This is a genomic window from Agreia sp. PsM10, from assembly GCF_030433855.1.
GTDB lineage: Bacteria > Actinomycetota > Actinomycetes > Actinomycetales > Microbacteriaceae > Agreia.
This window is the reverse complement of the sequence record NZ_JARUXC010000013.1, coordinates 56,906-111,812: the sequence shown is the minus strand read 5'-3', so window position 1 is coordinate 111,812 and position 54,907 is coordinate 56,906. Positions and strand designations below refer to the sequence as shown.

Here is a 54,907-nt window from a genome sequence, read left to right as displayed (position 1 = left end):
CGTTTCCAATGGGCGTGGAGTTCGCCGGAACGTTCGGCCGAAGCACCCCGGCAGATTTATCGGTTGCGTTATATGCGTTGCTTGTCGCGGCCGTGACGGTAACGACGGCGGAGGTCTGGGGTCCGGTGCTGCTGGTTGCTGCGATGGAGACGTTGCCGGCGGCGCCCTTGGCCTTGATCCCCGAAAGGGTGATGTTGCCATTGGCATCAGTGGTGAGGACTTTGGGGTTTGTTGTTCCGTCTGACCATGTGAGCCCGGATGGCAGGGTGACCGTCACGATCTTGCCGGGGTCGGGTGTCGTGCCGTTCGCGGTGAGAAGAAGGGTGACGTCCTTCAATGTTCCACACGCGGCTACGTCGTAGGGCCCGTTCGTGAAGGCGAGGGTCGGCGAGGGCGACGCGGCGGCGAGGGGTGCGCCGACGGCGACCGCGACAACGGGGATGGTCCAGGCCGCCCCGGCGATGATCGTGCGGCGCTGGATGCCGTCCGCTCCAGTGTGAATCGCGCCCGTCTCGGGCGTGTCGTTGTTGATCATTCGAGGATTCCTAACGTCGTTGAAGTTCTGATGACGAACATGAGTCTCGAGATTTCGCGGCGACAATTCTGGTTTTGCGTCCGATGTAAGCGTTTGACGTACGGGTTATGCGCGTCTGACGTTTTTTGTTCTTTATGCGCGGTACGCAACGTTGGATTCTGCTTGTATTGATGCAATATCTCACATACGACATAAGGTGACTTAAATGCGACACCACTAATCCATCAAGGCGGTTCGGTGAATCCCTTAGGGACTGAACGACATGTCGCCCTCACAGGAGCTGACGCCACCACCTGGCTGCAGAGAAGGGGCTGGGCATTTCCGGGCGGAACCGGTCCCCTCCAGCTCTATGCCGACGAAGTGCGTCGAGGCGGATTCGTAGTACGAAGGCAATGGATGTCCGCAGCCTTCGGAAGTTGGTCTCCCGTGGCACACAGCACCACTCAACTCACCCTCGTAATAGAGGGAGACGCGATGATCAGATTCGGCAATCAGGAAAGCCGGCTGCACGGCGGATATGCGGTGCGACGCGACCACGGCGAAGCGATCGAGTTCGAGTCGCACACACCTATTGCCCTGATGCAGATCGAGACCAGGAGCGTCCCGCGCCAGTTCGCGTGGACTCTTGACCAAAACCAGGCGGTGTTCCAATCGCGGCCCTCGCTGCGAGAGATGCTCGCAAGCCAGATCACATCGACGCTGAACTCTGACATCGAACCGTCTACAGACGAGTTCGCGTACGTAAAACTGTCAATCGAGTACACCACGATCGCACTCCTCATCGGCAGCAACGAGCAGAGATCCTCACTCGGATCATCAGGCGAAAGACAGCTCTATCAACGCGCGATCCATCTGATTTCGACGCAGGCAACCGACCCCCAGCTAACACTGGATGCGATCGCGAACGAGCTCAGTATCTCCAAATCCCATCTGCAACGCGTTTTCCGGCGAGCAGGCACAACCCCACTCACCTTCCTCAGACAACGACGAGCGACCATCGCCCGCGACCTCCTAGCCGGACGCCAGGTCTCCATGCTCGACGAACTCAACTCAATCGCCCACCGCGCAGGATTCCCATCCGTCCGCGTCATGAAAGACGCACTCCGGCGAGACCGCATTTGAACAGCTGCGTGTCCAGCCCGACGAATCGGACCGGCCACCGCATCTGATGAAACCGCGCTGAAGGTGCTTGAAAACACCCAGCAACGGCCACCGCAGCAACTCCGTTCGCCATATACGCGACAGAATCACCTTGACCTGAGCGTTGCGCCACTGCGGACGTAACGCCGTTGGCGACATTTGCGTTGTTTCCGTACCAGAGCTGTCCATCCTGCGTAAGGTAAGGGGCTCAGCCCACTGCTTCGGTCCCTTGAGGTACGTCCGGGAATGTGTTGTTCGGGGAACCGGTGATCGCCGTTTTCGCATCACCGCTTGCCGTGACGGTGATCACTTTGCCGGGGTCGGGCGTTGTGCCGTTGGTCGACAGAAGAAGGGTGACATCCGTCAGGGTTCCGCACGCGGCTACGTCCTAAGGCCCCTTCGCGAAGGCGAGGGTCGGCGCGGGCGATGCCGCAGCAAAGGATGCACCGACAGCGACCGCGACAAAGGGGATGGCCCAGGCGGCACCTTGGACGAGGCTGCGGCGTTCGGCGGGGGTGCGCCCAGGAGGGTTTGTTCAGCGTGTTGTCGTCGTCACCGTTTACGGCATGGCTTGTTTTCCTCTTCTATTTGATAGATATGCCACATTGTGTTCAAATGTGCGGCCGAGAGGAACATTTTCTCTAGCGATGGACCGAAAACAAATCAGATAGGCGAATCAGTCGCATTCGCGCTCAACCCTGCCGGCTTCGCGCTTAACGCTCGACTCACCGTCTCGAATATGCAGGGCCTGGCATCTGTCGTTCTCAGAGGCCCTGGACGTATTTCTTGAGCCAGGGGCGGAGATCTGCACCCAGGTCTTCGCGATCACTCGCGAGCTGCACGATGGCCTTGATGTAGTCGAGTTTGTCACCCGTATCGTAGCGGCGACCTCGGAAGACGACACCGTAGACGCCGCCGGCAATCGAGGTGTCGGCCGCGAGGGTCTCGAGTGCGTCGGTGAGCTGGATCTCGTTATTCTTGCCTGGCTCGGTCTTTTCCAGCACATCGAAGATCTCGGGCTGCAGCACGTAACGGCCGATGACGGCGTAGTTCGACGGCGCATCCTCAACGGATGGCTTCTCGACAAGGCCGGTGACCCGCACGACATCGTCTTCGTCTATAGTCTCGATCGACGCGACACCGTAGAGGTGAACGACAGACGGGTCGACCTCGAGGAGCGCGACTACGGTCGCGGCGCGTTCTTCTGCGACCTCGATCATGCGCGAAAGGAGTTCGTCGCGAGCATCGATCAGATCGTCGCCGAGGAGAACAGCGAACGGCTGGTGCCCGACGTGCATGCGTGCGCGCGCCACGGCATGGCCCAGCCCCCGAGGATCGCCCTGCCGCACGTAGTGCATCTCAGCGAGCGCGGTGGCCTCGTTGACCATGCGCAGCTTGTTGCCGTCACCCTTCGACTCGAGAGTCGCCTCGAGCTCGGTGACACGATCGAAGTGGTTGGCCAGCGCATGCTTGTTACGGCCTGTGACAACCAAGATGTCGTCGAGCCCTGCCTTCACGGCTTCTTCAACGACGTACTGGATCGCCGGTTTGTCGACGACGGGGAGCATCTCCTTCGGCAGCGCCTTGGTCGCGGGCAGGAATCGTGTTCCCAATCCGGCAGCGGGAAGAACAGCCTTCATCACGCGAGTGATGCGAGGGGTCGACTGCGGTTCTCCGCCGAGGGCGGTGGTCTTGTCTGTGGTTGACACAATCACGCTTTCTAACACGAAGTTCTGGGGCTTGTCGACCACGTCAGAGCTGGCTGGCAACTTGTGGAAAGTACGCGTCAAGCCTCAGAGGTCTGACCGACTTTGTCTCCACGATAATCAGTCCGGCGTCGTGCAGTTCTATGAGCGCGTTGTCGACCAGAACATCGGCATTGCCGTCTGGCTGCCCGAAAGTGTCAACGATCGCGCTCACCACCTCGTCGAACGACCGCCATTCACTGAGAAAATTCAGCAGCTCCACAGCAATACCCGATACGAGGGTGAGCCGATCACCCACCATAACGATGGCGTCGGCACCATCTACCAGCACATCTGTCGCCACAACCGCCCTGACACGCATCAACTGAACCCGACCAATTCTCTGACCAGCGGCGCAGCGGATGAGGCTTCACGATAGCTCAGCTGCTTGATTCCATCGACGCGCGAGGCCAATGCGTTGAGTATCTGAAGGGGAAGGTCGAACTGCGGCAGATGCGAGATCTCCGGAGTCAACTCCATGACCCCTTGCAAGAGAGGAACGGTGTCGATTCTCGGGGGCGTCGAGAGCGATGAGTCTCGGCGCAGGAGCACAACGGAGCCGAGCCAGAGAGGCACGGCGGCGGCCTGAAGCTTGAGCGAGAGCGGGGACTTCTGGTCTTTGGTCATATCGGGCGCCGGGCGCTTGAGCGACAACGGCTTCGGGAACGGCGCGACAGTGAAGTCAGAGCGGATGCCAACGGTCTCGTCGCTGACGTAGGCCATGGTCTTTCCCAACACACCCGCGAGGGTCGTCTTTCCCATACCCGATCGACCCACAAGCGCCACGACCGCCCCGGTCTCAGGATGCGCGAGGCCGCAGGCGTGGAGCATCAACAGGTGCCCCGCCTGAGCATTGATCGCCTCAATCGTCACGCGAGGAGTGAGCGCCGCCATCAAATCGGGCACAGTTTGTCGCACGACCACACCTGGCTCGTCGGGAAAATCGGACTCGACCCCGATTCCGACCGTCAGGACAACGTCAGGAGCCTCACCGACGGCATCCACGAGACACCAGCGCCAGGCCTCCTCGATGATCCCCACGACGTCGGAAGAACGCGCACCGACAACGACCAGACCGACCCTCGTCTCCATCGCCTGCAGAACGATCACGAATTCTCCTAGTCTCCTAATAGAGCAGAGTATCTCTGATACGTTCTGTATTGTACAGTTGCTCTTGTTTATTTTGAGCAGGCGGGGTTCCTAGAAGGTTTGATGTGAGCTACGAGCGCGACAACACAGAGCCCATTGAGGCACTCACTCGCCATTCTCCGCCCCGCGTACCCACGGTGCGACCCGGTCGACTCGAGAAAGATCAGTGGAATCCACTGGCCGTGATCACCATAATCGCATGGTTCGTTTCGGGGCCCCTTGGCGGCATCGTTTTCGGCTGGATCGCCCTGGGGCGCATTGATCGACGTGGCGGGCGAGGGCGCGCCCAGATTATCGCCATTCTCAGCATCTCCTACGCCATCGTTATTATCGCCACCGCCCTATTCACGTTGAAGCTCATCTCCAGCTACGGTGGCACCTTGTCGGCACCCGACTGACCGACGAAAGAGTTCACACATGACCGAGATCGCCAGAATCTCATTGCGCCATGCCGTCGCCCTTCTACCAAAGCATCTCGAAAACGCATACAGTCTCATATAACTCGTGTTGTTTTATTCAAGGCATTTTTTGAGCCAGTCTTCGGGAGGAAACATGATGCAACGCGGAGCGCCCGTTCGCAACTCGGGCACATCGTTGGTGGACTACGGCGTGGCACTGGCCGACTTGCCGGCCCGACAGTGGATGCAGACGAGAGGGTACAAAACAGACTCCCCAGGCTCATTCCGACTGTTTGCCGACTCGGTCGTGGTCGACAGTTTCGGCTTGGCGCGAATCTGGCACACATCGGCCACCCTCTACCGCAGGGGGAGCACCCAGAACGACGATGCTCATCTTCTCTCGCTGCTCATCGCTATCGAAGGCACCATCACAGTTCGCGACGGCGCACGCGAGCTGACAGCAAGCACCAACGAGGCGATACTTCTCCCCAAATCACCCGACTACACAATTGAGTGCAATGAGCCGTCGGCGCGCATCGAGGTTCTGCTCGACGACTCGTTCTCGATCGGTTACTCGCTCGAGCCCGACCCGGCCCTAGGCCAGGTCTTGGGCGCCTCGCCTTATCTGAAACTTCTCGTCGCGGCGGCGAACGCTGCGCTAGGCATCAATCTGGTGCCGGCTGGCATCGCAGGCATCTCACTGAGGAACTCGTTCGAGCATCTGACTCTCGCCGCGTTGCGAGCGAACGAGAATTACCAGGATTTAGCGAACATACCGCCCAACGAGCGCCTCTACAACAGGGCGCTCGAGATCATCGAGTCGGGCGCAGGCCAATCGACCCTGACCGTTGCATCGATCGCTGACGAGCTCAAACTCTCGGTGCGACAACTGCAGCGAGTCTTCGCAGTCGCTGGCACCTCTCCGCTGGTGGAGATTCGAGTTGCACGGGCGCGGCTCGCGCAACAGAAGCTCCGGTCCGTGACCGGGTCGTCGCGATCCGACCTGGCGGTCGTGGCTCGCTCCGCCGGATTCAGCAGCACACGATCCATGCGGGAGGCGTTGCGATTGGTCGACACCACATGACCATGGTGATCGTCTTTCCGATCTTCACCACCGTCATTCTGCTTCTCGGCGGGCTCACCAAGATCGGCAACGTCCAGGCGACGCTGACGTCGTTCGAACACTTCAGGCTTCCCGCATTCCTCATGCGCGCTCCCCTGGCCGCGGCTTTCCCTGCCTTCGAGCTGCTGCTGGCGTTCGGCCTGCTGTTCGCCGAAGGCCCCGCCTACCTTGCGGCGTCCGCCGCGGCCGAGCTCCTCATGGCGGCATACGTGCTGCTCGTCCTTCGAGCCGTGAATCGCGGAGACGAGTTTGATTGCGGATGCTTCGGAGCGGCCATAAACAGTCCCATCGGATGGACCCTGGTATGGCGGAATCTCTTCTTCTTCGTGATTGCCAGCGTCAGCTTCATGGGTGCGTGCTTCGGCATCGACAGCGTGAGATCGGTGCTGATGAAGTTCTCGCCCTCGGACAGGGGATGGGCCATCGTGCTGGTTCTGGCGACAACCCTCTACGTCGGCAGACTGTACTCCCGCACCATCGCGGGGGTAGGCCGGATGTCCGCCACCGCCGGTGTCCCAGCTTCCAGCCCCGCGGATGGGCGAATACCACCAGCCGAGGTCGTGACGTCAACAGGCGCCGTGTTCCGACTCGAGGACCTTTCCGCGTTGCGGCCTCAGCTCGTGGTGTTCGTCAGATCGGGATGCTCCTCGTGCGACGAGGTGATCCGCAAGTTGACGCCATTCGCACTGTCTATGGACGCGCGGATCGGAGTGATCTTCGCAGTCGTTGGTACAGCCCACAGCGTGTTCGAGGTAGATCACCCCGGTCTCCAGAGTGTGAGCGTGTTCGCGGTCATTGCAGCACAGGAGAAGCTTGGAATCGTGGGCACCCCTAGTGCCGTCGTGCTGGGCTTGAACGGTCGCCTTGAGACCGGCCCGGTGTTGGGCCCGCCCGCCATATTGGCCCTGTTGCCTCCTGATATCTAAATTACAATTCTCCAGATACAATCTTTAATGGTGTATATGAATGCTGATGTATGTGTGTTCTCATAATGCATTAAATAGTGCTATTCGATATTCTCTTGGAGTGACCGATCCTAGAATTAGACGAACCCGCCTTCATGTGCTGGCCACGGCTCGCGCGATGATTGCCGAAAAAGGCTCCGAACCCCTGACGATCAGCAGCTTGGCGCGCGAAGCACAGATCTCGCGTCGTACGCTGTACGTGCACTGGCAGACGATTGAAGAGCTCACCAGCGAGGCTCTTGCCGACTCAGCCTTGCCAGCCCTTGAATCACGGCACACAGATAGTAGCCTGGAAGACCGACTTCAGCTCTTTTTACGCGAGATACGTGATCACCTGAAGCAGCGATTGCCGAAGATCGCAGAAACATCGTCTGCGCACTTCGCCGCCACTGCCGATGAGAACGCCCTCGATCAACTGAAAGACATGCAGCAGCAACGCCTCAATCTGTTTCGGGCGACAGTTGCTCCCGTCACGGCCGACCGGTTTGCACAGATCGTCGGGCCTATCTATTTCGCCGAGCTTCAAACCGGCAAGTCCGCGTCACGTCAGCTCATCGAGTCGCAGGTGGCCCTGGGTATCGCGCTACTCGGAGCAGACAAAACCACCGAACCGCAGACATGAGGCTAGGGAACGTCACTGACGATCGGCTTCACATGCACTGACGGGTCAGACTCAGGCCGCTGCGGCGCGGTAGGAGATGTGCTGTCCTCGAGGAGCGCCGAGCGAATGATCTGCCGCGGGTCGTATTGCCTCGGATTCAACTTCTTCCAGTCGACGTCGTCGAAGTCTTCGCCTAGCTCCTCTTTTAAACGGGCCTTCGCCCCGTTCGTGGCGTCACGGATGCGCCGCACCCAGTGCGCGAGCATCTCAGCGTATCCCGGAAGCTTTTCCGGGCCGATGATCAATGCCGCGATCACACCGATGATGATCAATTTGTCGAACGAGAGGCCAAACATGAGCGGTGCCTTTCCGCGAAGGGGATTGTTATTAGATGGCGGCCATGAACTCGGCCTCGTACCGGTCGAGCTTCTTCTTCTGCCGCCTGTCGTGAACCCAGGCGATCAAGGCGGCCGCATAGAAGAGAGCAACCATCGGAACCGCCAGCATGAACATGGACATGACGTCTGAAGGCGGCGTGGCGATGGCTGTGAAGAGGGCGATGACCAGCAGAGCTATTCGCCACGATTTCAATATCGACGTCGCACTGAGCAGGCCAGCCAGGTTCAACATCACCAGGAGCACGGGAACCACGAACGCTACGCCGACGATCACGACCAGCTTGAGCACGAAGTCGTAGTAGGTGCGAGCGCTGATCACCGAGGTCGTGTCTGCTGGAGCGAAGCTCGCCAGAACGTGAACCATGTTCGGCAGAACGAACCAACCCGCGGCGCAGCCGGCGAGAAACAGAGGCACGGCCGTCAGCACGAAGCCGAGGGCGAACCGCTTCTCTTTGCCAGACAACCCCGGCATGAAGAAGGCGGCCACCTGATAAAGCCAGATCGGCGCCGAGACGACGAACCCCACGGTGATGGCGATCTGCATACGCAGTTCGAACGCCTCGTTGATATTCGTGAAGTTGAGCGAACTCTGCCTGCCCTCAACGGCCGTGATGGATGCGATGGGCGCACTCATCGCATGCAGGAGCGGCTCCGAGAGGAGCCAACCGACTACGGCACCGGCGAGGATGCCGAGTGCGGAGCGGAAGAGCCGCTTGCGCAACTCACGGAGGTGAGCGGCAAGCGGCATCGTTCCAGTGCGATTCTTCTCCCGCCCCCTGGTTCGTAGAGCCATTCGATCTAGCCCTTGTGCTTGAGCTCTGTGACGTTCTCGTCGACCTTCACAAGCCCAGCGTCGACAGAGTCACCACTCGAAGCTTTGTCGTCGATGGTCGCCTTATCGTCTTTCTGAAGTTCTTTGACCTCGCCCTTGAAGATGCGCATGGACTGTCCCACGCTTCTCGCCAGCGCCGGCAGCTTCGGCGCACCGAAGAGGAGCAGAACGATTGCAAGAATAATGATGAGGTGCCAGCCCTGGAGGTTTCCGATCATGGTGGTCGTGTCCTGCTTCCTTGATAAATGGCGAAGGGGACAAGTACCTGCGCCACATCGACGCATCAGCTGCCCCCGGTTTGATTACTATAAACCGAGATGTACTGAAAAGATAACTCGTTATGTAGAGTTAGTCGAGAAATCAATGATTCAGCAGCCGAGATGCATGTGTCTTGACATACACCCTGCGAATCACCGTGACGCCTTGGAGGGCCTCGATGGAGCTATCCGGATACCTGCGCGTACTTCGCGTGCATTGGATGGCGATCGTGGCCGCCACCTTGCTGGGCTGCATCGTGGCCTTCGGCTGGACTCTCGTTCAGCCGAAGGTGTACACCGCCGACGCGACGGGCTTCATCTATACGGGCGCAAGCGATGAGCTCGCGGTGGCCAGCCTGGGAAACACCTACGCGATCTCCCGTGCGAAGTCCTACCTCGACATAGCGAAGTCTCGTGCCGTCGCCGTCTACGCCATCGACAAGCTCGGCCTCAAAGGCACGCCCGAGTCGCTGGTCGGGCGCATCGACGTTACCAACCCTCTCGACACGCCGACACTCAAGATCAGCGCATCGGGATCGAGCCCGGAGGCCGCAAGGGATCTCGCCGAGGCGTGGGTAGAGGGACTCGCTCAACAGGTATCACAGCTTGAGAACTCGGACACCGCCAACGCAGCAGCCACGTCTGTGGTCAAACTCAAACCCGTCGACGGCGCGGTGCTGCCGACGTCGCCGTCGTCGCCCAACACCACCCTCGCCCTCGAGATCGGTCTCGTGCTCGGCCTGGCCCTCGGTGTGGCATACGCCTTCATTCGTCGCACCCTCGATCGACGCATCCGCAGCGTGGAGAACATCGAACGGGAATTCGACATCCCTGTCGTCGGCGCCGTGCCCTTCGACAAGCACTTCACCGATGAAGATCGCCTGGTGGGCCAATCAGGCTCGTCCGACTATGCCACTCGGAAAACCGATGACGATGCCGTTGCCGAAGCGATGCGCGAACTCCGCACCAACATCCAGTTCATGAACGTCGACAACCCGCCTCGCATCATCGTCGTCAGCAGCTCCCTTCCCGGCGACGGCAAGTCGACCATGGCGGCCAACCTGGCAATCACCATCGCCGCGTCGGGCCGACTGGTCGTGGTGGTCGACGGCGACCTGAGACGACCCACGGTCGCCCGGTCGTTCAACCTGCTGCCCGGCGTCGGGCTGACCGACGTGCTGGTGGGCCGGGCCGAGATCTCGGATGTCCTCCAGGAGTGGGGAGACACAGGTCGGCTTCTGGTCATGGGCGCGGGATCGCTGCCGCCGAACCCGAGTGAGTTGCTCGGCTCGAACGCGATGGCGAGCCTGCTCAACGATCTCGCCGAGAAGGCCATCGTTCTGATCGACGCACCACCGCTCCTGCCCGTGACGGATGCTGCGATTCTGGCCGCTCGCGCCGACGGGGCGCTCATCGTGGCCTCGTCGGGAAAGACGACCATCGACGCGCTGGGCAAGGCGCTGCAGAACCTCGAGCGCGTGCAGGCCAAATGCCTGGGCATCATTCTCAACCGCATCCCGCGTCGGGCCAGTGGGGCCTATTACGGCTACCAGTACAAGGGTGACTACGCCTCCACCGCCGGCCCGGCGGCCCTGCCGCCCGAGATCGCAGATCTGCCGCCATTCATGCCAAAGCCAGGGCGCCGGGCACAAACCGACCGTACCGCCTCTCCCGAGACGGACGCGACGGCGCAGGGCCCCGCACCCGAGGCCGCAACGACGAGGGCCGCGTCGAAGGTCGCCGCCAAGTAGTGCGCTAGGCCGTGCCGAGAAGCCCCTGGATCGGCCCGGCGCGACGTCGCGGGCGCAGGAGCGTCGGCGCGGGATCCGCGTGGACCACCTCAGCCGCCTCAGTGGGCAGGGTTCTCATCGCGTCGGACAGTGCGGCGACGGCCGTGCTCCGGGCCGCGCCGACGACGGGATGGGCCCGGAGAAGCACGCTGTGAGCATCCAGAATCAGCCTGTTCAGCATGAGCGGCATCTCGTCGGAGAACACGTGGAGATGCTGCATGTATTTCAGTTCGATGTGGAGCTCGCGCAACCAGGCCTCGGCGGCGGGCTGCGACAACCGCGCTGACCTGCCCTGGTGGATGGCCGTCAACGCCTCGCCGGCCCGAACGGCCGTCGCATCTGAGTGCACTAGCAGGGCGCCGGCACCGTCGTAGATGCTGAGGCGATCGCACACAGACTCCAGCGTTCTTCCCGAGAGGGCGTGCTCCACTCCTGCGTACTCCGCCTCGTGGAAGCTGAGCGGCGTCCACACTCCCAGGCCGGTGCGCCGGTGGTCTCTGCCGAACCGTTGCACGGTGGCCAACCTGCTGACGTGGGGCTGCACCGAGAGCAGCGACAGCTGAGTGTGGAGGCCCGCGTCGTGAAGTCGCCGCAGTCCCGTGATAACCATGCCGGGCTTGCGCAGGGTACCGATGAGAATCAGGCTGAACCCGTGAGCGGCGGCGTAGTCGACAGCCATCCGAGCCCACTCGACGGCGGCCTGAGATGTCGCCTCGACAGCGAGGCCCGGTTGCGTCGCGGTCAGTTCGAGGTAGCGCGGATGGTAGATGCGCACCTCGTCGCCGATCACTGGAGGCATGCGGGACGGCGGGTAGGCCCTGCGGAACATCGTTGCCGCGGCGGCGAGGCCGGAACCGGACTGCCCGCCCACGATAACGGCGGTCGGTCGCACCCGCGGGGCCGAGTCGGCGAAATAGCGTGGTCTGATGTGTTCGTCGAAGATCGATCTGAGCTCGGTGGCCTGGAGCTCGTAGCGCCTGGAGATCGTGGTCATCTCGCCATCACCTGTTTGAGTCGAACACTGAACTCGGCCGTTCGATCGAGCACGCCCGCGGTGTCATGCACCCTGACGGAGCCAAGTCGGGTGTCGATGTGCCTGATCTCTGCAGCAACCTCGTCCCGCCACAAAGTCTCGTCGCCTCGCGGCAGGGCTCCGATCAGAGCGGCCACGAGGTTGCCTGCAGTTTCGCGCATGACCTCGTAGTCGACCACGGTGTCGCTAGGGAACATCATGTGTTTGAGTCTACAGCTGGATGTTCGATCGGCGGTGGCCCACAATTCAGCAGCAGCGGCCAGGGGGCATCGCTGACCTCGGTAACATGAGCCCAGACCCCCAGAACGACTATGTGCAGCACATAAAAGGGCAGGGTCATTGTGCCCAGGATGCGCACGGGATCGAGCACCCGGAGCGTCGCGGACGCGAGACCCGAAAGGCCCGGAGGCTTGGCCTTGGTCGTTGCCGCGACGAGGAGACAGCATGCGCCGAGCACGATCAGCGCGAGACCCGTGGCCTTCAGGAGTTCGGGAACGGAGCCGGAACAGACGGCCAGAGTGGCTCCCGACGCTGCCGATAAAACCACGGCCAGGCCGACGAGCCCGACGCCGATCGCCGCGATCGCGATGAGCATCCGCGTGGATGCCAGATAGCGCGACGCGGCCAGTTCCGGCCAATGCGAAAACCAGCAGCCCGCTCACCCGGTATCCGGGGTCGAAGAACAGAAAGCTCGCCAGGCCTGACACGGGCCCCAGAACGGCGGCGCCTGCCCGGATGCGGCGAGGCCGCTGGTCAGCTACCCGCTGAGCAGGCCGGGCACGAAGGTCTGGGCAAGCGGACTCAGCGCGACCAGCAGACTTGCGGACACGACGAGCCACTGGGTGCTCACGAACAGCAGGGGGATGAGGAGAAGGATGACGACGCCGAAGTAGCTCAGGATGGGAATGACTTGGGCGCCCAGGTATCCGACGGCGATTCCGAGGACGACGAGCATGAGCGCGCCAGCTGCCGTCGGAGCTTCGGACGTTCTCGAGCGGCTGTTGCCGTGCCGCGCTGGGTCATCAATCCGAGGGGGACGCCGAGGATCAGGGTGAACAGGGGCGCGGAGATGTGTTCTGCGACGTTGAGGATGACGTCGATCGGGTGCATTCCCGAGGGTGGCGCTGTGTGGGCGACGAAGACTCCGAGCAGGCCCAGCCCGCGGGCGATGTCGACGCCCGGCAGTCGTGAAGAGACCACCGCGTCATATTCGTGTGGGTCCTTAAAACGCAAGCCTCGAGGACGATCAAATCAGAGTCAAGCTGTAGTGAACAATATATGCAGGCGGCTCGGTGTACGCGAATCTCTCCATGGTCGAGCAATGTCGGGCGCGCTCGATCCCATATCGCCATGGTCGAGTGGTTACAGTCGTACGGTTTGTTGGTCGTCACAGCGATCCTTATAGCCGGACGCGCGTGGTTTACGAAAGGGATGTCTGGTCGGCCGCGGTGTCGTCTCGTGTGCATGTCACCGGCGCTAGATAGTCTCGTGTCAGAAAAGAGCACACAATCGAACTCGGAGATCGCCGTGTCTGACTCGTCCAATACCGGCAAGGTCGAAGGCAAAGCCATGAAGGCCGAAGGCAAGGCCGCCAACAGAGAACGCGGCCTCGGCAAGGCCGTCGACGGAATCGGCAGGTTCGCGCGCGGGGAGCTACGACGCAACTGGCCGATCATGCAGGCGAACTCACGCACTCTGCCGTGGACACGGTCGAGGGCTTGATCGCGAAGAAGATCGACCTGTATGTGCAGGCCATCGCCGACTACAACGGTGCGTTCACTGCAATGAGCGACAGGGGCCTGTCGGTCATGCGCCAGCGCGAACGCTCGACCGATCTCATTGAGCTCGTCGAGCTGCTGGTGAACAGCATCGCCAACACACCGAAGTCGTTCACGACCGACTTCGAAGACATCGAGCACCACCGATCCCAATTCCTGGAGGCTGAAGAGTTTGCCCGAAAAGACCTGGAGGCCTCACGAAGGTCGGCCGCCGGCGTAGGCGCGGGATTTGCCGCAGGTGCCGCGGTGGCGAGCATGGCACCGACCGCGGCGATGTGGGCGGCCACCACGTTCGGTGCCGCGTCGACCGGCACCGCAATCTCCACTCTCTCCGGCGCCGCGGCGACCAATGCAGCCCTTGCGTGGCTCGGAGGTGGAGCCATCGCCGCCGGCGGCGGAGGCACTGCAGCAGGCGGGGCACTGCTCGCGCTTGCAGGCCCGATCGGCTGGACGGTTGCGGGGGCAACGGTCTTGGTGTCGATCGCGTTGTTCGCCAAAAAAAAGTTCGACAATCGAGAAGAGAAGCAGCGGGCGCTGATCTCTGTCCGCCAGAACACTGCACTCGTGACGGGCCTGGATGCGCAGATCGATGACCTGCTGCAGCGCACGACGTCACTGCGCGAACTCCTAAGGAAGAGCTACACCGAAGCCTTGCGGTTCTTCGACGCCGACTTTCTCGAGCTATCTGCGTCCCAGCAATCTCAGCTCGGCACGCTCGTCAACACGGCGACGTCGTGCGCTGCCCTTTTGAGCAAGCGCATCGAAGCAGGTGCCGGTGAGTGAGTCATCGAAGCTCGCCAAGAGCAACCAGGAGCAGGCAGTCGCTGCCTGGATGAACCACCTCAACCAGCTGAGGTTGGACGGTCTGCTGAGCGCCTTCCGTCAGCAAGATGTCAACCTGCGAGACGCACTCGGCAGCGTCGACGACGCGATCAAGAGAATCGACCTCGAGGTGGTCGCCACAAATCGCGGCGGAATCAAGGGCATGCACGGATTCATCGCCGAGCTCGCCGAGGTGGGTGTCGGCAACGCCCGAAACCAGATCCTGGGCGAAAACGCCGCCTACGACTGGGTGAACGACAACGGTCCGGTCGACCTAGTGCGCGGCGGTGTGGAGATTCAGGTGAAGTTCGTCGCTGCTGGCGGGCGGTTCGGATTGGGCGCGATCGCGGAGCATCTCCAGCAATACCCCGACTTCGTCGAGAACGGAGGAAAGTACCAGATCCCCGGCGATCATTTCGAGGTGATCCAGAAATTGCACGCCATGTCGCCCTAAGACGCGGGCAGGGTGCTCTCGCGCAGCGGCGATGGCCCATCGATGAAGGATTGGACGCGGGTGCAGGCATTCTTCGATGGGGGCGTTGTCAGCATCGAATCGCTCGAGCCCTCGAATCTGGAGTATCACGAGGTGCAAAGAGATGCCTACAGCTCGACGCTCGAGACAGAGAAGCAATCCCTCCGCTCCACCGATCAGGCTCGGCGAAACAGGGCGTACCAGCAGAGTCGTCCGACACTGGCCGAGGGCGCGAAGGCCACGGTGGCAGCTGCGGCGATCGAAGGCGGCACCACCTTTGTGCTGGCTGTGATAGAGAAGCGCCGCCAAGGCAAGAACCTCAAGGACTTCACCAGCCGCGACTGGATCGATATTGCAACCGAGACCGGTTTCGGCTCGGTCACGGGTGGCGTGCGCGGTCTGAGCATCTACTCGCTCACAAACTTCACAGCGACATCCGGCGCTGTCGCCAGCGCCGTCGTCACAGCGGCTTTAGCCATCGCGGAGCAGGCGAACTGCCTTCGCCACGGCGAGATCGACGAGCTGGAGTTCATCGAAAACGCCGAGACCATCGCACTGCGGGCTGCCATCAGTGCCCTGTCCTCATTCGTGGGGCAGGCGCTCATCCCGGTCCCGGTAATCGGTGCCGTCATCGGCAACACTATTGGCACCATCATGTATACGTCGGTTTCGTCTTCCCTCTCGAAGCGGGAGGCGGAGCTCATCTCGGAGTACCTCGAGCAGCAGCGAGACATCGACAAGTCTCTTGCGGCGAACTACCGGGAGCTCATCGACAAGCTCGATACCAGCATGGCCACGTATCTGGTGGTACTCGAGCGAGCGTCCTCCCCCGACCTCGATGTTGCACTCCGCGGGTCAGTCGACCTCGCCTTGCAAGTCGGTGTGGCCGCGACCGAGATTCTCGATTCCAGCGAGAAGGTCACCTCCTTCTTCATCGACTGACGTGTCGATACGCGATCGGGCGGCTCGTGTGGAACACGGCCGCGGCGTTCCCTGAGCTTGTCGAAGGGCCTCGCGCTCGACTGCGGTTCTGATGGCGAACTCCGATCGTCGTTTGCGTAGCCGCAGCTGGCGCTAAATGATGACAGAGTGCTCGGGCAGGACTTTCTGGGCGATTCAGCCCCCGGATTTTGGCTCCGTGGACTGAGGTGGAACGAAACTGTCCTCAATTAGCCGTCGGACTCGTCGACCACGTCGTGCTCCTGCAACCTACAGACGCACATTTATAGCAACATGCCGCTCTCGCAGCTCGAGTGATGGCGCATCGACTGATTTGTGCTCCGTTAGTTCGTTTCGAGAGGTCCTTCCGAAGCCACGGAGTCCGACTCCTCGATCAGAGCGGATCGTGTGGCGCCGTTGCGCCCATCCGGGTCCCGGCGATGGGCACGATGACGCCACACGATCATGACTCGTCGTTTGCGCGGCGCTGTTCTGCCCATCCGGCACATCGGGATGGGCAGCACGGCGCGACGCGAAGAGACAACTCTCACGGGCGGTCTCGCAAGCAACGTGGCCACACCATGCGCTGGCTGGGGAGCCGCGCGAGGAACGAGCCGGTGTATCGAAACCACTCCCTTCGACAGGCTCAGGGAACGGGACGAGTCTCGATACGGCCGCGGGCGGCCTACTCGACGGCGCAGAACTGCATCTCGGGAACCGCAGACGCATAAGCGCGGCTCGTATGGAACGCTTGCAGCATGGACGCCCACGACGTCCGCAACTCGTTCCTGACGTACCTCGAGGAGAAGGGGCACACCGTCATCGATCGGGCTCCCCTGGTTCCGAGAGGCGACACGTCCACCCTGTTCAACGGCAGCGGCATGCAATCGCTCCTTCCCTACCTGCTGGGGCAGCAGCATCCGGCCGGCGTGCGCCTGACCGACAGCCAGCCGTGCGTACGCGCCCAGGACATCGACGACGTCGGCGACAATCGGCACACGACTTTCTTCGAGATGCTCGGCAACTGGTCGCTCGGCGACTACTTCAAAGAGACGCAAATCCGCCAGTTCTACGGCTTCCTGGTCGACGTGGTCGGCCTGGATCCGTCGAAGATCTACGTCACCTGCTTCATCGGTGATCCGGCCAACGGGATTCCCCGCGACGACGAGGCGGCATCCATCTGGGCCTCGGTCTTCGCCGAGCGCGGCGTCTCGAACGGCATCGCCGAGATCGGCTCGCAGGCGGATGGCGACACCCGGGGTGTGCGGCCCGGCGAGCGCATCTTCTTCTACGACGGCGGCGAGAACTGGTGGTCGCGGGGCGGATCGCTCGAGGGCACGCCGATCGGCGATCCCTGCGGGCCCGACAGCGAGGTGTTCTACGACTTCGGCGCAGAGCATCAGGATGCGTCGTACGGCCTGGCGCATCCGGCGAGCGACGGTGGGCAGTTCATGGAGATCGGCAACCAGGTCTTCATGCAGTATCGGCGGCGCGAGGACGGCTTGTTCGAGGAGCTCACCAAGCGCAACGTCGACTTCGGCGGCGGCCTGGAGCGGATCGCCGCCGCGTCGATCGGCTCCGACGAGGTGTTCCGCATCTCGCTGCTGTGGCCCATCATCGAGTCGCTGCAGGAGCTGACGGGACGCCGCTACGACGACGAGACGGCGGCGATGCGGATCATCGCCGACCACCTCCGCGGCGCCACCTTCCTCGCGGTCGACGGCGTGCGCCCGTCGAACAAGGAGCAGGGCTACGTGATGCGCCGCCTCCTTCGCCGCGCCATCCGGTTCGCGCTCTCGCTGGGCCTGTCCGAGAACTTCTTCTCCACGGTCGTTCCCGTGATCGCCGACCTGTACGCCTCGGACTACCCCGAGGTGGCCGCCTCGCGCGACGAGGTCATCGCCGTGCTCGTGAAAGAGGAGACCGCGTTCCGCCGCACGCTCACCGGCGGGCTCCGCGCCCTCGCCGAGTACCAGGGGGCGACGCTGACCGGCCTCGACGTGTTCCGCCTCTCCGACACGCACGGCTTTCCGAAGGAGCTCTCGGTGGAGGAGGCTCGGCGCCTCGGCATCGACGTGGCCGAGGACTGGGAGTCGGGCTTCGCCGCCGCGCTCGAGGAGCAGCGCGCCCGTTCACGCGGCGCCACGCGGCTTGGCGCGGCCGGCCTGCCGGGCGGCGGCGCGCCCGCCTGACGCCCGGCCATGCGCCCGTCTGACGCCCGGCCGCGTTCGGGCCCGACCGGGGGGCCTTCCGCATCCGGTCAGTCGCGTCGGAGCATGTCGATGCCGGCGCCCGCGAATTGACGCAGGGTGGCATCGGGCAAAAAGGCGCGGGTCAGCGCGGCGCTGATGCGGGTGAGGTCTCCCTCGTCGCGGTAGAGCAGGTAGATCGGCTCGGTGCGCGGATTGAACTTCTGCTTGAAACGGTGCAGCGACGAGAACCCGTAGACGGGTTCGAGGATGCCGCTGAGCTGGCCGAGCAGATGCGCGATCGTTCCCTCGTCATCGGTCGCCTGGTGAGCCAGCGGCGCGCCGGAGAGCGAGACGATCAACGCGCCCTCCTCGGCGAAGGTGCGCGCCGATGACCCGATCAGGAACTCCATGACCGCGCCGAAACCGCCATCGCGCCGCCGCATGAGGTCGAGGGTCCAGCCGGTGTGCGTTCCTTCGGGTCCGTAGATCGGCAGCCAGCTCAGGAAGCCGTCGACGTCTCCGTTCGGCGACACGGCCAGGGCGAGCCGAACCTCCGGATCCTCGGCCTCCTGCAGGGTGCCCAGCGTGAATCGCATCTCGGGCAGGTCCTTGTCGCCGACCCACGACTCGGAGATGGCGCGCAGCTGCTGACGGATGCCCCACGTCTCCTCTGCCAGGGTGGTCATACGGAACGTGATGCCCTCACGGTCGGCCTTGTTGATCGCCGTTCTGACGTGCTGCCAGGGCTTGCCTGTGAATGCCAGGCCGGGGAGGTCGACGATCGTGTCGTCGGCGATGATCAGGTCGCGCCAACCGGCAGGAAGACTGTCGCGGGTGTGCTTGCTGGAGCTGAAGAAGCACGGGATCAGGGAGTCGCGCTCTGCCGCACCCACGAATTCGGCAATGCTGGCAGCAGCCGCCGACTCCGGTCCCAGAGGGTCGGCCAGCACCAGCGCCACACCGACGTGCTTCTGATACGGGATGACCCCCTGCTCGGTGCGGAAATACTCCATTCCCTCCCACGTCGTCATCCACGACAGACTGCCACCGCCGTATTGCGTGATGATCTGTCGGGCGTCGTCGGCGGTCGGGGCGCCTTCCCCGTGCCGGTCTTCTTCGGAGCCGAGCGGGCGTTTGCGGCGAGACCCGAAGGAGTGGCGTGTCGCGATGAGGTACAGGAGAAAGGCGGCCCAGATCACGGCTGTAGCGACGAAGACGTCGATGTCTCCCAGGCCCAGCGGCAGATCGATGGGATCCACCACGATCGACAAGGTGAGGTAGAGCCCGGCGACGGCGAGGTTCACGAGCGCCCAGACGATCGTCAGAACCCAGGCCCAGCGTCGTCCGAGGCGCAGGCCGTTGGCCACGAGAAGGATGACCACGGCGTCGATGGTGGCCTCCAGCAGCGGACCTTCTCCTGGGGCGGTCGGGCCGAAGGGCCCATTGGTGGGCACCAGCAGGGTCAGAATCTGGATGGCCCCGAGCGCGAGGCCGCCGGCGAAGGCCAGGAGCCGCCGCTCGCGGAGGCTCGCCCGCTTGATGTGAAACGACCTGTCGACGGCGAGCACCAGGATCACCGCGAACGCGTGCTCCAGATCGGCGAGCGTGCCGAGGAACAGCACGCCGATGGCCGCGTAGCCGACCACGATGAGCCAGCCGCGCTGTCGCCACGGCGACGGGAACAGGCTGACACAGGCGGCAAAGCACGCCATGGTGCCACCGGATGGGCCGGCATCCAGCATGCCGGCGAGATCGACGGCCCAGGGCCACGGAAGCAGGCTGGCCGCCCAGAGGAACGCCGCGGTGGCGAGGACCGCGACGATCTGGCCGACCCAGAAGTAGGTCATCGCGACCCTGGTTCCCCGGCGCCATTCCAACAGCCCCACGAAGACGAAGCCCGCTATCGCGACCGCGTAGGTCCACGGGCTGACCACGAAGAAGGTGCCCGTGATCGGCGTCCACCACCGGCCTTCCTGCAGCGCGGGCAGGCCATAGGCGACGGACTCCCACCACGGCTGCTGGGGTGTCGGCACCCAGAGGCCCTGGCCTAAGACTCCGACGGCGAGCACGATGGCGGCGAGGATGAGGGTCGCGGGGATGCGCGTGATGACGGATCGGACCGATGTGGTCACGGTGTGCCTCCGGGGCCTGGTGCGGGAATGCGTTTCAGGTCATTCTGGCCGAGATGGCGCTCGGACACCCGTCGACATCCGCATCCGGAAATGACGAAACCCCCTGACTTCCTTGCTGAGCAAGGAGAAGCAGGGGGTTTGATCGTGGCGGTACCGGTGGGATTTGAACCCACGGTGCTCTTTCAAGCACACAACTTTTCGAGAGTTGCACCTTCGGCCGCTCGGACACGGTACCGGGGACGAGTGTAATGCAGACCGGAGGTTCGCGCGAATCTACAGCCTGTAGAACTCGAAGCCCGGAATCTCGCGGATGCCGCCCGATCGAGCCGATCCGGGCCGGAATCCGGCGCATCCGAGGTGTTAGCCTTGCCTTAGTTGGGCGCGACAAATCCCGCGCGCCCTCCCACTGAAAGGGTCCTGGTTCTATGAGCTACATCCGCTCCGCAGCATTCGAAGAGACCGGCTACGTGGTTCTCGACCGCTACGACCAGGCCGCCGATCCGCAGGAGTGGCTCGACCTCGAATACGTCGACTGGAAATCTTCCGGGGTGACCCGCTTCGCCCCGCTGGCCTCCGCGTTCGGCGAGATGGAATGCAACGGATTCTGGAACCACACGCCCCCGCGCACCGACAAAGACGGCGTCTGGGTTCAGGCCAACGTCGAGCACGCTCCCATCCTCAAGGCCCGCGCCGAGGAGCCCGGAGCCAACATCGGCCGCTGCCGCGTGATCGAGCTGCAGCCCAACACCTACGCGAACGCGCTCTACAACCTGCATCAAGACGACAACAACCGCCTCAACCCCGACGGCACCGGCTGGATCGTACGCGGTTTCTTCAACCTCTCCGACGACGCCGAGTCGTTCATGATCCTGCGCGAGAACCGCTTCGACCCCGACACCGAGGTGCGCATCGCGCTGCCCGCGGGCGCCCAGTTGATCGTCGACACGCAGCGCTTCTGGCACGCCGTCTGGCACAAGGGCCCCGAGCCGCGCTACTGCCTCATCACCTCGTGGACGTCCGGCCCCGAGCTCGACGCCTACATCGAGAAGTACCACGGCGACCCGCACAACGTGAACGTTCCCCTCGACCCGAAGATCGTCGAAGAGGCTCAGGCCGAGGTGCGCCAGCGCCTGGCAGAGCGCGCCGCCGCCCTCGCCGCGAAGGGCCGCAACGACGACGGCTGGGGCGAAGACCCCGAGGCCTAGAGCCGCCACTCCTACCACTCTCCACAGGCGGTGACCGGATGTCGTCGGTCGCGTCTATCGTGGAGGCATGGCTTCCAAGACCCCGAACGCTTACCGCTGCACCGAGTGCGGCTGGCAGAGCGTCAAGTGGGTCGGGCGCTGCGGCGAGTGCCAGGCCTGGGGTACCGTCGTGTCGAGCGCCGAGAACGAGGGCATCGCGCGCACGGTGAAGGCGGCGAAGCTCAGCGAGACCCGCATCGCCCAGCCCATCACCGAGATATCCACCGAGGCCGCCAGTCACTGGGCCACAGGCATCCACGAGTTCGACCGGGTGCTCGGCGGCGGCCTGGTTCCCGGCGCCACGATCCTGCTCTCGGGCGAGCCGGGCGTCGGCAAGTCGACCCTCCTGCTCGAGGTCGCGGCGAAGGCGGCCGAAGACCACCTGCGTGTGCTTTACGTGAGCGCCGAAGAGTCGGTCAGTCAGGTCAAGCTGCGCGCCGAGCGCACCCACTCCCTGTCCCCCACTCTCATGCTCGCCGCCGAGACAGACCTGTCGACCGTGCTCGGCCAGATCGACGCCGTGCAGCCGCACCTCGTCATCGTCGACTCCGTGCAGACCGTGGCCAGCAACTCCATCGACAGCGCGGCCGGCAGCCCCACTCAGGTGCGCGAGGTGGCGTCGGCGCTCATCCGCGTCGCGAAGGAGCGGTCGCTCCCCGTCATCCTGGTGGGCCACGTCACCAAAGACGGTTCCATTGCGGGCCCGCGCGTTCTCGAGCACCTGGTCGACGTCGTCTGCCAGTTCGAGGGCGACCGCCACACCAGCCTGCGTTTCGTGCGCGCCCTCAAGAACCGCTACGGTCCCACAGACGAGGTCGGCTGCTTCGAGATGACTTCCGAAGGCATCGCCGAGGTGCCCGACCCCAGCGGTCTGTTCCTCAGCCGCAGCGGCGAGGCGGTCAGCGGCACCTGCGTCACCGTCGCCCTCGACGGCCGACGCGCGATGCCCGTCGAGATCCAGGCCCTCGTGGTCAAGACCACCGCACCGAACCCCCGACGAGTCACGAATGGAGTCGACGGCTCGAGGGTCGCCATGCTGCTGGCCGTCCTCGAGAGACGGCTCAACATCCCGCTGGGCGACCGCGACGTCTACGTCTCGACCGTCGGAGGCGTGCGCCTCATCGATCCCTCTGCCGACCTCGCCATCGCCCTCGCGATCGCGAGCGCCAACAGCGACCTTCCGCTGCCGCACACCTTCGCAGCCTTCGGCGAGATCAGCCTCGCGGGCGAGGTGCGGCCCGTCGCATCGTCGGGCCTCCGCGTCACCGAGGCCCGCAGGCTCGGCTTCACCGACATCCTCGGCCCCGACGAGACGCAGATCCGACGCGCGTTCCGCGTGGCCTTCGACAAGCAGCCCGCCGCCGGGTCGCGGGTCAGCCCGGCGCACCCCTCCACAGGCTCGTTCCCGGTGCAGAAGGGCCCTGCAAGGCGCGGACTTGTCGTGCCGCCTCCCGCCAACCCCCTGCGCCTCGTCGAGACAGACCGCGACGACGACTGACGTCGTATCCGCGCCGGTTTGGCGCATCCGCTCCCGGCCGAACAGGCGCCCATGCGCCGAAGAGGCGCGGATGCGTTTGGCTCACACGTGCGGCACGAACGCCTGCCACGCCACCCGGCGCGCACCGCGCGGATCGTCCTCGACCCTGTCGACCTCGTCGAAGATCATGGTGCTGCGCGTCTGCTCGTCGTAGGCGGGCCAGCCGGGCACCCGCCCGCTGTGGGCGAACTCGATCCAGTGCCGTCGCATCCGGTCGCCCGTGCGCTTGAACGCTCGGCGCCCGCCCAGCGCACCCATCGCACGCCCGAACCAGCCGTTCATGCGGTCGAACAACGCGAACAGCTCCAGGCCGTGGGTCGCGTCGAAGCCGAGCTGACGCACCAGGCGCGGCGCGATGTCGAAGCGGTAGAAGTGCACAGGGGCGAACCTCGAGTGGCGCTCGGCCACCTTCACCGTGGGGTACCAGAACGCGTAGTCCCCCGCGAAGTCGGCGGCCGGGCGCTTCGCCGGCAGCCCGGGATACTCCGCCTTGATCGCCTTGCGCGCCTTCTTCTTGGTGCGCGAGAAGATCGCCCGGATGCGGGTGGGCGTGGTGGCGAGGATGTCGAGCCGACCGGTGAACAGCGACCCCTCGCGGTCGTTCGTTCCGATGATCAGCGGGATGCGCGCGGCGCGACCGAACTTGAAGGCGTCGAGGGGGCGCTCGGGCAGAAAGTCGCCGTCGATCACAGGGCACAGCGCGATGGTGCCGGGGTCGCGGTCGGGGGTGAGCAGGGTCAGCGCGGTCGCGGCCTCGACCAGATCGGATGGGTCGGCCCGGGTCAGCAGCTCTCCGGCATCGTCGACCGAGGTCGACTCCACGCCGCCCGGCTCGATGCGGTCGGCGAGAAAGGCCACGAACTCGTCGGCCCAGCGCTGGGTCAGCTCGGGCGGGTAGATGGCGTTCGTCGGCGCGCTCTGCGCGATGGCCTTGGCGAAGAGCCCGTGAGCGGATGGCGTGGCCATCAGGGTGGTCACCGCATTGCCGCCCGCCGACTCCCCGAACACGGTCACGTTCGCCGGGTCTCCCCCGAAGGCAGCGATGTTCTGCTGCACCCACTGCAGGGCGGCGACCTGGTCGCGCAGCCCGAGGTTGGATTCCATCGGGCGCTCGGGTGTCGAGAACCGTGAGAAGTCGAGGTAGCCCAGCGCGCTGAGCCGGTAGTTGATGCTCACGTAGACGATGCCGCCGTCGCGCACGAGCGCCTCGCCGTTGCGCGGGTACTCAGCGCTCGAGCCGACCGCGTAGGCGCCGCCGTGGATGAACACCATGACCGGCAGCAGGCGGCCATCAGAAGAGCCCGAGCCGGCACCCCTCGCCGGCCTCATCACGTTGAGGCTGAGGCAGTCCTCGCTCATCTCCTGGTTCTTCGCGGCGCCCACGAAGTTGCCCTCGCGCGACTGCCAGGCGACCGGACCGAACGTGGAGCCGTCGCGAACACCCGTCCACTCGGCGGGCGGTCGCGGCCCGCGGAACCTGTACTCGCCGACGGGTGCGGAGGCATAGGGAATGTTGCGCCACGCCTCGATCGCCGCATGGCGCACGCCTCGCACGATCCCCTGGCGGGTGCGCACATCGAGGCCATGGGTGTCGGTGTGCCGGGTCATGCGCCGATGCTAATCCGACGAGGTGAACGCGAGCCTGTCATTGACGGCCCACCCGCGCGGCCGCTATCCGAGGATGAACTGCTTGCTCGCCGACGAGGCGAATCCGCCGATCGACACGTCGAGGTGGTACGACGCGCCGCCCGCCGGAACCTGCGGACGATCCGTCGCGGCGCACGTGTCGGCGGCGGAACGGGTGCGGTCCCAGGCGAACGGCGTCGAGGCGAGGGTGGCGCCGGCGTCGATGACGGTGGGCATGTCGGTGGGCTCGGTCTGGCAATCGGTCGAGATCCAGTACTGCTCCTCGCCGCTGGTGATCTTGTAGACCTGCTGCCCGGTGCCGACGTTGATCGAACAGGCCGTTCCGCCCGTGTTCGTCACGCTCAGCGACAGCTGCGGGTTGACCCCTGCGGCGTACGTGTCGGCATCGGTCACGGGCGTGACCTGGATGTTCGCGGCGTCGCACGCGGGCGTCTCACCGTCGGCAGGCGCGGCGGCATCGACATTCTGCGGCTCGCTCGCCTCGGCCGGAGGCGTCGTCGCCGCCGGGGCGTTCGATGACGCCGTCGGATTCGTCGGGTTGCCGACATTCGACGACGATCCGGGCCGCACGATGATCAGCACGATGATGGCGATCACGGCGACCAGGCCCACGAGCACCAGCACGCGCCGACGCCAGTAGACCTTGCTCGGCTGAGGCCCGACCGGATTCTTGATCGTCGACATGACCCTAGGCTACGAGCACTCGCGGTCTGACACCCGCATTGGCGCGGCTGTAGGGTGAATTACGTCTCCGATCGAAGGACCATCGTGCCCAGACCGCAACGAACGAGTGCACTTCGACAGGCCGCCCTGCGCATCGCCACGGCCATCGTCACCGCCACCTACGCGGTCTACCGGCTGCATCCGGCGCTCTGGCGCTTCACCGCACGGCACTACCACCCGTCGATGGAGCGCTTCGCGCGGCTCAACGCCTGGATGGTCTGCCAGCAGGCCTACCTCGACGTGCCCGCCTACAAGGACTACCTCGACGAAGAGAAGTTCTCGTTCCGCTGGTGGCAGCTCACGAACTACCGGCCGACATCCAAGAGCGACTATGTGAACAGGTACCCCGAAGCGGAACGCTGCTGGAACGGCGAGATCATCACCGTCGGCACCGTGGTCGACGAGTCGAGCGGTTCGAGCGGCACGCCCTACAACTGGATGCGCTCCAAGCGCGAGCTCGACACCGTGCACAAGAACGTGGCCGGCTACATCACGCTGCTGTTCGGCACGAAGAAGCTGTTCTGCATCAACGCCTTCTCGATGGGCGCCTGGGCGACGGGAACCAACACCGGCCTCGCCATGTCGAAGATCGCGATGGTCAAGAACACCGGCCCCGACATCGACAAGATCGTCGACACCCTGAAGCACTTCGGGCCCGGCTACGTCTACCTCATCAGCGCCTACCCGCCCTTCCTCAAGCACCTGCGCGATCGCCTCGACAGCGAGGGCTTCGACTGGGATTCCTACAACCTCAACGGCTTCGTCGGTGGAGAGGCCCTCACCGAGGGGCTGCGCGACTACCTCGAAGACCGCTTCACCCGTGTCTACTCCGGCTACGGCGCATCCGACCTCACCATCGGCATGTCGGGCGAGAGCGACCTCTCGGTCTGGCTGCGGCGCGCCCTCGTGGCCAACGAGCCGCTGCGCCGCGACGTGCTCGGCGAGGGCGAGCAGCGCACCCCGATGATCTTCCAGTACAACCCCCTCGAGACCTACCTCGAGACCACGGAGGACGACGAGCTGCTCGTCACGCTCAACTCCACGGCCATCATGAGCCCGAAGCTGCGCTACAACATCGGCGACGAGGCGAAGATCGTGACGTTCCCCGAGATGCAGGCCTACGCCGAGAAGTACCCCCGCCTCGGCTTCGCCTTCGAGCGCGCCTTCTCGACCCAGCGCATGAAGCTTCCCTTCGTGCTGCTCTTCGGCCGCAAGGACTCGACCATCTCGTACATGGGCGCCAACATCTACCCGCTCGACGTGGAGAACGGCCTCTACCTCGACAACCCGCACGCGAGCGAGATCGAGTCGTTCAAGCTGAGCCTGCTCGACATCGGCAACCTCGAGCAGCGACCGGTCATCCACCTGCAGTTGCGCGAGGGAGCCACGCTCGACGACGCGGCCACCGACGAACTCAAGGCACGCTCGGCCGCCGGCGTTCTCAAGCACCTCGCCTCCGTCTCACGCGACATCGCGCAGTCGCTCGAGGAGGATCCGACCGCTTCCGACGTGCGCATCGAGGTGCACCCCTTCGGCACGGGAGTTTTCGAGGGCGGCCCCCGCAAGATCAAGAACGTCTATCTCGTCGACGAGGCCGACCGCGGCGGAGTGCCGACGACCTCGTCGCCGACGCGATGAACCGGGTCGGCTGATGCGCTCCACGGACTTCTCGCTGGCACCGCCCCAGGGCCGGGCGGGTGCGATGATCGTCGTCGAGCGGCGGTTCGGGCGGGCACCGGATGCGCGACGCGCCCGCGCCGCCCGGCGCGAGCTGGCGGCTCACCTCGCCGACTCCCCCGGCTTCCTCTGGCAGAAGAGCTACCGCCGATCGCCCGGCATCCTCGGGGTGGCCTCGTACTTCGTCGACCGCGACCAGCTCGACCACGCGCTCGTGACGGCGCCCACCCACCTCGAGCCCTGGATGCGACTCGACGGAGAGCATCCCACCGGCCGCATCCTCGAGGCCGAGCCGAACGGCTACACCAACGGCGTCTGGCGGGCTGAGGACGGCCGCATGGGCCACATCGAGCGCTTCACCCCCACGTCGGTCGAGGCCGGCCGCGGAACGGAGCCGCCCCGGGTCGCCGCCGCATCCACCGACCGGCCGAAGGGCCGCCCGAAGACGCCGAAGATACGAAAGGGCCCTGACAGCGCGACCCGACCCATCGCCGACGCGCACGCCATGTTCGTGGGAGCCACCAAGTACACGGGGCCGACCGCCCTCATCGCGCTGTCGCGCATCTACTACCCGATGATCGCCCGCATGGTGACGATGCGCGGCTACGTGTGGTTCACGACCTACTACGAGTTCCCGTTCACGCTCGGCACGCTGGCGTTCTTCGAGCGCCGCGACGACCTGCTGGCATTCGCGCGCATGCCCGGCCACCGGCACCTCATGCAGTGGATCACCAAGGACACCCGCAACGGCACGGCCGGCTACATCCGGCTGCACACGGCGCCCGAGACGACGGGCCGCGGCTCGGCGCCGGCACCGGATGCCACGGGGCCGGCCTCATGAAAATCGAGACGGTCTCCGACGCGCGGGCCCTGCGCGAGTTCGTCGATCTGCCGAACCGGCTCTGGCCTCGCGAGCTCGCCGTGCCTCTGCTGGAGTCGACCATCCGCTCCTGGTATCGCGGCACAAGCCCGCACCCCGAACCGGTGCGCCTCGTTCTGGTGCGCGACGACGACGGCCGGGTCGTGGGACGCTCGACCGTGCACACTGACGCGCGCCTCGACGCGAAGTTCGGGGTGGCGTCGCAGCTGTTCGGAGCCACGGACTTCGCGAACGCGGAGGCGGCGTCGGCCCTGTTCACGCACCTCGACGAGGCCGGTCGATCGGCGGGCAAACAGCAGCTCCTGGGGCCCGTCTCGCTTCTGCCCAACCAGTCGGCCGGCGTCATCACCTCGGGCTTCGCGGAGCGGGGTTTCGTCGACTCGGCGTGGAATCCGGAGTGGGTGCCGCGGGTCTACGAGGCGGCGGGCTTCACCAGAACGCAGGAGGCGCAGACCTGGAGCGTCGAGATCGGATCCGTGCCCGTCTCCGAGCCGGAGCCGCAGGAGTTCGCGGCCGCAGGCATCCGTCTCGAATACGGCGACAAGTCGAAGACGGAGACGCTGATTCCCGAGCTGCTCGGCGTGCTCAACGCCGCCTTCGAACAGCTTCCGTACTACACGCGCATCACCCCGGCCGAGATGGCCGCGGCCACCGACGGGCTCTCTTTCCTGCTCGACGAGAGGCTGCTGCTGCTCGCCCGCGACGACGCCTCGGGCGAGGCCGTGGCCTTCATCCTGGTGCTCCCCGACATCTCGCCCTTCGTGCAGAAGGTGGGCGGACGCCTCACTGCGCTGCGCCAGCTCGAGCTGCTTCTCACCCGCGGCCGATACCGGCGGGAGGCGATCCTGATCATCCAGGGCACCGCGCCCGCTCGACAGGGCCGCGGCATCCTGACCCTGCTCAGCCGTCAGCTGCAGACGAACCTCGCGGCGGGCGGCTACCGGCGCCTGCGCACGACCACCGTCGGCCTCGAGAATGCGGGCTCGGCCCGGCAGTTCTCGCGATTCGGCGGCACACCCCTGCACGGCTCGACCCTGTACCGGCGCCCCATCACAGAAGGATCCGCATGACAGACCCCACCCCGGCGACGCCCGAGCTGCTGCACGAGCTGGTGCTGCTGGCGAGCAGATCGCCCTCGCCGCACAACACCCAGCCGTGGTCGCCGCGCGTCGCCGACGGCGGCATCGAGGTGGCCATCGTGCCGTCTCGAACCCTCCCCGCCGGCGACCCCACCTTTCGAGACGTCATCATGTCGCTGGGGGCGTGGATCGAGAGCGTCTCCATCGGGGCGGCCGAGGCCGGCCACGCGGTCGACGTCGAGGTGCTTCCCGCCCTGTCGCAGCTCGAGTCGCTCCCGGTGCGCGGCCCGGCGGATGCCGACAAGCCGGTCTTTCGGGTGACGCTGACTCCGACATCGCCCGAAGCGTCGGCGTCGCCCGTCGGCTCCTTCACCGCCTTCACCGCCGACGACGTGCGCGAGCGACGGGTCTACCGCGGCGCGCTCGTGGGCCGGCCCGACGTGTTCTCGAACCTCGACTCCCTGGAGCTGCCGCCCTGGCTCAGCGTCCGTTCGCTCGACGACCGTGCCATGAGGCAGCTCAGCACGCTCGGAATCGCCTTCACCGCCTCGCGCGCCACGATCGCGAACGAGCTGCTGCACTGGCTGCGTCTCGACCCGCGCCACCCGCGCTACGACCTCGACGGCATGACCGACGAGATGCTCGTGATGCCCCGCCCGCTCGCCCGGATCGCCGCACCGTTCACGCGCACGGCCCGCCTCCGCGATCCCGTCGTCGCCCTGGCCGGCCCCATTGCACGCCTGCTCGAGGGCCTCGGACGCGACGCCCCTCTGCCCACCGGCGTGCCCGACGAGGCGGGGGCACCCACGCACCACGTGCTCGTGGCGAACTCGCGCGCGGCCGGCATCGACGACATCCTGAGCGTCACCGAGGCGATGGACAGCCGCATCGGCGTGACCGAGCCGCACGCCCTCGAGGCCGGTCGCGTGCTGCAGCGGCTCTGGCTGCACGCGCACCGCCAGGGCGTGGCCATCTCGCCGCACTCCGAGCTGATCGACTCGCCGGCCGCGCACGGCGCCCTGCGTAAACGACTCGGGCTCTCGCGCAGCGACGTGGCCCTGTCGGTCTTCAGTGCGGGCGTCGCCCAGGCCAGGCACGTCCCCCGCTCGCCGCGGCTCACCGATTCGTCGGCGCAGTGACGTCCGACTCGGCGGCGCGATCTGTGGCGATACCGGCACGTGTTCGCGCGTGGGGCTGGTTCATGGACAGGTTCCGCTCCATGCACATCGCCACCATGAGCCCGACGGACATCGAGCACAACCAGTCGATGCGCACCATTCCGGCCCCGGTCAGGCGGATGCTCTTCGGGGCGAGAGACGCCCGGGTCGACGCGCGCGATCTCACGATCCCGACCGCCGATGGGCCGCTCGGCGTGCGCGTGTACACGCCTCACCTCGCCCACTCCCGACCCGCCGCCGGGGCAGCCCTGCCGATCGCCGTGTACTTCCACGGCGGCGGGTGGACCCTCTTCGGAGGCCTCGACGTCTGCGACTGGCTGCCGTCGCGTGTGGCTGCCGAGCTGGGCGCCGTGGTCGTGGCCGTCGACTACCGACTGGCCCCGCAGCATCCCTACCCCGCCGCCGTCGACGACTGCCTGGCCGCGGTGCGGTGGGCGTCGGAGCACGCCGAGGAACTGGGCGCATCGTCGTCGCGGCTCGCCGTCTTCGGCGACAGCGCCGGCGGCAACCTGTCGGCCGTCATCGCCCTGCTCGCGCGGGATGCGGGCGGCCCCGCCATCCGGGCCCAGGGCCTGATCTACCCCGTCACCGACACCACGCTCGACGACGCGTCGATGCGCGAGAACGCACGCAAGCCGGTTCTGCATCGCGCAGACATGGATGCCTTCTTCCGCTACTACCTGGGCGCGTCGCGCGAGCACGGGGCCGACGACAACCCGTCGGTGGCGCCCGTCCACGCGGCATCGCTGGCCGGACTTCCTGCCGCGCTCGTGCAGGTGTCGGCGCACGACGTGCTGCGCGACCAGGCGCTGGTCTATGCCGCGCGGCTCTCAGCCGAGGGAACGCCCGTCGAGGTGAAGACCTACGCCGAGGCTCCGCACGGCTGGGTCACCTACCCGGGCATCATGCGGGTCTCGCGCCGCGCATCCGCCGAGCTGGTCGACTTTCTGCGCCGCGAACTCGCCGAACGCTGACCCCGCGCCGCGCCCGCTGCGACATCGGGCGCGAATTACTCGAATCCCACGCCAAGACGGCAGAACGGGAGGAGATTCGTGCATCCGACCCGAATAGGCCATCGGATGCACGAATTTCCTCCCGTTTTGGCGGCGATGTCGCCGCCAAGCCCGTGGGGTGGCATTCTCGGGCGGAGATATCGACCATCCGAGCTCCTCTTGACGCTCGGATAGGTGGACTCTCCGCACGTCCGCTGATCTACGCCCGCGCCTCCACCCCGTACTCCGCGAGCTCTCCGTCGGTCAGCAGCCTGGAGCGGATCATGAAGCGTTTGCCCTCGGGAGCCTCGACCGAGAAGCCGCTGCCCCGCCCGTCGACGAGGTCGACGGTCAGATGCGTGTACTTCCAGTACTCGTACTGACTGGCCGACATGTAGAACTCGATGGGGGCGAGGCCGTCGATCTCGAGCGTCTGCAGCAGCACGTCGGAGCCCCCGGTGCGGAACATGCCCACGGGGTAGCACATGGGCGAAGACCCGTCGCAGCATCCGCCCGACTGATGGAACATCAGCGGCCCGTACTGCTCGGCGAGGTGCCGCAGCATGTCTGCTGCGGCACTCGTCACCTCGACCCGGGGACTCATGGCACGAGCCGCGCGATCCGCGGCATCAGAAGAACCCCTGCGCCGTGTTCGCGTAGCTCACCAGCAGGTTCTTGGTCTGCTGGTAGTGGTCGAGCATCATGCGGTGGTTCTCACGCCCGATACCCGACTGCTTGTAGCCGCCGAACGCCGCGTGGGCCGGGTACTGGTGATACGTGTTCGACCACACACGCCCGGCCTGGATGGCACGGCCCGCGCGATACAGCTGGGTTCCGCTGCGGCTCCAGACCCCGGCGCCGAGGCCGTAGAGCGTGTCGTTCGCGATCTCGATGGCCTCGTCGTAGCCGTTGAACTTCGTCAGCGCGAGCACCGGCCCGAAGATCTCCTCCTGGAAGATGCGCATCGAGTTGGTGCCCTCGAACACGGTCGGCTGCACGTAGTAACCACCCGAGAGCTCGCCGCCGAGGTCGCTGCGCTCCCCGCCGATCAGCAGCTTCGCACCCTCCTGCTTGCCGATGTCCATGTAGCTGAGGATCTTCTCGAGCTGGTCGTTCGACGCCTGCGCGCCGATCATGGTGTCGGTGTCGAGCGGGTTCCCCTGCTTGACCAGCTTGACCCTCTCGAGGGCGTCGCCGACGAAGCCGTCGTAGATCGAGGCATCCACCAGCGCGCGCGACGGGCAGGTGCAGACCTCACCCTGGTTGAGAGCGAAGAAGGTGAAGCCCTCGAGAGCCGAGTCGTAGAACGAGTCCTTCTCGGCGGCCACGTCGGCGAAGAACACGTTGGGGCTCTTGCCGCCGAGTTCGAGGGTCACGGGAATCAGGTTCTCGCTGGCGTACTGCATGATCAGTCGGCCGGTCGTCGTCTCGCCCGTGAACGCGATCTTGCGGATGCGCGGGTGCGATGCGAGCGGGGCGCCCGCCTCGATGCCGAAGCCGTTGACGATGTTGAGCACTCCGGCCGGCAGCAGGTCCTTCACCAGGTCGAGCCAGACGTGGATCGACGCCGGAGTCTGCTCGGCCGGCTTGAGCACGATGCAGTTTCCTGCCGCGAGCGCGGGGGCGAGTTTCCACACGGCCATGAGAATCGGGAAGTTCCACGGGATGATCTGTCCCACCACGCCCAGCGGCTCGTGGAAGTGATAGGCCACGGTGTCGTGATCGAGCTCGGAGATGCCGCCCTCCTGCGCGCGGATGGCGCCGGCGAAGTAGCGGAAGTGGTCGATGGCCAGAGGGATGTCGGCGTTGAGCGTCTCGCGCACCGGCTTGCCGTTCTCCCACGTCTCGGCCACGGCCAGCAGCTCGAGGTTCTCCTCCATGCGGTCGGCGATCTTGTTCAGGATCACCGCGCGCTCGGCCACGGAGGTCTTGCCCCAGGCGTCGAAGGCCTTCCAGCCGGCGTCGACCGCCAGGTCGATGTCCTCGGCAGTGCCGCGGGCGATCTCGGTGAAGTTCTGCCCGGTGACCGGCGTGGGGTTCTCGAAGTACTGACCCTTGGCCGGCGCGACGTACTCGCCTCCGATGAAGTGGTCGTAGCGCGGCTTGTAGGTGAAGACGGCCCCGTCTGTTCCGGGGTTCGCGTAGACAGTCATGCGTGTGTGCCTTTCGACGTCGTTGTCGGATGTCTGTGGTTCAGACTCCCCCGACGCTACGCTTCGCGACGTTGCAGGCCGTTGCACGGGGCCGGATGCGACGGCGCGCATGCCGACGCCGGGTTGCACCTGTGAGGTCAAGGCCTAATCCGCGGAGAACCTCCGTGGCATGGTCGGAGATGTCCGCTCATCCCCCCTCCGATCATTGGAGATCGCCGTGCCCATTCCCGCCATCGATTACGCCCACGTACGCCTCACCGTCGTCGACATCGCCGCCTCTCGGGCGTTCTACGACTCCGTCTTCGGCTTCGACGTGGCCTACGAGGCGCCGCCCGCCGATGCAGACGAGGAGACGAAGGAGAAGCTCGCCTTCCTGTTCGGCGGCGTCATCTACTCCTACCCGGGCGGGCTGCTCGGCCTGCGCCCGGTGGCCGACGACGCCGACAGCTTCGACGAGAACAGGGTGGGCCTCGACCACCTGAGCTTCGCGGTCGCCGGCCGCGAGCAGCTCGATGCCGCCGCGGTCGTGCTCGACGGGCTCGGAATCACTCACGAGGACGTCAAGGACATCGGCTCGGGTTACATCCTCGAGTTCCGCGACCCCGACAACATCGCGCTCGAGCTGTTCGCCCCCGCAGCCTAGGAACGACGTCAGCCCTCGAGCGACTCGAGGTGGGCCACGATGCCGGCCCGCCTCGGGGAGCGCGGGGGCAGCAGACGCAGAAGGGCGCTCCACACCTCGGCGTCCTCCACCGCGTCTGCCGTCTGCGCGTACTCGAGCAGCACGTCGACCGACGCGTCGGTGAGAACTGCCTCCCTCAGGCGCGCCCGCACCTCCGCGCGGATGTGCTCGATGCCGGGCGCCGACGAGCCGGGCAGCACCGCGCCCGTAGCCGTTGCGAGGGCTACGCGATGCGCCCCTCGATCGAGCAGGGCCAGAACGTGCTGCGCATCCAGTTCGAGGGCATTCGTGAGTCGGTAGGGCCGCGATTCGAGTCCGAGGTCGACGTGCGCGCGCTCGAGCGCCTTGCGCAGCCGCACCATCTCGGCCCTGAGGGTCACGGGCGACTCCCCCTCGTCGTAGAGAAGCGGGGCGAGCTGCTCCGCAGAGAGGCCCTGCCGATGCCAGGCCAGCAGCGTGAGCAGTTCCGTGTGCCGCGCCGAGAGCTCCACCCGACCCGCGGGCGACGTGAGCTCACCCGTGTCGCGGCCCAGCACGCGCAGCAGCGGCCTCGTCGGAGGAGCGACGGTGCGCGGCGATCGGCGGCGCACCCCGATGCGGTCGCGTTGGGCGCGGAGCCTCTGCACCATCAGCTCGGACTCCACGGCCGCCGCCGTCGCCTCCATCAGCGGCAGCGTGTGCGGGTCGACCGCCTGCCGACCGCCGGTGATGTCGATGACGCCCAGGATGCGCCGGGTCTCGGGGTCGTGCACGGGCACGGCGGTGCAGCTCCATTCGTGCACCAGCCGGTTGAAGTGCTCGCCTCCCGAGATCTGCACGGCGTGATCGAGTTCGAGCGCGGTGCCCGGCGCCGACGTTCCCACGCGGCTCTCCGCCCAGCCCGCTCCCTCGACGAACAGCATGCCTTCGGCCCTGCGCCTCAGCGCGCGGTCGCCGTCGACCCAGAGAAGGCGACCCATCGCATCCCCCACGGCCACGAGCATGCCGGAGTCGTCGTCGGCGTCGCGCACGAGCAGGCGGCGGATGACGGGCAGCACCGAGGCGAGCGGATGCGCGAGCCTGTAGTCGACGAGTTCGTCTTCGGCGACCTCGAGGGCGGCGAGCAGCAGCTCGGGATCGAGGTGCCGCTCGAGGGCGCGATTCCAGGAGGCCCTGACCAGGGGTCGGGGAGCTGCCGGCGCGGCCTGGGGCTGCGCGAGCCACGGGCTCGTCATAGGGTGCCAATCAACGCTGATCGAACGGGGAATGCGGGCCGGACCGCGAGCATCCGGCCGTACTCTCGAGGATACCCGTTTCGGGTGTCTACGCGGCGTCGAACGACGACTCGGAGACGGTCTTCAGGTCTTCGCCGAAGGTGAAGCTCGCGTGCACCGTCTCACCGGCGAGCACCTGAGGCAGCCAGTACTTCGCGTCGTCCCACATGCCGTCGAGCGGCAGCTCGGTCACGTCGTACCAGTCGGGCACGAGCTCGTCGGACTCGGCCGGCGTTCCGCTGAACGCCTCGACGACGAAGACGGTCGAGTCCTGGCTCCAGTTCTCGCGGAACGGGAAGGCGTATCGGATGAAGCCCACCTCGCTCACCGCGGTCGGCTCGACGATCAGGCTCGACTCCTCTTCGATCTCGCGCACGATGGCCTGCAGCGCCGTCTCACCGGGTTCGATCTTGCCGCCGAGGCCCACGATGTTGCCGAGCCCGAGACCTGTCTTCTTGCGGCCGAGCAGCACCTGGCGCACACCCTGCTCAGAGCGCTGGGTGATGAAGCAGACGCAGACCTGGTACGGAGACATTGCAGCAGGCTACCCGCCGCAGATGTTCGGCATGTTACGAGGTGAGGTGCTTCAGCATGCGCGTGTTGCCGAGCGTGTTCGGCTTGACGCGAGCGAGGTCGAGGAACTCGGCGACGCCCTCGTCGGGAGAGCGCACCAGTTCGGAGTACACGTCGGGATCGACGAGGCCGAGCGGCGACGCGATGAAGCCGTTGCGCTCGAAGAAGCCCACCTCGAAGGTGAGGCAGAACAGTCGCGTGAGACCGAGCCTTCGCGCCTCGCCCTCGACGGCCTCGAGCAGAGCGCGGCCCACGCCCTTGCCGAGCCAGGCGTCGGCCACGGCCAGAGTGCGCACCTCGCCGAGGTCGTCCCAGAACACGTGCAGGGCGCCGCAGCCGATGCGATTGCCCTCATCGTCGATGGCGATGTAGAACTCCTGCACCGCCTCGTAGAACACGACGAGCTCTTTGCCCAGGAGGATTCGTCGCTGAACGAGGGGCTCCACGAGCTCCTTGATCCACGGCACATCACTCGTCTGCGCGCGCCGCACCGTGTAGGTGGGGGCGGGCTTCGTCACTTCGGGCATCGAACCAGCCTATTGCCACTTCGCCCCTGTGCCGCGCACAGCGCGCGATCAGGCCTTCGATTCCTGTGACAGGAGACGGCCGAGCAGTTCGAGCTCGCGGGGCGTGACGCGTCGCTCGATGTTCGACACCCGGCGGTCGCCCAGCTTTCTGATGATCTTCTTCATGCCCAGCCTTCTGATGATCCGTCCCGTTTTGCCCGCGTGCCGACCGGGCTGTATGCCCTCACCTCAAGAGACACGAACCGGTGCGAATCATGACGCGGATGCGCGAACGGATCTGCCGCCGGTCACGACTCGGTGCGCACCGTGGGGTCGGGAAAACGCGTCTCGATCGTGAGCCTCTCGCCCCGACGGATGCGTGCCCACACAATGAAGCCCACGATCGTGAACGCCCCGTAGAACACATACATGAAGGCGGAGGCGTAGTAGCCGGCAGACACCAGCAGGGGAACGCCGACGAGGTCGACGGCCACCCAGATCAACCAGAATTCGACCCAGCCCTTGGCCATGCCGTAGGTGGCGAGTAGCGAGCCCACGAAGATCCACGCGTCGGCCCAGACGGGCTCGTACGACCCCAGCAGTTGGAACACCGGCGTCACGATCGCCGTGCCGCCGACGAGAGCCACCACGAGCCGGATCCTGTTCTTCCACCCGGCCCACTGCGGGCTCACCGCGGCTCCGCCGTCGTGCTTCGCCTGCTGCCAGCGCACCCAGCCGTAGATCGACACGACGATGAACATCACCTGCCGACCGGCCTGGCCGAGGAGGTTCACCGGGTTGGGGGTGCCGAACACGGCGCCGAGGAACACGGTGAAGAGAAGGGCGTTGCCCACGATGCCGACCGGCCATGCCCAGACCTTGCGTCGCATCCCGCCCAGCGCACTGAGCAGCCCGAACACATTGCCGAGAACCTCGCGCCACAGGATCGTCTGGTCGCCGATGTGCAGCTGTGCGTTGAACAGCCAGTTCAGAACATCCACGGTGCGCCTTCTCTCTCAGACCGGTGGGCCACAGCGACACAACGCCAGGGGCATGCGCGCCATTCCCTCTCGGCCACCTTCAGCCGCGCCGCCTCTGCCTCCGCCATGCGCGGAAGCCCTTCGGATTGCAGACCGAATCGGCGGGAAACTCGAGGGCGCTGAGGGGTTCGCCCGCATCCACCAGCTGCCCGACGCCCGCGAAGTGGGTCAGGCAGTGGTCGATGGCGTCGACGACGTCGCTGTGGGTCTCGAGACCGCTGACGGCCGAGACGGTGAGCCAGGTCTCCGGATGAGCGGCGTCCGCGGCCTCGGACGGAACCACCTGGGCGACCGCGAAGCCGTGCACGACAAGTGCTCGGGCGCGGGCCGGGAGAAGAAACCGGGCAGCGTCGGCCAGGATCGAGCCGCTGAGCCAGAACTCACGGGCCGCCGAGCCGATCTCCAGCTCGATGGTCGACTCGTCGATCGCGGTTGCAGGGTGGAACCCCCGGGCGACGAACACCCCCGCCACCGTGGCGAGAATCTCCGCGGGCTGCCCGCGCACCAGGATCCGGCGAGCGGGGTAGTAACGCAACTGCACAGAGCTCGGCATGCGCCCAGTGTAGGGACTCGTCACGCCGCGTCCGAAACGCGGAATGCCGCGTTCCGATTCCCGTATGGGAGATCGGAACGCGGCATTCGCGTTCGTTGCGGCTGTCTCTTAGAGAGCGTCGGTCGGGCCCGTGGATGCGGCCGCGGCCGCCGAGGAGGCCGCGATCTCGCCGGCAGGCGCCAGCTCGTCGTCCACACCGGGACGACGGCTCGTGGTGAACACGAACTCGGTGCCGATGAAGTCGACGTGCACGTGGTCGCCCGCGTTGAGCTCGCCGTGCAGGATGCGCTCGGAGAGGCGGTCTTCGACCTCGTTCTGGATCGCGCGACGCAGAGGTCGTGCTCCCAGCGTGGGGTCGAAGCCGACCTCGATGAGGCGCTCCTTGGCCGACTGCGTGAGCTCGATCGACAGGTCGCGGTCGAGCAGGCGGTCGCGCAGACGCTTGATGAACAGGTCGACGATCTGCAGCAGCTCGCCCTTCGACAGCTGCGGGAACACGATGGTGTCGTCGACGCGGTTGAGGAACTCGGGCTTGAAGTGACGCTTGAGCTCCTCGTTCACCTTCGCCTTCATGCGCTCGTAGGTGGTCTCGACGTTGCTGTCGCTCTGGAAACCGATCGGAGCGCCGGAGATGCCCTTCGTTCCGAGGTTCGTGGTCATGATGATGACCGTGTTCTTGAAGTCGACGACACGACCCTGGCCATCTGTCAGACGCCCCTCTTCGAGGATCTGGAGGAGCGAGTTGAAGATGTCGGGGTGAGCCTTCTCGATCTCGTCGAACAGCACCACGCTGAACGGCTTGCGGCGCACCTTCTCGGTGAGCTGCCCGCCCTCTTCGAAGCCGACGAATCCGGGAGGAGCACCGAACAGTCGCGAGACCGTGTGCTTCTCGCCGTACTCCGACATGTCGAGGGAGATCAGGGCGTCTTCGTCGTCGAACAGGAACTCGGCGAGCGCCTTGGCGAGCTCGGTCTTACCGACACCCGTGGGTCCGGCGAAGATGAACGAGCCCGAGGGGCGCTTCGGGTCTTTCAGACCGGCGCGGGTGCGGCGGATCGTGCGGGAGAGGGCCTCGATGGCCTGCTCCTGACCGATGACGCGCTGGTGCAGGGCGCGCTCCATGAAGACGAGTCGCGACGACTCCTCTTCGGTGAGCTTGAAGACGGGAATGCCCGTGGCCTGGGCGAGAACCTCGGCGATCAGGCCCTCGTCGACGATTCCGGACGTCTTGACGTCGCCCGACTTCCACTGCTTCTCGAGGCGCAGACGCTCGCCGAGGAGGTTCTTCTCCTCGTCGCGCAGGCTGGCCGCCTTCTCGAAGTCCTGGTCTTCGATCGCCGCCTCTTTCTGGCCGCGGACCCCGGCGATGCGCTCGTCGAACTCGCGCAGCTCCGGCGGGGCGGACAGGATCGAGAGGCGCAGGCGGGCGCCGGCCTCGTCGATCAGGTCGATCGCCTTGTCGGGCAGGAAGCGGTCGGCGACGTAGCGGTCGGCCAGGTTGGCCGCGGCCACGATGGCGCCGTCGGTGATCGAGACCTTGTGGAAGGCCTCGTACTTGTCGCGCAGGCCCTTCAGGATGTTGATCGTGTGGGGCAGGCTCGGCTCCGCCACCTGGATGGGCTGGAAGCGTCGCTCGAGAGCCGCGTCCTTCTCGAAGTGCTTGCGGTACTCGTCGAGCGTGGTCGCACCGATCGTCTGCAGCTCGCCTCGTGCGAGCAGGGGCTTGAGGATCGACGCGGCGTCGATGGCGCCCTCTGCGGCACCGGCACCCACCAGGGTGTGGATCTCGTCGATGAAGACGATGATGTCGCCCCGCGTGCGGATCTCCTTGGTGACCTTCTTCAGGCGCTCCTCGAAGTCACCGCGGTAACGGCTTCCGGCGATGAGCGAGCCGAGGTCGAGCGAGTAGAGCTGCTTGTCCTTCAGCGTCTCCGGAACATCGCCCTTGACGATCGCCTGGGCGAGGCCCTCGACGACGGCCGTCTTGCCGACGCCAGGCTCTCCGATGAGAACCGGGTTGTTCTTGGAGCGGCGGGAGAGGATCTGCATGACCCGCTCGATCTCCTTCTCGCGCCCGATGACGGGGTCGAGCTTGCTGTCGCGCGCGGCCTGGGTGAGGTTGCGACCGAACTGGTCGAGCACCTGCGAACCCTTGTCGGGAGTGGCGTCGTTTCCGCCAACGGCGACCTGCTCCTTGCCCTGGTAGCCAGAGAGGAGCTGGATGACCTGCTGGCGCACCCGGTTGAGGTCTGCGCCGAGCTTCACGAGGACCTGGGCTGCGACGCCCTCGCCCTCGCGGATGAGCCCGAGCAGGATGTGCTCGGTGCCGATGTAGTTGTGGCCGAGCTGCAGGGCCTCGCGCAGCGAGAGCTCGAGCACCTTTTTGGCACGCGGCGTGAACGGGATGTGACCGGTGGGCTGCTGCTGGCCCTGGCCGATGATGTCTTGAACCTGCTCGCGGACCGCATCGAGCGAGATGTTGAGCGACTCGAGTGCCTTAGCGGCGACGCCCTCCCCCTCGTGGATGAGTCCGAGCAGGATGTGCTCGGTGCCGATGTAGTTGTGGTTGAGCATCTTGGCCTCTTCTTGGGCCAAAACGACGACGCGGCGAGCTCGGTCGGTGAATCTCTCAAACATGTCTGTCTCCTTGAACGCCAGGGCAGGGATGGCGCTCGATGTACTGATGCTAATCAGCGTCGGGCGCGAATACTGCTCTGTTCGCCCTAGGCGTGACTGCGCTCCGCCCCGAGCGAGGTCGGGCCGGAGACCGTCACGGGCGGGAGTGAAACACGCTCGCCACGACTGCGCAACCGCCCCCGGCCGACTCGCGCGCCCGACCTAGCCTTGAGACATGACTGATCAGTACACACTCCAGGACCCCACGAAGATGTTCGCCGACATCGACACGAAAGCGCAGTACCAGGAGGGCGCCGGTCTCGACGCGAACCTCGACGACACGGCCGACCGCGGCGAGAAGAGCTACCGAGGCACCGGCCGCCTCACCGGCCGCAAGGCCCTCATCACGGGAGGCGACTCCGGCATCGGAGCCGCCGTCGCGATCGCCTATGCCCGCGAGGGTGCCGACGTGGCCATCTCCTACCTGCCCGAGGAGGAGACGGACGCGAAGCGCGTCGTCGAGCTGATCGAGGCCGAGGGCCGCACGGCCGTCGCCATCCCCGGTGACATCGTCGACTCCGCGTTCTGCCGCGACCTCGTGGCTCAGGCCGTCGACGGCCTGGGCGGTCTCGACATCCTCGTGAACAATGCTGGCAAGCAGCAGTTCCGCGAGTCCCTCGACGAGATCTCCGACGAGCAGTTCGACGAGACGTTCAAGACCAACGTCTACGCGATGTTCTGGATCACGAAGGCCGCTCTCCCCCACCTCGGTGCCGGATCGACCATCATCAACACCTCGTCGATCCAGGGCTACTCGCCCAGCGAGATGCTGGTCGACTACGCCACCACCAAGGCGTCGATCAACGCGTTCTCCAAGGCGCTGGCCCAGCAGCTCGCGCCGAAGGGCATCCGAGTCAACGTCGTGGCGCCGGGGCCGATCTGGACTCCCTTGCAGACCGCGGGCGGCCAGCCGCCCGAGAAGCTGCCGGACGTCGGCGAGCAGACCCCGCTCGGCCGCTGGGGACAGCCCGCCGAGCTCGCTCCGGCGTATGTCTTCCTGGCATCGCCCGAGTCGAGCTACGTCATCGGCGAGACGCTCAACGTGAACGGCGGCATGCCCACGCCGTAACGGCAGGCCCTTCGACGGGCTCAGGGAACGCCGCGACAGGCCCAGGGAACGATCCGTTCCCCGGGCCTGTCGCGTTCGCCATGCACACGAGGCCGAGGGCAGTGCATCCGGCACCAGCGGTCCATGCGGGCGCATCGAGGCATAGGCTTCCTGCTGTGAGCAACCTCGAAAAGCATCCGGATGAGCTCCTCATCGGAGACGACGAGGAACTCCTCGGTGCCGAACCGCGACGCGTCACCATCCTGGCTCCCCGCGAGGTCCCCCTCGGCGGCCCTCGCGCGATGACCGTGCACCGAACGCTGCCGAGCAGGGAGCGCAGCATGATCGGCGCCTGGTGCTTCGTCGACCACTACGGTCCCACCGATGTGCGCACGGGCGCGGGCATGGTCGTGCCGCCGCATCCGCACACCGGCCTGCAGACTGTGAGCTGGCTCTTCGACGGCGAGATCGAGCACCGCGACAGCGTGGGCAGCCACGCGTTCATCCGGCCTTCGGAGCTCCATCTCATGACGGCGGGGCGCGGCATCAGCCATTCCGAGGTCTCGACCGAGAACACCACTCTTCTGCACGGCGTGCAGCTCTGGCTCGCCCTCCCCGACGCGTCCCGACACATCGCGCCCTTCTTCGAGAGCCACGACGCCGTTGTCACCGACCTCGACGGAGCCCGCATCGCCGTGTTCTTCGGCACCGTGGCCGGCGTCACCGCTCAGGCCACGACCTTCTCCCGCATCGTCGCGGCACAGCTCGACATTCCGCGGCACACCCGCATCACGCTTCCGGTCGATCCGCTCGACGAGCACGGAGTCCTGGTCGACACCGGCTCCGTCACCATCGACGGCACGCCCGTCGCCCGCACCGAGCTCGCCTTCGTCGAGACCGGCGCATCCGGCCTGACCATCGAGACGGGCGACGAGGCCGCGCGACTCGTCCTGATCGGCGGCGAGCCGTTCGGCGAGCAGATCGTCATGTGGTGGAACTTCGTCGGGCGCACCCACGAGGAGATCGTGGAGTACCGCACGGCCTGGCAGGCCGAGGCGATCGGCGACGGCGAACCGGATGCGCAGAGCCCGCGCTTCACCAGCACGCACGGCGGCCACGGCGACCGTGATGGTCACCGCTACACCGGCTCGCCCCTGCCCGCGCCGGAGCTGCCCACCGTGCGGCTGCTGCCCCGGCGCCGCTAGCTACTGCAGGGCGCTCGTGAGCCGGGCCAGGTTGTCGAGGATCGTCGATCGCAGCGGCTGCGTGAGCCAGTCGTCGAGGGTGAGCTCGCGGCTGAGCTTGCGGTAGCCGTCTTCGATGGCGCGCATCTCGGTCACGAACGACCGGCCGCGCACCATCAGCGAGACCTCCATGTTGAGGCTGAACGAGCGCATGTCCATGTTGCTCGAGCCGATCACGGCCACGTCGTCGTCGATCGTGAAGTGCTTGGCGTGCAGAATGTACGGCGCCCGGTACATGTAGATGCGCACGCCCGCCCGCAACAGGGCCTCGTAGTACGAACGCTGGGCGTGGTAGACCAGACCCTGGTCGCCGATCTCCGACACGAAGAGCTCGACCTCCACGCCGCGCTGCGTGGCGGTGGTGATGGCGTAGAGCATCGCCTCGTCGGGCACGAAGTACGGGCTGGTCACGATGATGCGGGTCTGCGCGTAGTAGAGAAGTGCGAGGAAGAGCCTGAGGTTGTTCTCTCCCTCGAACCCCGGGCCGGAGGGCACCACCTGGCAGTCGAGCGAGTCGGGCGCCTCCTCGATGACGTCGGGGGTGATCGGGTCGGTCTCGCGCATCAGCAGCTCGTTGGTCTCGCTGTACCAGTCGGTGATGAAGATGGCGTTGAGGCCGGCGACGATCGGGCCGTCGAGTCGGGTCATCAGGTCTTGCCACTTGAGGCCGCGACGGATGTTGCCGCGCTTGTTGTAGCTGCGGTCGATCATGTTCTGCGACCCCATGTACCCGATCTTGCCGTCGATGATGAGCAGCTTGCGGTGGTTGCGCAGGTCGGGCCGCTGGTACTTGCCGCGCAGGGGCTGCACGGGCAGCATGAACGACCACTGAACGCCGAGGTCGGTGAGTTTCCTCGTCGTCCTGCGGTGGTGCGGCGATCTGATGGATGCGATGTGGTCGAGCAGCACGCGCACGGTCACGCCGCGCTTGACCGCGGCTCCCAGGGCGTCGAAGAACGCCTCGGAGGCCGTGTCGTACGACATGATGTAGAACTCGACGTGCACGTAACGACGGGCCTTGCCCACGTCGGCCGCCATGGCCGCGATCGACGCGGCGTAGTCGCCGATGAGACTGGCGTTGTTGCCGCCGACGAGAGGCATCGCGCCGAGGTTGCGGTTGAGCTCGACCACGGACTCGAGCCACGGCGGCCATGCGTGGTTCTTGGTGACCAGGTCGATGCCCTCGGTGGTCTCGAGGATGAACTGGTTGATCGCCTGCTGCTTGTCACGCCTCTTCTTGGGCAGTTTGTAGCTGCCGATGAGCAGAAAGGTGAGAACGCCGATGTAGGGCAGGAAGAAGATGGCCATGAGCCACGCCACCGCAGTGGCCGGGCGCCGGTTGCGGGGAACGACGATGATCGCCGTGACGCGAACGAGGAAATCGATGAGCACGCCGAAGATCAGAACCCAGCCCACCGCACTGATTCCGAACACTCGGGCTCCCCTCGACTACGGCCCCGACGACAACCGTAGCGTGTCGGAGAGAGGGTGAGGGCCCGTCAGAACCGTCGGTCAGACGGGTGACTCAGGAGCGCGGCGACCGGGTGCCCGAGGGCGAGTCCTGGGCCGCGGCGAGCTTGGCCCGCTCCTCGGCCTCGATCTTCGAGAAGGCACGGCGCTCGTGCTTGTCTGCGCGGAGGATCACGAACATCACGAGCCAGAAGACGAGACCGACGAGCACTGTGGGGGCGAGGGCGCCCAGCCCGGCGAGAATGTCATCCATGGTCGCCGAGTTTAGCAGCCGTGGCCGTGCAGGGGCCCGGGCGATGACCCGCCGAACGACTCAGCCGCCCTTGGTGATGATTCCGTAGACGCCGGTGCCGATGAGATAGAGCGCGACGCCGCCGACCACGATCCACACCAGCAGGCGGGAGTTGCTGACCTCGCCCGGTTTTTTCTTCTTGTCGTCGTCGAGGGGATTCTTGTTGCCGCCGAAGAAGCTCATGGTGCCGACCCTACTTGACCAGCGGGAAGAGGATGGTCTCGCGGATACCGAGACCGGTCAGAGCCATGAGCAGGCGGTCGATGCCCATGCCCATTCCGCCGGATGGCGGCATGCCGAACTCGAGGGCGCGCAGGAACTCCTCGTCGAGACGCATGGCCTCGACGTCGCCGGCCGCCCCCTGCTTCGCCTGCTCGATGAAGCGCTCGCGCTGGATGACGGGATCGACCAGCTCGGAGTAGGCCGTGGCCAGCTCGAAGCCGCGGATGTAGAGGTCCCACTTCTCGACGACGCCCGGAATGGACCGGTGGGCACGTGTGAGAGGGCTGGTCTCGAGCGGGAAGTCCATGACGAAGGTGGGACTCGTGAGCCCGCCCTTCACGAAGTGCTCCCACAGCTCTTCGACGAGCTTGCCGTGGTTGGGCAGGTGCACCTCGACGCCCTCACGGTCGGCGAGCGCCTGCAGCTCGGAGACCGTGGTCTCGGGGGTGATGACGACTCCGGCCGCATCGGAGAGTGAGCCGTACATGCTGATGCGGTCCCATTCGCCGCCCAGGTCGTACTCCGTGCCATCGGCCCACGTCACGACGTGCGAGCCCGCGACCGCGAGCGCCGCGTTCTGAATCAGCGTCTGCGTGAGTTCGGCCATCGAGTTGTAGTCGCCGTACGCCTCGTACGACTCGAGCATGGCGAACTCGGGCGAGTGCGTGGAGTCCGCGCCCTCGTTGCGGAAGTTGCGGTTGATCTCGAAGACCCGGTCGATGCCGCCGACGACGGCGCGCTTGAGGAACAGTTCTGGCGCGATGCGCAGGAACAGCTCGGTGTCGAACGCGTTGCTGTGGGTGGCGAAGGGCCTGGCCGATGCGCCGCCGTGCATGGTCTGCAGCATCGGGGTCTCGACCTCGATGTAGTCGCGTTCGGCGAACGTCTGCCGCAGCGAGGCGACCGCCTTGGCGCGCGTGCGCACGACCTGCCGGGCCTGGTCGCGCACGATCAGGTCGAGGTAACGGCTGCGCACCCGGGTCTCTTCGCTGAGCTCGGAGTGCAGGTTGGGCAGGGGCAGCAGGGCCTTCGACGCGATCTGCCAGTCGGCGACCATGATCGAGAGCTCTCCGCGCCGCGACGAGATGACCTCGCCCGACACGAAGACGTGGTCGCCGAGGTCGACCAGTTCCTTCCACTCGGCGAGCGACTCCTCGCCCACCTGGGCGAGCGACACCATGGCCTGGATGCGACTGCCGTCGCCCGCCTGGAGCGAGGCGAAGCAGAGCTTGCCGGTGTTGCGGGCGAACACGACGCGGCCTGCGACGCCGACGATGTCGCCGGTCGTGTCGTCGGCCACGAGCTCGCCGTACTTCTCGCGCAGGGCCGGGATCGTCGTCGTCACCGGAACGGAGACGGGATAGGCGCCCGCCCCGGAGTCGATCAGCCTTTCGCGCTTGGCGAGACGCACGAGCTTCTGTTCCGCGACCTCGGCCCGCTGTTCGTCATCGGTCAGCTGGCTGTGGGTGGGTGCATCACTCATGCGGGCGAATCTCTCCTCGGGTCGCCTCAGAGTTTACCCAACGAGCCGTTGCCCCGGCGCTCAGCCCAGGTAGATGGTCTCGTTGTCGATCAGCCGCGTCGTGCCCACACGAGCCGCGACGAGCACGATCGACCGCCCGCGGAAGTCGTCGTCGACGGGAAGGAACGTGGCCGGGTCGACGACGGCCAGGTAGTCGACCTGCACGAGCGGCTCGCCCATCGCCACGGACTGGGCCGCAGCGATGACCGTGTCGATGCCGCGGTCGGCGGCGGATTCGGCGGCCTCGAGCATGTGCGAGAGAACGAGGGATGCGCGACGCTCTTTCTCGTCGAGGAAGCGGTTGCGACTCGACAGCGCGAGGCCGTCGTCTTCGCGGACCGTCTCGACGACCTCGATCGCCGTGGCGAAGTCGAGATCGGCGATCATGCGGCCCACGAGGAACGCCTGCTGCGCATCCTTGCGACCGAAGAACACGGTGTCGGGCGACACGATGTTGAGCAGCTTCGCCACCACGGTGAGCACGCCGTCGAAGTGACCGGCACGGCTTCTGCCCTCGAACGTGGCTCCGGAACGGCCGGCGGTGACGGTGGTCTGCGTCGGGCCGTTCGGGTACATCTCGTCGACGGACGGGGCGAAGACGATGGTGGCGCTGTCTCCCGGTCGTGCGACCGAGTCGAGGATGGCGATGTCCGAGTCGAGGTCGCGCGGGTAACGCTGCAGGTCCTCCGAGGCCGAGAACTGGGTGGGGTTCACGAAGACGGAGACGACGACGATGTGTCCGAGTTCGCGTGCGCTCGCCACGAGGGCGAGGTGCCCGTCGTGCAGCGCGCCCATCGTGGGGACGAGCGAGACCTTCGGATCGGTGATTCCCGTGGCGACAAGGGCGGCCCTCGACTCGCTGATCAGGGCTCGGACGCCCGCGATCGAATCGGCTACTTCGGTCACCGGGACTCCTCACTCGCGACGACGGGCGCAGGTTCCGCTCGCCGCCACCCTCGATGCTAGTGCCTCGCCGCGGGCTCGATGCCCGCCCTCAGCCGCCGATGGAGTCGAACGGCGCCGCAGCGTCGTCGCCGCGGGCGCGGTGAAGAGCATTCTCGACCGCCGATCTCACGAGGGGCCCCAGCACGAGCCCGGGAGCGGGGACCCCGATCGACGACAGCAGCCCTGTGGCCTGGTCGACGATGGCGCTCGAGAACGTCGTGGCGGTCTCGATGGCCTCGGCGTAGGCCGCGCGATCCTTCTCGGCGACGACGACCGGTTCGCCGCCCATCTCGACGACCAGTGCCTGCCCGATCGGAAGCACGGGTGCGGGTGCGGTGACCGCGAACCAGGTTCCGACGAGCCGGGCGATGTCGACGCTCGAACCGGTGAACTGCATGGCCGGGTGCACGGCCAGCGGGATCGCCCCCTGGGCCAGAGCGGGGGCGAGCACGCTCACGCCGACTCCCGGAGCCGTGTGCATGACGAGCTGCCCCGCCTGCCAGGTGCGTGTGGTCGCGAGGCCCTCCACGAGGCCGGCGAGCTCGGACTCGGGAACGGCGAGGATGACGAGTTCGCTGCGTTCGATGAGCTGCGGGATCTCGAGGATCGGCACCCCGGGAAGCATCGCGTCGGCGCGTTCGCGGCTCTCCTCGGAGATCGCGGCGACTCCCACGAGCGCGTGCCCGGCGCCCGCCAGCGCTGCGCCGAGCACCGGCCCGACGCGTCCGGCCCCGATGATGCCGATTCCGAGGCGTCCACTTCGTTCTGCGGGATTCATCGTTCGTTCTCCGGTCGTGGTGGCTGGTGTCGGGTGGGCAGCGCGACGCGATGCGAGCCGTCTTCGAGTGCACCCGCGGCGGTCGCGGCGCGGCTGATGGCGTCGAACGCGGTGAGGGAGCCTGCCCGGTCGAGCACGGACAGCGACGCCGACACCGGTCCGGCCACGGTGTCGAGCGTCAGTGTGCAGAGGTCGAGGGCCCGCGCGAGAGGGCCCTGGTCGAGATGCAGGCTCTGGATGCGTGCCGCCGGCACGGCGACGAGTTGTCGCCACACGAGACCCTTGCGCAGCAGAACGGTGTCGCCCGCGAGGGCGTAGCCCGTGCGGCGCCAGGAGAACGGGCGCAGCCACCGGGCGCGCCGGGGCGCCGCGACGAAGTCGACCGCGAATCCGGGCGTCTGCCCGGAGGAGACCATTCCGGCGAGGATCAGGTGCCGGGTGTCGGCGCTCGCCAGCCCCGGCAGCAGCAGGCCCAGCACCTTGTCGACGTCGCCGCGCGTGCCCACCGGGAGCATGGTCGTGGCGGGCTGGCTGCCCGAGCCGCTCGAGGCATGACCGGCCCTGTTGATGCGGATGGCCCACCAGTCGAACGGGCGCCAGAGCAACGGCTGGTAGACCTCGATCGCGTGGATGCGCCCGGGCGGGAGGGTGTCGTTCGATGTGGTGAGCAGGCCGTAGCCGACGCGCACTCCATCGGGTGTCGCCGCGATGGAGAACCGCAGCGACCGCGTGACCTTGCGCACGTAATACCCGGCGCCGCCGATGAAGGCGGGGACGAAGAGGAAGAGGAACCCGAGCTCCCGGCCGGTCGCCGTCACGACGATCAGGACCACCGCGACGACCAGCACGAACAGCGTCGCGCCGCTGGCGAGCAGCGAACCGGCGAGCCTCAGCGGCGAGATGCGCACCACCGATTGCGGCGGAGCCTCCTGGGGGTCGAGCTCGGGAGCCAGCAGCTCCGTGACCCGGCGGCCGATGAGCGAATCCGGGCCCACGGCATCCGGCGACCCTGCAGCACCGCCCGCCGTCGCACCCTGCGCGACACCCTCTTCGGCCCTGCGAGCCGACGCGAGCATCAGGATGTCGTGGCGCAGCCGATCGACGTCGCTGCCCTTGAGGTACGCGAGCTGCACCTTGGCGTCCTGTCCCGCGACGCTCAGTTCGAGCCGGGCGGCGCCGAAGAGACGCGCGATGAACGGCCGCGTGATGGCGATGCCCTGGATGCGATCGAGGCGGGCCTGTCGGTGGGTGCGGAACAGGATGCCGCTGCGCACCTCGACCGCCTCGTCGTTGATGCGGTAGGTGTGCATGCGCCACGACAGGAAGAACGCCACGACGCCGAGCAGCAGGGCGCCGAGCACGATCGCGATGGCCCAGCCGAGGTGCCCGCGCAGGTACAGCTCCTCGATCAGGTCGCCTCCGTCCGGACCGCCCACGAACGCCTCGATGAGACGCTCTCGCACATTGGCCAGGATGAAGCCGATCACCGCGATGAGGGCGATTCCACCCTTGAGCAGGGGCGTCGCCGGGTGGAGCCGCAGCCACTCGCCGCCGCCGGGAAGGGGCGGAGCGACGGGCTCGGTCACAGCCCGGCCCGCCGCGTTTCGGCGAGGGAGACGAGCGTGTCGCGGAGCGCGTCGGCATCGCTGTCGACGAGACCGGGGATCGTGACGCCGGTCGCCGCCGCCGCCGTGACGAACCGCAGTTCGGCGAGTCCGAGGAACCGTGCGACCGGGCCGCGGTTGATGTCGATCAGCTGCATGCGGCCGTAGGGAACCGAGACGACGCGGTGGAACATGATGCCGCGCCGGAAGAGGAGATCGTCGTCGCGAAGCTGGTAGCCGATCGAGCGCACGCGGCGCGGGGCGACGGCGAACATCACGAGGGTGGTCACGACGGCCGCGCCGACGAGGATCCAGCCGAAGGGCTGGGCGAACCAGCGCGTCAGCGAGAAGACGAGCGTCGCGCCGATCGCGACGAGCCCGAACAGCGCAACGCCGACCAGTTCGACGCCGATGTACTTGCGGCTCACCCGCCTCCAGTCGCCGCCGACCTCGACCCGCTTCGAGCGCACCCGGGCAGGGTCGAGGGGAACGGCGTCGTTCGAGTGGTCGGACATGTCAGGCCTCCGGTGTGAAGTCGTCCGGCGGAAGCGCGCAGAGCTGCTCGGCGACAAGGCCGGCCACCAGCAGCACGATGCCGCCGGCCGCGCTGGCGATCGACAGCCAGAGCGACGAGACCTCGGGAACGATGGTGCGGGACAGCACGTAGATCGTGCACCCCAGGCCGAAGCCTGCGACCAGGCTGCCGACGAGGCTCGAGGCCTTGGCGAGCACCACAACGCGCATCGCGCGGAACGGATTGACCTCGCGCCGCACGGGGCCCCGGATGGCCCGGTACACCGGGATGGCGAACGTCAGCACGAGCGCCGCGGCCGCCACCAGCGTGATCGGCAGCGTCACGGGCGGAACGAGGATGGGGCGGCCGCCGGAGGCGAGCCCGATCTGCAGCAGGAATCCCACGATGGCGCCGGCGAGCGCCAGCGAGATCAGCGAGAACGGTCGGGTGCGCTTCACATCGTCTCCGAGGGTGTTCGGCGGGCCGTGTCGTCGGTCGACGCGAGCAGCTCGTCGACGCGACCACGGCCGGGAATCGTCGCATCCGGGTCGAGTTCGAGCCACGGCGCCAGCACGAAGTCGCGCTGCCACGCGCGGGGATGAGGCAGGGTGAGGGTCTCGTCGGACTGTTCGAGCGTGCCGTAGGTGATCAGGTCGATGTCGAGGGTGCGGTCGCCCCAGCGCTCCTCTCGCACACGCCCGTGGCGCAGCTCGATCTTGTTGAGGGCGGCGAGCAGCTCGTGCGGCTCGAGCGTGGTGAGCACGATCGACGCGGCGTTGAGGTAGGCCGGCGCGTCGGGATCGATGCCGTGCAGCTTCACCGCGACCGTCTCGTAGAGGCTGGATTCGCCGATGGTCTCGACTCCGGGCAGCCGCGCGATCTCGGCCATGGCCTCGAGGATGGTCTCGCCTCGATTGCCCAGGTTGCTGCCGAAGGCGAGCACCGCTCGCGCACCCTCGAGCCGTCGCCCGTTCACAGCGCCGCCTGCACGCGGGGGCCGCGGGGCCGCACGATCGTGATGGAGACGTCGGCGAAGGGCACGGGAATGGGGGCGTCGGGCTTGTGCACCGTGACGCGGACGCGCTGCGCGACCGGATGCGCGAGCACCAGCGATGCGATGCGCTCGGCGAGCGTCTCGATGAGGTCGACCGGCTCGGCCGCGGCCGCCTCGGCCACCTCTACGGCCAGCTCGCCGTAGTGCAGCGTCTGTGCCAGGTCGTCGCCGGACGCGGCGCCTTGCGTGTCGAGCCAGACCGTGAGGTCGAGGAGGAAGGTCTGGCCGTCTCGGCGCTCGAAGTCGAAGACGCCGTGGTGGGCGAACACCTCGAGGCCCGTGAGGGTGAGGGTGTCGAGCTCGTCGACCGGGGTGTCTCGCGTCACGATTGCGCTCCCCTTCTCCAGGCGTCGGCCACGTCGAGCGCGGCCCGCGTCTCTGCGACATTGTGCACCCGAACCGCCCAGGCACCCTGCGACGCCGCGATCGCCGCGACGATCGCCGATGGCGCGTCCCGGGCATCCGGTGCCGCGCCGTCGGCGACGAGCGGCGCGAGGAACCCCTTGCGCGAGGCGGCGACCAGCACGGGCAGCCCGAGAGAGGCGAGGTCTCCGTAGTGGCCCAGCAGGGCCCAGTTGTGCTCGGCGTTCTTCGAGAAGCCGATGCCGGGGTCGACGATGATCTTGTCGGGATCGACACCGCGCACGATCAGCTCGGCGACCCGGTACTCGATTTCACGGCGGACGTCGGAGACCACGTCTGCGTAGTTCGCCTTCGCCGCCATCTCGGCGCTGTGACCACGCCAGTGCATGACCACGAAGGGCAGTCCGGTCTCGATGGCGACGCGGGTCATGTCGGGGTCGGAGAGCCCGCCCGACACGTCGTTGATCACGGCCGCGCCCGCGTGGGCCGCCGCCAGCGCCGTCGACGCGTTCATCGTGTCGACGCTCACGGCGATGCCGCCCCGGGCGAGCTCGCGCACGAGGGGAAGCACGCGACGCTGCTCCTCTGCCACGGGAACGCGCTGCGCACCCGGGCGCGTGGACTCGCCGCCGATGTCGATGAGGTCGGCGCCCTGGGCCATGAGCTCTGCGGCGTGCTCCAGTGCCTGATCGAGGGTGTTCCACCGTCCGCCGTCGCTGAACGAATCGGGAGTGACGTTGAGGATTCCCATGATGAGCGTGCGCTCACCCGCGAGCGGAACGCCGGGCGCGGCCGTCGCCGACCGGATGCGACGACGAACGGATGCGGTCGGCTCGCCCGAGCGCGGGCTCGGCTCGTTGCTCGTCACATGCCCCCTGCTCACGTCGCGGCTCCGATCAGACTCATCAGCTCCGCGCGGTCGGCGGGCTGCGACAGCGTACCGCGACTCGACACGGTGACGGTCGAACTGCGCGTCTGACGGGGGCCTCGCGTTCGCACGCAGTCGTGCTGCGCATCGAGCACGACGAGCACTCCGCGGGCGTCTACGCCGCTCTCGATCACGGCGGCGATCTCGTCTCCGAGACGCTCCTGGAGCTGCGGCCTCGAGGCGAGCGTGTCGACGACGGACGAGATTCGACCGAGCCCGATGAGGCGCGTCGACGGAACGTAGGCGACATGGGCCACCCCGGTGAAGGGCAGCAGGTGGTGCTCGCACACCGAGCGGAACTCGATGTCGCGCACGAGCACGGGCTCGGGCACCGACCCGTCGGTGACGGGAAAGGTGTCTCCGAGCATCGCGCGGGCGTCGACGCCGAGGCCGGAGAAGAACTCCGCGTAGGCGTCGGCGACTCGGGAGGGCGTACGCTCGAGCCCCTCACGCACGGGATCCTCACCGATGGCGATGAGGATCTCGTGCACGGCCGCCTCGATACGAGCCCGGTCGAACGCTGTCACGTGTGGAGAGTCAGGCCGTGGCCGGACGGGGCGGGGCCTGCGGCGACCGCTTGGGCTTCTGCTCCGGCTCGGGGTCGGACTGCACTCCCCCGTCGACGGCGGCCGCGTCGACCGGCGCCTTCGGAGACGGGAACGCCACCGGCGGAAGCTGCGAGACCGGGCGCTTGTCGCTCGAGAGCCACTGCGGCCGCGGGGTGAGCTTCTTCACGTCTTTGAAGATCACGGCGAGCTGGTCGTGGTCGAGCGTCTCGTGCTCGAGCAGTTCGAGGGCGAGGCGATCGAGGATGTCGCGGTTCTCGTTGAGAACGCTCCAGGCCTCGTCGTGGGCGGCCTCGATGAGCTGCCGCACCTCGTCGTCGACCTTCTCGGCGATGCGGTCGGAGTAGTCGCGCTCGTGACCCATGTTGCGGCCGAGGAACATCTCTCCCGAGGCTGCGCCCAGCTTGACCGCGCCGATGTCGGCCGACATGCCGAACTCGGTGACCATCTTGCGGGCCGTCGCGGTGGCCTTCTCGATGTCGTTCGATGCGCCGGTGGTCGGGTCGTGGAAGACGACCTCTTCTGCGACGCGACCGCCCATGGCGTAGGCCAGCTGGTCGAGCAGCTCGTTGCGCGAGACCGAGTAGCGGTCTTCGAGGGGAAGAACCATCGTGTAGCCGAGGGCTCGGCCACGCGGAAGGATCGTGATCTTGGTGACCGGGTCGGTGTTGTTCATGGCCGTGGCCACCAGGGCGTGGCCGCCCTCGTGATAGGCCGTGACGAGCTTCTCGTGGTCGCGCATGATGCGGGTGCGCCGCTGCGGGCCCGCGATGACGCGGTCGATGGCCTCGTCGAGGGCGCGGTTGTCGATGAGCTGCGCGTTGGAGCGCGCGGTGAGCAGCGCGGCCTCGTTGAGCACGTTCGCCAGGTCGGCGCCGGTGAACCCGGGAGTCTTGCGGGCGACGACCTCGAGGTCGACGCCGGCGGCGAGCGGCTTGCCCTTGCCGTGCACCTCGAGGATCTTCTTGCGGCCCTGCAGGTCTGGTGCGTCGACGCCGATCTGGCGGTCGAAGCGGCCCGGACGCAGGAGGGCGGGGTCGAGGATGTCGGGACGGTTGGTGGCGGCGATGAGGATGACGTTCGTCTTGACGTCGAATCCGTCCATCTCGACGAGCAGCTGGTTGAGCGTCTGCTCGCGCTCGTCGTGGCCGCCGCCCATTCCGGCGCCGCGGTGGCGGCCGACGGCATCGATCTCGTCGATGAAGATGATGGCCGGCGAGTTCTCTTTGGCCTGCTGGAACAGGTCGCGCACGCGGCTGGCGCCGACACCGACGAACATCTCGACGAAGTCGGAACCGGAGATGGAGTAGAACGGAACCCCCGCCTCACCGGCGACGGCTCGGGCGAGGAGGGTCTTTCCTGTTCCGGGAGGGCCGTACAGCAGCACGCCCTTCGGGATGCGGGCGCCGACGGCGAGGAACTTGGCCGGCTCCTTCAGGAAGTCCTTGATCTCCTCGAGCTCTTCGAGCGCCTCGTCGCTGCCGGCGACGTCGTCGAAGGTGACCTTCGGCGACTCCTTCGAGACCAGCTTCGCCTTGGACTTGCCGAACTGCATGACCTTGGATCCGCCGCCCTGCATGCCCGAGAGCATCAGCCAGAAGAACGCACCGATGAGCAGCACGGGGAGCAGGATGCCGATGAGCGACAGGAACCAGTTGGTCTG

The 54,907-nt window shown here is 66.4% G+C and carries 56 protein-coding genes, 1 tRNA gene and 1 pseudogene (1 of these 58 only partly in view); 21 read left to right on the top strand and 37 right to left on the bottom strand.

The window, feature by feature from the left end; genetic code table 11:
- A pseudogene (locus QCD70_RS15300) lies at positions 1 to 535 on the bottom strand (hypothetical protein); the annotation flags it as partial.
- Positions 536 to 1,009: 474 nt separating this feature from the next.
- On the opposite strand from QCD70_RS15300, the gene QCD70_RS15295 reads away from it, so the two are divergent.
- Positions 1,010 to 1,657, top strand: a complete 648-nt coding sequence (locus QCD70_RS15295) for a helix-turn-helix domain-containing protein (RefSeq protein WP_301217796.1) — start codon at positions 1,010 to 1,012, stop codon at positions 1,655 to 1,657.
- 782 nt (positions 1,658 to 2,439) lie between these two features.
- Here the strand turns inward: QCD70_RS15295 and galU are convergent.
- From galU to QCD70_RS15280, 3 genes are all read right to left on the bottom strand, one after another.
- Positions 2,440 to 3,315, bottom strand: coding sequence for a UTP--glucose-1-phosphate uridylyltransferase GalU (galU, locus tag QCD70_RS15290; protein WP_301217806.1), 876 nt, complete (start codon positions 3,313 to 3,315; stop codon positions 2,440 to 2,442).
- 112 nt (positions 3,316 to 3,427) lie between these two features.
- The gene (locus QCD70_RS15285) at positions 3,428 to 3,724 is read right to left on the bottom strand and encodes a hypothetical protein (protein WP_301217793.1); all 297 of its coding nucleotides are present in this window, start codon (positions 3,722 to 3,724) and stop codon (positions 3,428 to 3,430) included.
- 17 nt (positions 3,725 to 3,741) lie between these two features.
- Positions 3,742 to 4,530: a hypothetical protein gene (locus QCD70_RS15280; protein WP_301217791.1), complete on the bottom strand. Its 789-nt coding sequence runs from the start codon at positions 4,528 to 4,530 to the stop codon at positions 3,742 to 3,744.
- Between the two features lie 221 nt (positions 4,531 to 4,751).
- Between QCD70_RS15280 and QCD70_RS15275 the strand changes: the two genes are divergently transcribed.
- From QCD70_RS15275 to QCD70_RS15260, 4 genes are all read left to right on the top strand, one after another.
- A complete protein-coding gene (locus QCD70_RS15275) occupies positions 4,752 to 4,967 on the top strand; it encodes a hypothetical protein (protein ID WP_301217789.1) in 216 nt (71 codons plus the stop codon).
- 211 nt (positions 4,968 to 5,178) lie between these two features.
- Positions 5,179 to 6,051, top strand: coding sequence for an AraC family transcriptional regulator (locus QCD70_RS15270; protein WP_301217787.1), 873 nt, complete (start codon positions 5,179 to 5,181; stop codon positions 6,049 to 6,051).
- On the top strand, positions 6,048 to 7,016 hold the full coding sequence (locus tag QCD70_RS15265; protein WP_301217784.1) for a MauE/DoxX family redox-associated membrane protein: 969 nt from the start codon (positions 6,048 to 6,050) through the stop codon (positions 7,014 to 7,016). Before QCD70_RS15270 ends, QCD70_RS15265 begins: the two co-directional genes overlap by 4 nt.
- 100 nt (positions 7,017 to 7,116) lie before the next feature.
- On the top strand, positions 7,117 to 7,677 hold the full coding sequence (locus tag QCD70_RS15260) for a TetR/AcrR family transcriptional regulator (protein ID WP_301217781.1): 561 nt from the start codon (positions 7,117 to 7,119) through the stop codon (positions 7,675 to 7,677).
- Between the two features lie 2 nt (positions 7,678 to 7,679).
- On the opposite strand, the gene QCD70_RS15255 is transcribed toward QCD70_RS15260, so the two are convergent.
- From QCD70_RS15255 to tatA, 3 genes are read right to left on the bottom strand one after another with little or no spacing between them, the layout of a single operon-like run.
- The gene (locus tag QCD70_RS15255) at positions 7,680 to 8,012 is read right to left on the bottom strand and encodes a twin-arginine translocase TatA/TatE family subunit (protein WP_301217778.1); all 333 of its coding nucleotides are present in this window, start codon (positions 8,010 to 8,012) and stop codon (positions 7,680 to 7,682) included.
- Between the two features lie 31 nt (positions 8,013 to 8,043).
- The gene (tatC, locus tag QCD70_RS15250) at positions 8,044 to 8,802 is read right to left on the bottom strand and encodes a twin-arginine translocase subunit TatC (RefSeq protein ID WP_301217776.1); all 759 of its coding nucleotides are present in this window, start codon (positions 8,800 to 8,802) and stop codon (positions 8,044 to 8,046) included.
- 50 nt (positions 8,803 to 8,852) lie between these two features.
- A complete protein-coding gene (gene tatA, locus QCD70_RS15245) occupies positions 8,853 to 9,104 on the bottom strand; it encodes a Sec-independent protein translocase subunit TatA (RefSeq protein ID WP_301217774.1) in 252 nt (83 codons plus the stop codon).
- Between the two features lie 218 nt (positions 9,105 to 9,322).
- Here tatA and QCD70_RS15240 point away from each other — a divergent pair, with 218 nt between their 5' ends.
- A complete protein-coding gene (locus tag QCD70_RS15240) occupies positions 9,323 to 10,894 on the top strand; it encodes a polysaccharide biosynthesis tyrosine autokinase (protein WP_301217771.1) in 1,572 nt (523 codons plus the stop codon).
- 4 nt (positions 10,895 to 10,898) lie between these two features.
- Here QCD70_RS15240 and QCD70_RS15235 read toward each other — a convergent pair whose 3' ends face one another.
- From QCD70_RS15235 to QCD70_RS15220, 4 genes are all read right to left on the bottom strand, one after another.
- Positions 10,899 to 11,927 (bottom strand): zeta toxin family protein, encoded by a 1,029-nt coding sequence (locus QCD70_RS15235; RefSeq protein ID WP_301217769.1) that lies wholly within the window; start codon positions 11,925 to 11,927, stop codon positions 10,899 to 10,901.
- The gene (locus tag QCD70_RS15230) at positions 11,924 to 12,166 is read right to left on the bottom strand and encodes a hypothetical protein (protein ID WP_301217767.1); all 243 of its coding nucleotides are present in this window, start codon (positions 12,164 to 12,166) and stop codon (positions 11,924 to 11,926) included. The genes QCD70_RS15235 and QCD70_RS15230 overlap by 4 nt, the downstream gene beginning before the upstream one ends.
- Positions 12,163 to 12,561, bottom strand: coding sequence for a hypothetical protein (locus tag QCD70_RS15225; protein ID WP_301217765.1), 399 nt, complete (start codon positions 12,559 to 12,561; stop codon positions 12,163 to 12,165). Before QCD70_RS15225 ends, QCD70_RS15230 begins: the two co-directional genes overlap by 4 nt.
- Before the next feature lie 162 nt (positions 12,562 to 12,723).
- Positions 12,724 to 12,921, bottom strand: a complete 198-nt coding sequence (locus QCD70_RS15220) for a hypothetical protein (protein ID WP_301217763.1) — start codon at positions 12,919 to 12,921, stop codon at positions 12,724 to 12,726.
- Between the two features lie 572 nt (positions 12,922 to 13,493).
- On the opposite strand from QCD70_RS15220, the gene QCD70_RS15215 reads away from it, so the two are divergent.
- From QCD70_RS15215 to QCD70_RS15195, 5 genes are all read left to right on the top strand, one after another.
- The gene (locus tag QCD70_RS15215) at positions 13,494 to 13,688 is read left to right on the top strand and encodes a hypothetical protein (RefSeq protein WP_301217760.1); all 195 of its coding nucleotides are present in this window, start codon (positions 13,494 to 13,496) and stop codon (positions 13,686 to 13,688) included.
- Positions 13,667 to 14,527 carry a hypothetical protein gene (locus tag QCD70_RS15210; protein WP_301217758.1) on the top strand — a complete coding sequence of 287 codons (861 nt, stop codon included), beginning with the start codon at positions 13,667 to 13,669 and terminating at the stop codon, positions 14,525 to 14,527. Before QCD70_RS15215 ends, QCD70_RS15210 begins: the two co-directional genes overlap by 22 nt.
- A complete protein-coding gene (locus QCD70_RS15205) occupies positions 14,520 to 15,020 on the top strand; it encodes a hypothetical protein (protein ID WP_301217755.1) in 501 nt (166 codons plus the stop codon). The genes QCD70_RS15210 and QCD70_RS15205 overlap by 8 nt, the downstream gene beginning before the upstream one ends.
- Before the next feature lie 60 nt (positions 15,021 to 15,080).
- Entirely contained in the window at positions 15,081 to 15,980 is a 900-nt protein-coding gene (locus tag QCD70_RS15200) for a hypothetical protein (protein WP_301217753.1), read from the top strand.
- A gap of 755 nt (positions 15,981 to 16,735) precedes the next feature.
- Entirely contained in the window at positions 16,736 to 18,169 is a 1,434-nt protein-coding gene (locus QCD70_RS15195; RefSeq protein WP_301217751.1) for an alanine--tRNA ligase-related protein, read from the top strand.
- Positions 18,170 to 18,237: 68 nt separating this feature from the next.
- Here the strand turns inward: QCD70_RS15195 and QCD70_RS15190 are convergent, their stop codons facing one another.
- Entirely contained in the window at positions 18,238 to 20,301 is a 2,064-nt protein-coding gene (locus QCD70_RS15190) for a bifunctional lysylphosphatidylglycerol flippase/synthetase MprF (protein ID WP_301217749.1), read from the bottom strand.
- Between the two features lie 145 nt (positions 20,302 to 20,446).
- Positions 20,447 to 20,536: transfer RNA gene (locus QCD70_RS15185), tRNA-Ser, on the bottom strand.
- 190 nt (positions 20,537 to 20,726) lie between these two features.
- On the opposite strand from QCD70_RS15185, the gene QCD70_RS15180 reads away from it, so the two are divergent.
- Both QCD70_RS15180 and radA read left to right on the top strand, forming a co-directional pair.
- On the top strand, positions 20,727 to 21,506 hold the full coding sequence (locus QCD70_RS15180; RefSeq protein ID WP_301217747.1) for a hypothetical protein: 780 nt from the start codon (positions 20,727 to 20,729) through the stop codon (positions 21,504 to 21,506).
- 67 nt (positions 21,507 to 21,573) lie between these two features.
- Positions 21,574 to 23,043 carry a DNA repair protein RadA gene (gene radA, locus QCD70_RS15175; protein ID WP_301217745.1) on the top strand — a complete coding sequence of 490 codons (1,470 nt, stop codon included), beginning with the start codon at positions 21,574 to 21,576 and terminating at the stop codon, positions 23,041 to 23,043.
- A gap of 81 nt (positions 23,044 to 23,124) precedes the next feature.
- Here radA and QCD70_RS15170 read toward each other — a convergent pair whose 3' ends face one another.
- Both QCD70_RS15170 and QCD70_RS15165 read right to left on the bottom strand, forming a co-directional pair.
- Positions 23,125 to 24,690 carry a carboxylesterase/lipase family protein gene (locus QCD70_RS15170; RefSeq protein WP_301217743.1) on the bottom strand — a complete coding sequence of 522 codons (1,566 nt, stop codon included), beginning with the start codon at positions 24,688 to 24,690 and terminating at the stop codon, positions 23,125 to 23,127.
- Positions 24,691 to 24,753: 63 nt separating this feature from the next.
- Positions 24,754 to 25,413, bottom strand: coding sequence for a hypothetical protein (locus QCD70_RS15165; protein ID WP_301217740.1), 660 nt, complete (start codon positions 25,411 to 25,413; stop codon positions 24,754 to 24,756).
- 84 nt (positions 25,414 to 25,497) lie between these two features.
- Here QCD70_RS15165 and QCD70_RS15160 point away from each other — a divergent pair, with 84 nt between their 5' ends.
- The 5 genes from QCD70_RS15160 (at position 25,498) to QCD70_RS15140 (ending at position 31,240) form a co-directional block, all read left to right on the top strand.
- Positions 25,498 to 27,090 (top strand): phenylacetate--CoA ligase family protein, encoded by a 1,593-nt coding sequence (locus QCD70_RS15160; RefSeq protein WP_301217739.1) that lies wholly within the window; start codon positions 25,498 to 25,500, stop codon positions 27,088 to 27,090.
- 13 nt (positions 27,091 to 27,103) lie between these two features.
- Positions 27,104 to 27,970, top strand: coding sequence for a hypothetical protein (locus QCD70_RS15155; RefSeq protein ID WP_301217737.1), 867 nt, complete (start codon positions 27,104 to 27,106; stop codon positions 27,968 to 27,970).
- Positions 27,967 to 29,079: a hypothetical protein gene (locus QCD70_RS15150; RefSeq protein WP_301217735.1), complete on the top strand. Its 1,113-nt coding sequence runs from the start codon at positions 27,967 to 27,969 to the stop codon at positions 29,077 to 29,079. Before QCD70_RS15155 ends, QCD70_RS15150 begins: the two co-directional genes overlap by 4 nt.
- Entirely contained in the window at positions 29,076 to 30,227 is a 1,152-nt protein-coding gene (locus QCD70_RS15145; protein ID WP_301217733.1) for a hypothetical protein, read from the top strand. The genes QCD70_RS15150 and QCD70_RS15145 overlap by 4 nt, the downstream gene beginning before the upstream one ends.
- Before the next feature lie 80 nt (positions 30,228 to 30,307).
- The gene (locus tag QCD70_RS15140; RefSeq protein ID WP_301217731.1) at positions 30,308 to 31,240 is read left to right on the top strand and encodes an alpha/beta hydrolase; all 933 of its coding nucleotides are present in this window, start codon (positions 30,308 to 30,310) and stop codon (positions 31,238 to 31,240) included.
- A 238-nt stretch (positions 31,241 to 31,478) separates the two neighbouring features.
- Here QCD70_RS15140 and QCD70_RS15135 read toward each other — a convergent pair whose 3' ends face one another.
- Positions 31,479 to 31,862, bottom strand: coding sequence for a DUF779 domain-containing protein (locus QCD70_RS15135; protein WP_301217729.1), 384 nt, complete (start codon positions 31,860 to 31,862; stop codon positions 31,479 to 31,481).
- A 25-nt stretch (positions 31,863 to 31,887) separates the two neighbouring features.
- On the bottom strand, positions 31,888 to 33,411 hold the full coding sequence (gene exaC / locus QCD70_RS15130) for an acetaldehyde dehydrogenase ExaC (RefSeq protein WP_301217727.1): 1,524 nt from the start codon (positions 33,409 to 33,411) through the stop codon (positions 31,888 to 31,890).
- A 217-nt stretch (positions 33,412 to 33,628) separates the two neighbouring features.
- Here exaC and QCD70_RS15125 point away from each other — a divergent pair, with 217 nt between their 5' ends.
- The gene (locus tag QCD70_RS15125; RefSeq protein ID WP_301217725.1) at positions 33,629 to 34,054 is read left to right on the top strand and encodes a VOC family protein; all 426 of its coding nucleotides are present in this window, start codon (positions 33,629 to 33,631) and stop codon (positions 34,052 to 34,054) included.
- Between the two features lie 8 nt (positions 34,055 to 34,062).
- On the opposite strand, the gene QCD70_RS15120 is transcribed toward QCD70_RS15125, so the two are convergent.
- The 6 genes from QCD70_RS15120 to QCD70_RS15095 all read right to left on the bottom strand — a co-directional run bounded on the left by QCD70_RS15120 (position 34,063) and on the right by QCD70_RS15095 (position 40,655).
- A complete protein-coding gene (locus QCD70_RS15120) occupies positions 34,063 to 35,307 on the bottom strand; it encodes a GAF domain-containing protein (protein ID WP_301217723.1) in 1,245 nt (414 codons plus the stop codon).
- Between the two features lie 88 nt (positions 35,308 to 35,395).
- Positions 35,396 to 35,881, bottom strand: coding sequence for an 8-oxo-dGTP diphosphatase (locus QCD70_RS15115; RefSeq protein ID WP_301217721.1), 486 nt, complete (start codon positions 35,879 to 35,881; stop codon positions 35,396 to 35,398).
- A gap of 34 nt (positions 35,882 to 35,915) precedes the next feature.
- On the bottom strand, positions 35,916 to 36,446 hold the full coding sequence (locus QCD70_RS15110; protein ID WP_301217719.1) for an amino-acid N-acetyltransferase: 531 nt from the start codon (positions 36,444 to 36,446) through the stop codon (positions 35,916 to 35,918).
- Between the two features lie 287 nt (positions 36,447 to 36,733).
- Entirely contained in the window at positions 36,734 to 37,426 is a 693-nt protein-coding gene (gene pnuC, locus QCD70_RS15105; protein WP_301217717.1) for a nicotinamide riboside transporter PnuC, read from the bottom strand.
- A gap of 79 nt (positions 37,427 to 37,505) precedes the next feature.
- Positions 37,506 to 38,018, bottom strand: a complete 513-nt coding sequence (locus tag QCD70_RS15100; RefSeq protein WP_301217715.1) for a hypothetical protein — start codon at positions 38,016 to 38,018, stop codon at positions 37,506 to 37,508.
- A 108-nt stretch (positions 38,019 to 38,126) separates the two neighbouring features.
- Positions 38,127 to 40,655, bottom strand: a complete 2,529-nt coding sequence (locus QCD70_RS15095) for an ATP-dependent Clp protease ATP-binding subunit (RefSeq protein ID WP_301217712.1) — start codon at positions 40,653 to 40,655, stop codon at positions 38,127 to 38,129.
- 214 nt (positions 40,656 to 40,869) lie between these two features.
- Between QCD70_RS15095 and QCD70_RS15090 the strand changes: the two genes are divergently transcribed.
- A complete protein-coding gene (locus QCD70_RS15090) occupies positions 40,870 to 41,763 on the top strand; it encodes a glucose 1-dehydrogenase (protein ID WP_055944922.1) in 894 nt (297 codons plus the stop codon).
- Positions 41,764 to 41,918: 155 nt separating this feature from the next.
- Positions 41,919 to 42,947, top strand: a complete 1,029-nt coding sequence (locus QCD70_RS15085; RefSeq protein ID WP_301217707.1) for a pirin family protein — start codon at positions 41,919 to 41,921, stop codon at positions 42,945 to 42,947.
- On the opposite strand, the gene cls is transcribed toward QCD70_RS15085, so the two are convergent.
- From cls to ftsH, 14 genes are all read right to left on the bottom strand, one after another.
- Entirely contained in the window at positions 42,948 to 44,411 is a 1,464-nt protein-coding gene (cls, locus tag QCD70_RS15080) for a cardiolipin synthase (protein WP_055928114.1), read from the bottom strand. It lies immediately after the preceding gene.
- 100 nt (positions 44,412 to 44,511) lie between these two features.
- A complete protein-coding gene (locus tag QCD70_RS15075; protein WP_301217705.1) occupies positions 44,512 to 44,709 on the bottom strand; it encodes a hypothetical protein in 198 nt (65 codons plus the stop codon).
- A gap of 60 nt (positions 44,710 to 44,769) precedes the next feature.
- Entirely contained in the window at positions 44,770 to 44,931 is a 162-nt protein-coding gene (locus QCD70_RS15070) for a hypothetical protein (RefSeq protein WP_200920329.1), read from the bottom strand.
- Between the two features lie 10 nt (positions 44,932 to 44,941).
- Positions 44,942 to 46,453: a lysine--tRNA ligase gene (gene lysS / locus QCD70_RS15065; protein ID WP_301217700.1), complete on the bottom strand. Its 1,512-nt coding sequence runs from the start codon at positions 46,451 to 46,453 to the stop codon at positions 44,942 to 44,944.
- Positions 46,454 to 46,513: 60 nt separating this feature from the next.
- Entirely contained in the window at positions 46,514 to 47,398 is an 885-nt protein-coding gene (panC, locus tag QCD70_RS15060) for a pantoate--beta-alanine ligase (protein WP_301217698.1), read from the bottom strand.
- Between the two features lie 88 nt (positions 47,399 to 47,486).
- The gene (locus QCD70_RS15055; RefSeq protein ID WP_301217696.1) at positions 47,487 to 48,215 is read right to left on the bottom strand and encodes a Rossmann-like and DUF2520 domain-containing protein; all 729 of its coding nucleotides are present in this window, start codon (positions 48,213 to 48,215) and stop codon (positions 47,487 to 47,489) included.
- A complete protein-coding gene (locus QCD70_RS15050) occupies positions 48,212 to 49,801 on the bottom strand; it encodes a PH domain-containing protein (RefSeq protein WP_301217694.1) in 1,590 nt (529 codons plus the stop codon). Before QCD70_RS15050 ends, QCD70_RS15055 begins: the two co-directional genes overlap by 4 nt.
- On the bottom strand, positions 49,798 to 50,334 hold the full coding sequence (locus QCD70_RS15045) for a PH domain-containing protein (RefSeq protein ID WP_301217692.1): 537 nt from the start codon (positions 50,332 to 50,334) through the stop codon (positions 49,798 to 49,800). Before QCD70_RS15045 ends, QCD70_RS15050 begins: the two co-directional genes overlap by 4 nt.
- Before the next feature lies 1 nt (position 50,335).
- Positions 50,336 to 50,791, bottom strand: coding sequence for a DUF3180 domain-containing protein (locus QCD70_RS15040; RefSeq protein WP_301217690.1), 456 nt, complete (start codon positions 50,789 to 50,791; stop codon positions 50,336 to 50,338).
- Positions 50,788 to 51,309: a 2-amino-4-hydroxy-6-hydroxymethyldihydropteridine diphosphokinase gene (folK, locus tag QCD70_RS15035; RefSeq protein ID WP_301217688.1), complete on the bottom strand. Its 522-nt coding sequence runs from the start codon at positions 51,307 to 51,309 to the stop codon at positions 50,788 to 50,790. The genes QCD70_RS15040 and folK overlap by 4 nt, the downstream gene beginning before the upstream one ends.
- Positions 51,306 to 51,713 (bottom strand): dihydroneopterin aldolase, encoded by a 408-nt coding sequence (folB, locus tag QCD70_RS15030; RefSeq protein WP_301217686.1) that lies wholly within the window; start codon positions 51,711 to 51,713, stop codon positions 51,306 to 51,308. The genes folK and folB overlap by 4 nt, the downstream gene beginning before the upstream one ends.
- Entirely contained in the window at positions 51,710 to 52,633 is a 924-nt protein-coding gene (gene folP / locus QCD70_RS15025; RefSeq protein WP_367316733.1) for a dihydropteroate synthase, read from the bottom strand. The genes folB and folP overlap by 4 nt, the downstream gene beginning before the upstream one ends.
- A complete protein-coding gene (gene folE / locus QCD70_RS15020; protein WP_301217684.1) occupies positions 52,630 to 53,205 on the bottom strand; it encodes a GTP cyclohydrolase I in 576 nt (191 codons plus the stop codon). The genes folP and folE overlap by 4 nt, the downstream gene beginning before the upstream one ends.
- Positions 53,206 to 53,215: 10 nt before the next feature.
- Positions 53,216 to 54,907: the 3' portion of an ATP-dependent zinc metalloprotease FtsH gene (gene ftsH / locus QCD70_RS15015; RefSeq protein WP_301217683.1), read on the bottom strand. Its footprint extends 321 nt past the window's final position; 1,692 of the gene's 2,013 nt are visible here — the last part of the coding sequence; its start codon lies beyond the right edge, outside the window; the stop codon is at positions 53,216 to 53,218.

Excerpts from the sequence above, each read along its gene's own strand:
- QCD70_RS15120 (WP_301217723.1), bottom strand. The coding sequence starts at position 35,307 with ATGACGAGCCCGTGGCTCGCGCAGCCCCAGGCCGCGCCGGCAGCTCCC.
- tatA (WP_301217774.1), bottom strand. The coding sequence starts at position 9,104 with ATGATCGGAAACCTCCAGGGCTGGCACCTCATCATTATTCTTGCAATC.
- QCD70_RS15230 (WP_301217767.1), bottom strand. The coding sequence starts at position 12,166 with ATGATGTTCCCTAGCGACACCGTGGTCGACTACGAGGTCATGCGCGAA.
- QCD70_RS15140 (WP_301217731.1), top strand. The coding sequence starts at position 30,308 with ATGCACATCGCCACCATGAGCCCGACGGACATCGAGCACAACCAGTCG.
- QCD70_RS15235 (WP_301217769.1), bottom strand. The coding sequence starts at position 11,927 with ATGACCACGATCTCCAGGCGCTACGAGCTCCAGGCCACCGAGCTCAGA.
- QCD70_RS15115 (WP_301217721.1), bottom strand. The coding sequence starts at position 35,881 with ATGTCTCCGTACCAGGTCTGCGTCTGCTTCATCACCCAGCGCTCTGAG.
- exaC (WP_301217727.1), bottom strand. The coding sequence starts at position 33,411 with ATGACTGTCTACGCGAACCCCGGAACAGACGGGGCCGTCTTCACCTAC.
- QCD70_RS15075 (WP_301217705.1), bottom strand. The coding sequence starts at position 44,709 with ATGGATGACATTCTCGCCGGGCTGGGCGCCCTCGCCCCCACAGTGCTC.
- radA (WP_301217745.1), top strand. The coding sequence starts at position 21,574 with ATGGCTTCCAAGACCCCGAACGCTTACCGCTGCACCGAGTGCGGCTGG.
- galU (WP_301217806.1), bottom strand. The coding sequence starts at position 3,315 with ATGAAGGCTGTTCTTCCCGCTGCCGGATTGGGAACACGATTCCTGCCC.
- tatC (WP_301217776.1), bottom strand. The coding sequence starts at position 8,802 with ATGCCGCTTGCCGCTCACCTCCGTGAGTTGCGCAAGCGGCTCTTCCGC.
- QCD70_RS15295 (WP_301217796.1), top strand. The coding sequence starts at position 1,010 with ATGATCAGATTCGGCAATCAGGAAAGCCGGCTGCACGGCGGATATGCG.
- QCD70_RS15090 (WP_055944922.1), top strand. The coding sequence starts at position 40,870 with ATGACTGATCAGTACACACTCCAGGACCCCACGAAGATGTTCGCCGAC.
- QCD70_RS15180 (WP_301217747.1), top strand. The coding sequence starts at position 20,727 with ATGAGCTACATCCGCTCCGCAGCATTCGAAGAGACCGGCTACGTGGTT.
- QCD70_RS15145 (WP_301217733.1), top strand. The coding sequence starts at position 29,076 with ATGACAGACCCCACCCCGGCGACGCCCGAGCTGCTGCACGAGCTGGTG.
- QCD70_RS15225 (WP_301217765.1), bottom strand. The coding sequence starts at position 12,561 with ATGCTCATCGCGATCGCGGCGATCGGCGTCGGGCTCGTCGGCCTGGCC.
- QCD70_RS15045 (WP_301217692.1), bottom strand. The coding sequence starts at position 50,334 with ATGTCCGACCACTCGAACGACGCCGTTCCCCTCGACCCTGCCCGGGTG.
- QCD70_RS15170 (WP_301217743.1), bottom strand. The coding sequence starts at position 24,690 with ATGACCCGGCACACCGACACCCATGGCCTCGATGTGCGCACCCGCCAG.
- QCD70_RS15240 (WP_301217771.1), top strand. The coding sequence starts at position 9,323 with ATGGAGCTATCCGGATACCTGCGCGTACTTCGCGTGCATTGGATGGCG.
- QCD70_RS15150 (WP_301217735.1), top strand. The coding sequence starts at position 27,967 with ATGAAAATCGAGACGGTCTCCGACGCGCGGGCCCTGCGCGAGTTCGTC.
- QCD70_RS15070 (WP_200920329.1), bottom strand. The coding sequence starts at position 44,931 with ATGAGCTTCTTCGGCGGCAACAAGAATCCCCTCGACGACGACAAGAAG.
- QCD70_RS15095 (WP_301217712.1), bottom strand. The coding sequence starts at position 40,655 with ATGTTTGAGAGATTCACCGACCGAGCTCGCCGCGTCGTCGTTTTGGCC.
- QCD70_RS15195 (WP_301217751.1), top strand. The coding sequence starts at position 16,736 with ATGGACGCCCACGACGTCCGCAACTCGTTCCTGACGTACCTCGAGGAG.
- lysS (WP_301217700.1), bottom strand. The coding sequence starts at position 46,453 with ATGAGTGATGCACCCACCCACAGCCAGCTGACCGATGACGAACAGCGG.
- QCD70_RS15265 (WP_301217784.1), top strand. The coding sequence starts at position 6,048 with ATGACCATGGTGATCGTCTTTCCGATCTTCACCACCGTCATTCTGCTT.
- QCD70_RS15255 (WP_301217778.1), bottom strand. The coding sequence starts at position 8,012 with ATGTTTGGCCTCTCGTTCGACAAATTGATCATCATCGGTGTGATCGCG.
- QCD70_RS15055 (WP_301217696.1), bottom strand. The coding sequence starts at position 48,215 with ATGAATCCCGCAGAACGAAGTGGACGCCTCGGAATCGGCATCATCGGG.
- QCD70_RS15100 (WP_301217715.1), bottom strand. The coding sequence starts at position 38,018 with ATGCCGAGCTCTGTGCAGTTGCGTTACTACCCCGCTCGCCGGATCCTG.
- QCD70_RS15110 (WP_301217719.1), bottom strand. The coding sequence starts at position 36,446 with ATGCCCGAAGTGACGAAGCCCGCCCCCACCTACACGGTGCGGCGCGCG.
- QCD70_RS15220 (WP_301217763.1), bottom strand. The coding sequence starts at position 12,921 with ATGCTCGTCGTCCTCGGAATCGCCGTCGGATACCTGGGCGCCCAAGTC.
- QCD70_RS15155 (WP_301217737.1), top strand. The coding sequence starts at position 27,104 with ATGCGCTCCACGGACTTCTCGCTGGCACCGCCCCAGGGCCGGGCGGGT.
- QCD70_RS15135 (WP_301217729.1), bottom strand. The coding sequence starts at position 31,862 with ATGAGTCCCCGGGTCGAGGTGACGAGTGCCGCAGCAGACATGCTGCGG.
- QCD70_RS15165 (WP_301217740.1), bottom strand. The coding sequence starts at position 25,413 with ATGTCGACGATCAAGAATCCGGTCGGGCCTCAGCCGAGCAAGGTCTAC.